Source organism: Streptomyces sp. NPDC001770 (genome assembly GCF_053596135.1).
Window position 1 is genome coordinate 1 of record NZ_JBSFFN010000029.1, and the last position, 56012, is coordinate 56012.

Genomic DNA, 56012 nt, shown 5'->3' on the forward strand with positions numbered 1-56012 from the left:
AAGCGTCAGCGCGACGCGGCGGCGGCCGGCGAGGAAGCCGACCCGCTCCTCGCCCGCGCCCTCCTCCTCACCGTCAACGGTGTCGCGGCGGGCCTGCGCAACACCGGCTGATCCAGCGGTACTCGGCTCAGTGGGCGCCCCCGTCCGGATCTCTGATCCGGGCGGGGGCGCCTTTCGCGTGGGTAGACCGGCTTGACCTTGTCGCAGCGACAAGGTTTCTACTGGTGTCATGCGCATCGGAGAGCTCGCCGCGGTCGTCGGCGTCACCACCCGGGCGGTGCGGCACTACCACCGCATCGGACTGCTGCCCGAGCCACCACGACAGCCCAACGGGTACCGGGAGTACGCGCTGCGCGACGCCGTCGAGCTGGCCCGCATCCGCAGGCTGACCGAACTCGGACTGAGCCTGGACGAGGTGAAGGACGCGCTCGCCGACGACGCGGGCAAGGACCTCGTCGACATCCTCGCCGAGCTGGACACCGACCTGGCCCGCCAGGAGGAGGCCATCCGGCAGCGCCGCGCCCGACTGGGCCGGATGCTCGAACAGGCGGAACGGAACGGGCGGTTGCCCGCCGAAGCCCCGGTCTCTCCCGAACTCGCCGCCCTTTTCGACGACATGGCCCGCGCGGCGGCGCTGCTGCCGGAACCCGAGCCCGCGATGGCCGCCCAGGAGCGGGAGCTGCTGGCCCTGCTGGAGACCACCGTGCCCACCGGTGACCGCAGCCGGCTCTACGCCATGGGGCGAAGCCTGAGCGCCGACGCCGAGGCCATGCGGCGGGTCTACGCGGTGTACGCCCGGTTGGAGGAGCTGGCCGAGGCGACCGAGGACGATCCGCGGGTGGAGCAGACCGCCCGCGCCATCGCGGAGTGCGTCCCGGACGAGGCGGCCCGGGCCGTGTTCGCCACCGAGGGCGCGCGACGGCCGGGGGAGGCGGACGCGTTCACGGACGCCCTCTTCGCCGCGTTCCCCCCGGCCCAGGCGGCAGCCGTCCGCCGGGCCGTCGAGCTGCTCGGGCGGCGTGCCGGATGAGCGGCGACGGGAGAGACCGCCGCGAGGCTCCGGACCGGCGCCGGTCGTTCCCGGCCGCGATCGCCGGGCGCGTCCCGGCGCCCGTACGGACTCTGTGGCGTCACGAGGCCGCCCTCGCGGCCGGCCTCCTGCGCTGGGCGGCCCGTCGCGGACCGCACGGCGTACGTGAGGGCGACCACGCCGTCCCGTACGCGTCCGCCCAGGCGGTGACCCTGTACGGACTGCTCTTCGTCTGCGTCGTCGAGACCGTCGCCTTCGCGCTGGTGATCCCGTGGCCCCTGGTGCACGCCGTCATGCTCGTCCTCGACCTCTGGGGCTGCTGGTTCCTCCTCGCCCTGCACGCCTCGAGCGTGGTGCGCCCGCACGTGATCGGAGCCGACGGGTCGCTGCGCCTGCGCTACGGCGCCCTGCTCGACATCCGCGTCCCGGCCGACCGCATCGCCTCCGTCCGGCTGGACCGGAGGTTCCCGGACGGCAGGCCGGGCGCGGTGGACGAGCACGGCACGGCCGACCTCGCCGTCGGGAGCCGGACGACGGTCACCGTTGAGCTCACCGGTCCGCTGCGGTACGCGCGCGTCCTGGGCAGGTCCGCCGAGGCCCGCGTCTTCCGCTTCTACGCGGACGATCCGGTGTCGGCGGTCGCGGCGCTGAGGGCGGGCGGCGGGTCCCCGCCCGGTTCCGTGACCGCCTCGGGGGCCTGAGGCGACGGCCTCCCCGTCGCCGGCTCACAGCGCGAGGAACGTCGCCACCAGCAGCCCTGCCCCCGCGACGCCCGCCGCCCATGCCGTACGGGTCAGGCGCAGGCCGCCGCCCAGGACCAGGGAGGCCAGGATCAGCGCGCCGCCCAACGGGAGCCAGGCGTGCAGGAATCCGGGGACCCCGGTCCGTACGGCCTCGGCGCTGCCCGGCTTCAGGACCACCGGGAACTCGTCGCCGCGCTGTGCGGCGACCGAGCGCGTGACGATCACGCCCGAGCGCGGCGGGGACTGGGCGTCCGGGGTGTAGGCGCCGGTGCAGGTCTCCTCGCCGCAGCCGGTCACCGTCAGCGTGCCGTGCTCACGGCCCTTGGCCAGGATGATGTGGTGCGCGGTCTCCCACGACGCCCACGCACCCGCGACGAGCAGCAGCAGGGTGACCAGGGCCATCGCGCCATTACGGCCGATCAGGGCCGCGTTCTGGGAGGGGGTCCGCTTCATGGGGGCAGATCTTTGGGCAGGACGATGCTCTCGGTCAACTTGCGGCCGAAAACGGGCGGGGAAGCGGCCGGGAACCGGTGGGAATGTAGGGAGTTGGGCGTTCCTGGCCACCGTCCTGAGGGAGAGGAACAGCGGTCTCGGCCCACCGCGCCCGGCTCGCGGCTCCGGGTGCTCCCGCCCCGGGCCGCGCGTATTCGGCTGCTGAGCGACGCGGTCCCCGCATAGGATCACCGGCGGGACGGGGCTCGTAGCGCAGCGGTTGTCGCGCCTTCACGGCATGTAGGAGGACGCCGGTTCGAATCCGGTCGGTCCCGTCCCGTCCCGCACTCAGGAGTGAACGGGAGAGGGAAGACATGACCGGCGGGCCGACGACCACGACGCTCTGGCGTCCCACCGGGCCCGAGGAGCTCGCCCTGGTGGAGGCGTCGGACTGGCGGGCCTGGCCGCCCCGGCTGCCGGAGCAGCCGATCTTCTACCCGGTCCTCGACGAGGAGTACGCGATCAAGATCGCCCGGGACTGGAACGTCCGGTTCGACGGGGCGGGCTACGTGACGCGGTTCGAGGTCGAGAGCGAGTTCCTCGGCCGCTACCCGGTCCAGCAGGCCGGTGGCCGGACGATCCTGGAGCTGTGGGTCCCGGCGGAGGAGCTCGACCTCTTCAACGCGCACCTCGTCGGCCCCATCGAGCTGGTCCACACGTTCCGCCCGGGGCCGGTGGCCTGAGCGCGCAGAGGCGGCCGTATCCGGCCGCCTCCTCGCTCGTACCTATGACTCCCCGGCTTACTCCCCGGCCGTCTCCCGGAGCGCCGTGAGGATCGCCAGCGGGGTCGCCGCCGCCCACGCCTGCGGGGAGCAGGAGTGCGGGTACGGGACGGGGCGCGGGTGGTCGGTGCGGCCGTAGCCGGCCATCACCTCGGGCAGCCGGTCGCCGTGGTGGCCGGCCGCGTCCAGCAGGCCGCGCGCGACCGTACGGACCTCGTCGGCCAGGCCCGCGCGCGCGAGGCCGAGGACGATGACCGCGTTGTCGTGCGGCCAGGCGGTGCCCCGGTGATAGGAGAGCGGGTGGTAGCCCGGCTGTCCCGCCGCGAGGGTGCGGATCGCCCAGCCCGAGAAGAAGTCGGGCTCCAGCAGCCGCCGGCCGACCCGGCGGGCGTGCTCCTCGTCGAGGATGCCCGACCAGAGGAGGTGGCCCGCGTCGGAGGCGAGGGAGTCGACCTGGCGGCCCTTGCCGTCCAGCGCGAGCGCCGGGAAGCCGGGGCCGGTCATCCAGAAGTCCCGCACGAAGCGTTCCCGCAAGTCCCGTGCCGCCGCGTCCAGTTCGTCGGCCCAGTCGTCGTCGCCCCATACGGTGCGGGCGAGCCGGGCCGTACGGACGAGGGCGTCGTACGCGTACCCCTGCGCCTCCGCGACCGCGATCGGGCCCTCGGCCTGGGTGCCGTCGAGGAAGCAGATCGCGCCCTCGGAGTCCTTCCAGTTCTGGTTGACGAGGCCGCCCGGGTCCGGGGTGTAGACGAGGTAGCCGCTGTCGGACAGGCCGCCGTCCCGGAACATCCACGCCACCGCCGCCCGCGCCTGCGGTTCGAGGCGCGCGGCGAGCACGGTGTCGCCGGTGGTGAGGGCATGGGCGTCCAGCAGGCTCAGGAAGAGCGGGGTCGCGTCCACCGAACCGTAGTAACGGCCGTACGGGACCTGGCGGAACGCGGCCAGTTCGCCGTGCCGGATCTCGTGCACGATCCGTCCCGGCTGCTCGCCCCGGAACGCGTCGTACCCGGTGCCCTGGGTCGCGGCGAGCGCGGCGAGGGTGGCCGCCGCCAGCTCCGGGCGGTAGGGGAGCGCGAAGTGCGAGGTGAGCAGGGCGTCCCGGCCGAAGAGCGTCAGGAACCACGGCACCCCCGCGCCCGGTACCCGCAGTTCCTCGCCGTCCGGCCCGAGCGCCGGGACCCGCAGCGCCGCCAGGTCGCCGAGCCCCCGCGCGCAGGCCGCCGCGAGCCCGTCCGGAGCGCCGGCGGGCAGCGGGAGGTGAGATCCCGGACCTGCGAGACCGGTGAAATCCGCCTCGTCCGCGGCCTGTTCGGACGCGGCGGCATCCGGGGACACCAACGGCCCGGCCGCCGGGGCTCCGTGCGGCTGCGCCACCACGGTCAGCAGCACTTCGGCGGCTCCCTGGGCCGGCACCTCCAGGTGCCACCGGAGCAGCCGGGCAGTCGACTCTCCCTCCAGCAGGGCGACTTCGGCCGGGGCGGGGTCGGCGGTGACCGTCGTCCGCGACTGCCACTCCTCGCCGCGCCCGTACGTGAAGACGACCCCGTCCGGTGTGGGGGACGCGGTGCGCCGCGCTCCGGTCTTGGCGTACCGGCGGTTGTCCGAACGCAGTTCGAACTGGTCGGCGAAGTCGGCGTCCACCGTGAGGCCGAGGACGGCGGAGACCGGTGCGTCCCGGTTGCTGACCAGCCGGATGCGCTCGGTCAAGTAGCCCTCACCAAGGGCCTGTTCGCGGAAAACCGTGTAGGCGGGCGGCTCGTCGCGGGTGCCGGGCGGGGTCAGTACGCACTCCGCGCCCGTTTCCCCGGCGACCGGTACGAGCACCCCGGGGGCCGTGCCGTCCACGGTCAGCGTCCAGCGGCTCAGATGACGGGCGTCCCGGCGGAACAGGCCGTCCGGGGAGGTGCCCCGGCGGCCGGTGATCCCGCCGTCCGCGCCGAGCACGGCGAACGTACCGGCGCGGACCAGGGTGAGTTCGGCGCCCGTGCTCACGCGTCCGCCCCCACCGTCGTGTGCGGCTGCTGCCCGGAGACCCCGGCGACCGGCTCCGACGCCAGCAGGTCCAGGGTGAGTGCGGCGGTCCAGCCGAAGTCGCGGGTGCCGCGGGCCTGCGCGGTGAAGGGGTCCACGTACTCCGCGAAGCCGCTCTCCCCGGCCGCCGCCAGCATCGCCGCGCGCAGCAGGTCGGCCGTGCGGGTCCGCCCGTACTGCCGCAGTCCGCGCTCCACCAGCCAGTTGGTGTTGAACCAGGCGGGTCCGCGCCAGTAGCGGGACGGGTCGAAGACGGCGCCGGTGAAGTCGTAAGAGGGCACCATCGGGACGTCGCCGAGCCGGAAGGCGGTGCTTTCGGCCGTCCGGATCAGCGCGTCGACGATCCCCGGCGGGAGGCCGGGCACGATCAGCGGGATCAGTCCGGCGACGCTCTTCTCGGGGATCAGCTCGTCGCCCACCAGGTCGCGGTTCAGGAACATGCCGGCCTCCGGCGACCAGAGCCGCTCGACCAGGGCCTCGGTGAGGCGGGCCGCGCGCCGTTCGTGCGGGGCCGGGTCGGCGCCCGTCTCGGCGGCGATGCGCGCGAGCGCGTGCTCCGAGACGATCAGCAGCGCGTTGACGCAGCTGTCCTCGACGGCGAACGCGTGCTCGGCGCCCGCGTCGGCGTAGCCGCCGTCGCGGTAGTCGGTGGCCAGGCGCACGTACCGCCCGTAGTCCAGGTCGGTGGGCCGCTCGGAGGGCTGGCCGTGATCGAGGTCCGCGCGCCGGTAGGAGTCCTGGGCGGCCGGTTCCACGCGCTCCAGCGGTGCGTCCCAGCACGGGCTGTTGTCCATGCCCGGCTCCCACGGGTGGACCATCGCGGCGAGACCGCCGCCGCCCAGGTCCCGGGGGCCCGTGAGGTAGTCGTGCCAGGCGGCGAGGCGCCCGTACACCCGGGGCAGGAAGCCGCGCCGGCGGGAGTCCTCCGGGTCGGCGAGGTGCACCAGCCAGGCGGCCAGCGCGTGCACCGGGGGCTGCACGATCCCGGAGGTCTCCGTGCCCGCGGGGGCACCGGCCGCGGCTCCCGCGCTCGACGAGCGCCAGAAGTCCGGGCTCGGGAAGTACGCGTCGTGCGGGACCGCCGGGTTGAACACGATGTGCGGGACCCGGCCGTCCGCCCACTGCGCGTGCAGCAGGGTCTCCAGCTCGCGCTGGGCCCGCCGCACCGAGAGGTGGCGCAGGCCGATCGCGATGAACGCGGAGTCCCAGCTCCACTGGTGCGGGTAGAGGCCGCGGGACGGCACGGTGGAGGCGCCCATCCAGTTGGTGAGGAGGACGCGGGCCGCGCCGCGCCCGAGGGCCTCGGCGGGGTCGTCGGCGGCGGTCGCCGGGGGACCGACGAGGAGGGAGGTCACGCGCCCGACCTCCGCAGGAACGCCGGGATGGAGCGGACGGCCTCGACCGGGTCGCCGGTCAGGCGGCACTCGGCGGCGAGGTAGCCGTCGAAGCCGATGGTGTGCAGCGCGCCGATCCAGGCCGGCCAGTCCAGGTGGCCGGCGCCCGGCTGGAACCGGTTGGAGTCGCTGACCTGCGCGTGGCCGATGTAGGGGGCCGCGGCGAGGACGGCGGCCGACGGGTCGGCCTCCTCGATGTTCATGTGGTAGCTGTCGATGCCGATCTTCACCGAGTCCAGGCCCACCGTGCGCAGCAGGTCCACGGCCTGGTCCAGGCGGTTGACCATGTGGTCCTCGTACCGGTTGAGCGGCTCCAGGAAGAGGGTGACGCCCTCGGCACGGGCGTGCTCGCCGAGCTCGGTCAGGCCCGCGAGGAGCACCTCGCGGTCCTCCTCCTCGGAGCGCGGCGGCTCGAACGGGGGCAGCCGGCGCGAGAACATCCCGTACGAAGCCGGGGTCTGCACGCCCAGCGCGCCGATCTCGGCCGCGACGCTGAGCTGCGACTTCATCTGCTCCAGGGCGTCCTTGCGCAGACCTTCGTCGAAGGCGGCGAAGAAGTGCAGCATCTCGACGCAGACCGTCGGCATGACGACGCCGTCGGCCAGCGCCCGCTTCAGCTCGGGCAGCCGGTCGCGGAAGTGGAAGTCGCCCCGCGAGCGCAGCTCGACGGCGTCGAACCCGGCGTCCTGGGCGAACGCCCATTTCTCCTGGAGCGTGTCACCGGGGAGCAGCTGCTCCTGGCAGGCGGTCTTCAGCGGGGTCTTCAGCATGGAGGGGCCTTTCGGCGCTGCCGGGCAGCGCGCGGAGGAGTGGCGAGGCGGTGGTGCGGGGCCCGGTACGGGACGGGCTCGGGGCGTGTGCGGGGACACGGCCCGACCGTCACGCGTACCGGGCGTGGGCCGGGGGTCCGGCTCAGGACTCCGGGAGGACCTGGAGGGCGTGGGCCGGGGGTCCGGCTCAGAACTCCAGGACGACCTGGAGGGCGTCGGCCGGGCGCTCGTCCAGCAGGACGTAGGCGTCGGCGGCCTCGGCCACCGGGACGACATGGCTGACCAGCGACTTCACGTCGACCAGGCCCTCGGCGACCAGCGAGAGGAAGGTCTGCTGGAGCCGCTCGACGGTCCACCGGCCGGCCAGCTGCGGGGGCACCCCGCCGATCTGCGAGCAGATCAGCTGGACGCGGTTGTGGTGGAACTCGTCGCCGAGCCGCAGTCCGGCGCCGTCGCCCTGGTAGAAGCCGGAGGCCACCACGCGGCCGCCCACGGTCACCGAGCGCAGGGCCTCGTGGAGCGCCGGGTAGACGCCGCTGATCTCGATGGCGACGTCGGCGCCCTGGCCGCCGGTGGCCTCGCGGACGCGCTCGGCGACGCTGTCGGTGCGGGCGTTCAGGGTGCGGCGGGCACCGTAGGCGCGGGCGGTGTCGAGGCGGCCGTCGAGGGCGTCGACGGCGGTGACGCGGGCGCCGTTGAGCTGCGCGAGGCGGGTGGTGAGCAGACCGATGACGCCCTGCCCGAAGACGGCGACCTCTTCGCCGAGGTGGATGTCGGCGGCGAGCACCGCGTTGTACGCGATGGCGCCGACCCGGGCGAAGGCGCCCGCCAGCGGCTCCAGACCGGCCGGGAGGGTGTGGCCGACCATCCGCTCGGCGGGCACGATGCCCTCGCTGCGGTGGCCCCAGATGCCCCAGACCAGGTCGCCCACGACCGGCATGCCCGGTACGCCGGTCAGCTCGGGCGAGACCTCGGTGACCTCGCCGACCTCGGAGTACCCCCAGCCGGCGACCGGGTACTCGATGCCCGCCGCGCCGTCGCGGAAGAGCCGCGCCTCGGCGTCCCAGGTCCGCGTCAGGTACGGGTTGGTGCCCCGGTAGGCGGTGAGCTCGGTGCCCGCGGAGATGCCGGAGTAGCGCGTACGGACCCGGAGGTGGCCCGCCGGCAGGGCGGCGCTCTCGTGCTCGGCGACTTCTACCTGGCGGGGGCCGGTGAACTGGACGACGCGTTCCACGGGGGTCTCCGATGGTGCTGGGAAGGGAACTGCTGCTGACTTAGGTCGAAGATATCTCAGAGTTATGTCTTGTCAATAAGCAAAAGTGATGCTGAGATGCGTCATGAAAGTGCGTAAGTGGCGTGAGGACACAGCATGGTGATGAAGACCCGACGGTCGAAGGCGACCCTGTTCGGACTCGCCGCGACCCTGGGCGCCGGCCTGCTCGCGGGCTGCTCCGGCAGCACCGGTGCCGAGAAGCCGGACAACCGGATCACGGTGTGGTCGCAGGAGAACCTGGCGCCGCGCATGGCGGCGACCAAGAAGGTGGTCGGCCGGTTCGAGAAGGAGACCGGGATCAAGGTCGACCTGGTCGGCGTGGACGAGGCCCAGCTCCCGCAGCTGATCATGTCCGCCGCGGCCGCCGGCGACCTCCCCGACGTCATCGGCGCCGTCCCCATGGGCCAGGTCTGGCAGATGTACGGCAGCGGCCTCCTCAACACCGAGGTCGCCGGGAAGGTCGTCCACGACCTGGACGCCGGGACCTTCAACGCCAACGCGCTCTCCCTCACCAAGGACGCCGGAACCACCCTCGCCGTCCCCTCCGACGCCTGGCTCCAGCTCCTCGTCTACCGCAAGGACCTCTTCGCCAAGGCCGGACTCGGCGCACCGGACACCTACGCGAGCGCGCTCAAGGCCGCCAGGACGCTCGACAAGGGCGGCGTCGACGGCATCTCGCTGGCCACCGACCCCTCGGACGCCTTCACCCAGCAGAGCTTCGAGGACCTCGCCCTCGCCAACGGCTGCCGGCTGGTCGACGACGACGGCGACCCCGCCCTCGACTCGCCCGCCTGCCGCACCGCCTTCGCCGCCTACGACGAACTGGGCGGAAAGCACGGCGCCCCCGGCACCCAGACCGTGGACTCCACCCGCGCCACCTACTTCTCCGGCAAGTCGTCCATGATGGTCTGGTCCTCGTTCCTCCTGGACGAGCTGGCCGGCCTGCGCTCCGACGCGCTGCCCAGCTGCGCCGCGTGCAAGGACGACCCCGGGTTCCTCGCCCGCAACACCGGCATCGTCACCTCGCTCCAGGGCCCCGACGGCAAGGAACCCGCCCAGTTCGGCGAGATCACCTCCTGGGCCGTCACCAAGACCGCCGAGACCGGCGCCTCCGCCAAGTTCATCGAGTACATGATGGACAAGGGGTACGAGGACTGGTTCGGCATGGCCCCCGAGGGCAAGATCCCGGTCCGCACCGGCACCGCCACCGACCCCGGCGCCTTCCAGAAGGCCTGGCGCGCCAGCGTCATGGGGGTCGACAAGCGCGAGTCCATGCAGAAGGCCTACCCCTCCGAACTCCTCGACCGGCTCGTCGCCGGCGTCGGCGACATGCAGCGGTGGGGCCTCGCCCAGGGCCAGGGCGCCCTCGTCGGCGCCACCAACGGCGAACTGCCCGTCGCCAAGGCCATCGGAGCGATGACCAGCGGCCAGACCTCACCCGACGAGGCGGCCGAGGAAGCCAACGACGAAGTGGCAGCCCTCCAGAAGTCCCTCCAGTAGCCGCACGGCCGCTCTCCCCCCGAGGTAACCGACCCATGAGTACGAAAACCAGCGGCGCGACGGTGCGCCGCGGCAGCCCACGGACCACCAGCAGCCGGGAGAACCGCGCGGGCCTCGCCTTCGTGACCCCGACCTTCCTGGTCGTCCTGGTCGTGGTGATCCTGCCGATCCTGTGGACCGTGCTGCTCGCCTTCCAGAACGCCAAGCTCGTCGACATCCAGGAGAACGGCCTCTTCGGCCACTGGACCCTGGACAACTTCCAGCAGGTCTTCGGGTCGCCCGGCTTCTGGAGCAGCCTCGGCACCACGCTGCTCTACACGGTCGGCGCCACCGCCGGCTCCATCGTGCTCGGACTGGTCGCCGCCCTCGCCCTGCGCAAGCCGTTCCGGGGACGCGGCATCCTGCGCGCCTCGATGCTGCTGCCGTACGTCGCACCGGTCGTCGCCGTCTCCTTCGTCTGGGAGGTGGCCCTCAGCCCCCAGTACGGCATCGTCAACGAGTGGGGCAGCAAGCTCCTCGGGTGGGACGACCCCATCGCCTTCCTCTCCACCCGCTCCTACGAAGTCAGCCTGCTCGGCGCCCACTTCGACATCCCGCTGGCGCTGCTCACGGTCATCGCCTTCGAGTCCTGGCGCTACTTCCCGTTCGCCTTCCTCTTCATGCTCGCCCGCCTCCAGGCGGTCCCGGACAGCCTGGAGGAGGCCGCCACCGTCGACGGCGCCACCATCTCGCAGCGCTTCCGCCACATCCTGCTGCCGCAGATGATGCCCGTCATCGCCCTGCTGTCCGTCCTGCGCTTCATCATGACGTTCAACAAGTTCGACGACATCTACCTGCTCACCGGCGGCGGTTCGGGCACGGACGTCGTCGCGGTCCGCGTGTACGACTTCCTCACCTCCCGCTTCGACGTCGGCGCGGCCTCCGCCCAGGCGCTGATCCTCGCCCTCGTCCTCATGGTCCTGCTGGGCCTCTACTTCATGTTCTTCGGCAAGAAGGTCCAGGAGGAGTCGGCATGACCCACGCCCCGTCCGTGACACGGCCGCAGCCCACCCGGCCCACCCCCGCCGCCGGCCCCGCCCCGCGCCGGAGGCGCATGAGCCGCGCCCAGTTCGAGGACCGGTTCTTCGGCATCGCCCGCTGGGTCGTGATCGCCTTCCTCGCCGTGATCACGATCGCGCCCTTCTACTACATGCTGCTGCTGTCGGTGAAGCCCATCGACTCGCTCCTCGTGGACCCCGGAAACCTCTGGGTCTCCTCGAAGGACTTCACCCTCGACACCTACCGCAGCGTCCTGAGGTCCACCGAGGACGGTGGACAGGGCTTCCTCGGGATGCTCGGCAACTCGGCCCTGGTGGCCCTCGCCACCGTCGCCCTGACGCTGGCCGCGGCGGTGCCCGGCGCGTACGCCGTCAGCCGCCTCAAGTTCTTCGGCAGCCGGCACGTCAGCGCCCTGTTCCTGGCCGTCTACCTCTTCCCGGCCACCCTGCTCGCCGTGCCGCTCTTCGTGATGTTCGCGAAGATGGGGCTCTCCGGCAGCCTCGTCGGACTCGCCATCGTCTACATCGCGCAGACGGTCCCGGTCTCGATCTACATGATGAAGAACTACTTCGTCACCATCCCGTACTCCGTCGAGGAAGCCGCCGCCATCGACGGCGCCTCCCGCCTCCAGACCGTGCGCAAGGTGATCCTGCCGCTCGCGCTGCCCACCCTGATGGCGACCGGGCTCTACGTCTTCATGATCGCCTGGAACGAGTTCCTCTTCGCGCTCCTCTTCCTCGCCGCCGACCCGGACAAGTGGACGGTCTCCCTCGGCCTCCAGCAGCTCGCCAACGGCATCGAAGTCTCCAAGACGGTCCTGATGGCCGGGTCGGTCATCCTCACCATCCCCGTGGTAATCCTGTTCTTCGCCTCCGAGCGGCTCCTCACCGAGGGACTGACCAGCGGCGCGGACAAGGGCTGACAACCTGACAGCGAGCGGACCCGGCTGACGCCGGGTCACTGGTGGCCGCGCCCGGGGGAGGCGCGGCCGTACGGCCGGCCCGCGGGGGCACGAGAGACGGGACGAGGACGGCGACGACATGGCAGGAAACCAGGCGAGCGCGGGACATCTGCTGCGGCTCATCCGCAGCGGCGAGGCCACCACGCGCGGGGAGCTCCAACAGGCCACCGGCCTTTCCCGCTCCACTGTCGGACACCGCCTCGACCAGCTCTTCAAGGCCGGCTGGCTGCGCGGCGCCACCGGCACCTCCACCGGCGGACGCCCCTCCGCACGGCTGGAGTTCGACCCCACGCACGCCGTGGTGCTCGTCGCCGACCTGGAGACCCGGCACGGCCGCGCCGCCGTCGTCGACCTGTCGGGGAAGGTCCTCGCCGAACGGACCGGGAGCCTCGTCATCGCGGACGGCCCCGACACCGTACTCGACCGGCTCGCCCGCTGGTTCGGCCCGCTCCTGGAGGAGGCGGAGACCGCCCCGGACCGGGTCTGCGGAGTCGGCCTCTCCGTGCCGGGGCCCGTCGACTGGGAGAGCGCCCAGGTCGTCCAGCCGCCGATCATGCCCGGCTGGGACCGCTTCCCGGTCCGCGAGCGGATGCGCGCCGCCCTTGCCGAACACCTCGGCCCGACCGCCTTCGGCCCCACCGCCCTGAGCCCGGACGCGGGGGCGGACCAGCTCCCCGTCTACCTCGACAACGACGCCAACCTCATGGCACTGGCCGAACAGCGCGAGAACTACGCCGACTGCGGCGCGTTCGTCCTGGTGAAGGCGTCCACCGGCATCGGCGCGGGCATGGTCGTGGGCGGCGAGATGTACCGGGGCATCGACGGCGGCGCCGGCGACATCGGCCACATCCGCCTGCACGACCGGCCCGACGCGCTCTGCATGTGCGGCTCCTACGGCTGTCTCGCCGCCGTGGCCAGCGGCCGGGCCATCGCCGAACAGCTCACCGCGGCCGGCATCCCCACCGCCTCCGGCTCCGACGTGCGCCGCCACCTCGCCGCCGGACAGCCCGACGCCCTCCGGCTCGCCCGCGCCGCCGGACAGCGCGTCGGCGAAGTGCTCGTCACCGTGGTCACCCTCCTCAACCCGGGCGTCCTGATGCTCGGCGGCGACCTGGCGAGCACCCCGTTCCTCACCGGGGTGCGCGAACTCCTCTACCAGCGGGCGATGCCCCGCACCACCGCCCACCTCCAGGTGGTCACCACCTCGCTCGGCGACCGCGCCGCCCTCGCCGGCGCCGCCGTCATGGTCGTCGACCGCCTCTACGACCCCGACCGGGCCGACGCCCGCCTGAGCCGGGTCTGACCGTCCGACGAGCGCGGTCGGACACGGTCCGGCCGCGCTCGTCCGAGCCCGCACGCCCCTCGCCCCGCACCCCGATGGAGAACCCCATGTCCCAGCCCCCCGCCGCCGGCACCCCGAACGGCACCTGGCCGCACCCGCCGGTCCGCGTCGGCCTGGTCGGCGCGGGGCCGTGGGCCCGCACCATGCACGCCCGGATGCTGGCGGCCGGACCCGAGACCACCCTCACCGGCGTCTGGGCCCGCCGCCCGGAGGCCGCCGCCGAGGTCGCCGATGCCTACGGCACCCGCGCCGCAGGCTCCTTCGAGGAGCTGCTCGACGGCTGCGACGCGGTCGCGTTCGCCGTACCCCCCGCCGTACAGGCGTCGCTCGCCCCCCGTGCCGCCAAGGCCGGCAAGGCCCTGCTGCTGGAGAAGCCGCTCGGTGCCGACCTCGCCGCCGCCCGCACGGTCGCCGACGCGGTCGCCGAGCACGGTGTGATCTCGCAGCTCGTCCTCACCAAGCGCTACCACCCCGCGACCCGCGCCTTCCTCGCCGAAGCGGCCGGCCGCGAGGTCTCCGGCGCCCGCTCCTGCTACCTCCACGGGGCCTTCCTCGGTGGCGAGTTCGCCACCTCCTGGCGTCTGGAGCACGGCGCGCTGCTCGACCTCGGCCCGCACCTGCTGGACCTGCTCGACAGCGCCGTCGCCCCGATCGTCTCCGTACGCGGGACCGGCGACCCCCGCCGCTGGATCGAGCTGACCTGCGAACACGAGAACGGCGCGGTCAGCCAGGCGTCCCTGTCCGGCAGCGTCCAGCTGCCCCGCGCCCGCACCCGTATCGAACTCTTCGGCCCCGGTGAGGAGTTGGTCTACGACACCGCCGGCATCGACCACGAGGAGTGCTGGCCGGTGCTCCGCCGCGAGTTCGCCGAGGCCGTACGCACCGGGACCGGCACCGGCATCGACGCCGCCCGGGGGCTGCGCATCCAGCAACTCCTCGACCAGGCCCGGCCGGACGGAGCCTGACGCCCACGCGAAGGCGGCTCCCCCGCGCGTCGGGCGGCCGGAGCCGCGGAGAGGCAGTTGCCGGAGGCGGGCAGCGATCGGCCGGGATTTCCTGCCGAGTGGTGCCGTACACCCCTGATGATCGGCTTCCTATGATCGTGCACGAACCCCAGAGGGAGTCACGATCATGCTTTCTCGTCCGACCACCGGTGAATGGTGGATCATCGCGGCTTGTGTCACCGTCGTCTACCTGGCCGCGTTGGGCCGGTGCATGCCGACGCGCACGGCGCGCCGGCGCATGTTCCTCGCTCCGATGGTCTGCTGGGTGGTCGTGCTGCCCGACGCCGCGGTCAAGGGCTACTCGGTTCCGGTCACCCTGTACGTCTACAGCTCGCTGCTGCTGATGTTCGTCGCCGCGCTGGCCCCGGTGGCGAAGCGGATCGGGGCCGACATCGTGGAACAGGAACAGAACCCCTGGCGCAAGGTGCCGCTCGACACCTTCGCCCTGTACTGGATGACGGGGACGTTCACGGTGTGCGTGACGGCGGCGATCTGCTTCTGGCCCTGACCCGGACAGCAGCCGCTCCCGCGGACCGGCCACGGCCGCCCCGCCACCGACGACCTCCGGACGCTCAGGAGTTGTACGCCCCCTGAGCCCGCTCCAGCCCGTCCGCGAGCAGCGACTCCACCGCGTCCGCCGCCCGGTCCACCAGGTAGGCGAGCTCCTTGCGCTCGGTGGAGGAGAAGTCCTTCAGCACGAAGTCCGCGACCTGCATCCGGCCCGGCGGGCGGCCGATGCCGAAACGCACCCGGTGGTACTCCGGGCCCATCGACTTGGTCATCGACTTCAGCCCGTTGTGCCCGTTGTCGCCGCCGCCCAGCTTCAGCCGCAGCGCGCCGAAGTCGACGTCCAGCTCGTCGTGGATCGCGACGACGTGGTCGGTCGGCACCTTGTAGAAGTCGCGGAGCGCCGTCACCGGGCCGCCCGACAGGTTCATGTACGACTGCGGCTTCGCCAGGATCACGCGCCGGTTCGCCGGTCCGGGCGGGCCGACGCGCCCCTCCAGCACCTGCGCCTGCGCCTTCTGCGCCCGCTTGAACTTCCCGCCGATACGCTCCGCCAGCAGGTCGGCGACCATGAAGCCGACGTTGTGCCGGTTCGCGGCGTACTCGGGGCCGGGGTTGCCGAGGCCCACGATGAGCCAGGGGTCGGTGACGTCGGACATCTGCGCGCTGTCTCCTCGGATACGGGCCGGGCGGAACGGGCCGGAGTGCGGTGCTGGTACGGGCCGTACGGGCCAGGGTGCCCCGCACAGGCCGACGGGGCGGCGGACTCCCGGGAAGGGAGGCCGCCGCCCCGTCGGTCAAGCAGGTCGGTGCGAGACGGAGGCTCAGGCCTCGGTGGTCTCGGCGGTCTCGGCGGCCGGCTCCTCGGCCTGCGCGGAGACGACCTGGAGCACGATGGCGTCCTCGTCACCGGAGAGCACGGAGCCCTTCGGCAGCGTGATGTCCTTGGCGAGGATCGAGTCACCAGCGGTCAGACCGGCGACGGAGACCGTCACGGACTCGGGGATGTGGGTGGCCTCGGCCTCGACGCTCAGGGTGTTCTGGACGAACTCCAGCAGGTAGGCGCCCGGGGCGAGGTCGCCCTCGGTCTCGACGGCGATCTCGACGTTGACCTTCTCGCCGCGCTTGACGGTCAGCAGGTCGACGTGCTCGATGTTGCCCTTGAGGGCGTTGCGCTGCACGGCCTTCGGGATGACCAGCGCGCTCTTGCCGTCGATCTCGATACCGATCAGGACGTTCGGCGTGCGGAGCGCGAGCTGGAGCTCGTGGGCCGGCAGGTTGATGTGCACGGACTCGGCGCCGTGGCCGTAGACGACCCCGGGAACCAGGTTGGCGCGACGGGCGCGACGGGCGGCGCCCTTGCCGAACTCGGAACGGGCTTCGACGGCGAGGTTGATCTGGTCGGCCATGGCTGCACTCCTCGTGAGGTGACGAAAATGGACTGGTCACCCGGCCACGACTTGATGGCCTGCTACGAAGAGCGCGTCGATAACGGACCGCCGTACATGAGTACGGCCTCCCTCGCCGAGCAACTCCGTGAGTCTACCCGGCGGGGAGGCCGTCCCCCAAGTGGATCAGTACCGCCCGCACCAGCACCCCGCTGACCTGCGGGTTACTCGTGCAACGTGGCGGAACGGTGCGCAGCGGTCGACGCCGTCCGCACAGGGGGCGACGATCAGTGCTCGTCGCTCTCGAAGAGGCTGGTGACCGAACCGTCCTCGAAGACCTCGCGCACCGCGCGCGCGATCGTCGGGGCGATGGAGAGCACCGTGATCTTGTCGAGCTCCAGCTCGCCCGGGGTCGGCAGGGTGTCCGTGAAGACGAACTCGCTGACCTTGGAGTTCTTCAGCCGGTCCGCGGCCGGGCCGGAGAGCACACCGTGGGTGGCCGTCACTATGACGTCCTCGGCACCGTGGGCGAACAGGGCGTCGGCGGCGGCGCAGATCGTGCCACCGGTGTCGATCATGTCGTCGACCAGGACGCAGACCCGGCCCTCGACGTTGCCCACGACCTCGTGGACGCTGACCTGGTTCGGAACGTCCTTGTCGCGGCGCTTGTGCACGATCGCCAGCGGGGCGTCCAGACGGTCGCACCAGCGGTCGGCGACCCGTACGCGGCCGGCGTCCGGGGAGACGATCGTCAGCTTCGAGCGGTCGACCTTGGCACCGACGTAGTCGGCGAGGATCGGCAGCGCGAAGAGGTGGTCGACCGGGCCGTCGAAGAAGCCCTGGATCTGGTCGGTGTGCAGGTCGACGGTGAGGATGCGGTCGGCACCCGCCGTCTTCATCAGGTCCGCGACCAGACGGGCCGAGATCGGCTCGCGACCGCGGTGCTTCTTGTCCTGGCGGGCGTAACCGTAGAACGGCACGATCACCGTCACCGAACGTGCCGAGGCGCGCTTCAGCGCGTCCAGCATGATCAGCTGCTCCATGATCCACTTGTTGATCGGAGCCGTGTGGCTCTGGATCAGGAAGCAGTCGGCACCGCGCGCGGACTCCTGGAAGCGGACGTAGATCTCACCGTTGGCGAAATCGAAGGCCTTCGTCGGCACGAGACCGACACCCAACTGGTGTGCGACCTCCTCGGCCAGCTCGGGGTGGGCGCGGCCGGAGAAGAGCATCAGTTTCTTCTCGCCGGTCGTCTTGATCCCGGTCACAGCACAGTCTCCTCAGACGTGTTTCTGACCGTTGCACGCATGTGTCCCGATGTGCAACGTGCCAGCCGAAATGGGTGAGCATCTATCACGGTACGCCGACTCCGGCGCACGTGTTTCCGGTCAGCTTTCGCCGTCGGAATCCTGTGTGGCGGCCAAGGCGGCCTGAGCGGCGGCGCTTCCGGGCCGCTTGCGCGCGACCCAACCCTCGATATTCCGCTGCTGGCCCCGGGCCACGGCCAGCGAGCCTGCCGGTACATCCTTGGTGATGACCGAGCCCGCGGCGGTGTAAACCCCGTCCCCGACCGTGACCGGTGCCACAAACATATTGTCCGAGCCGGTGCGGCAGTGCGAGCCGATCGTGGTGTGGTGCTTGTTCACCCCGTCGTAGTTCACGAACACGCTGGCCGCGCCGATGTTGCTGTGGTCGCCGATGGTCGCGTCGCCCACGTACGACAGGTGCGGGACCTTGGTTCCCTCGCCGATCGTGGCGTTCTTCATCTCGACGTACGTACCGGCCTTCGCCTTCGCGCCGAGCTTCGTGCCCGGACGCAGGTAGGCGTACGGGCCCACGGTGGCGCCGGGGCCGACCTCGGCGCCGTCGGAGACCGTGTTGTCGACCCGGGCGCCCACGTGGACCACCGTGTCCTTCAGCCGGGAGTTCGGGCCGACCTCGGCGTCCTCCCCGACGTGGGTGGCGCCGAGCAGCTGCGTACCGGGGTGCACCACGGCGTCCTGCCCGAAGGTGACCGTCACGTCGACCAGCGTCGAGGCCGGGTCCACGATCGTCGCGCCGGCCAGCATGGCCTGCTCCAGCAGCCGCTGGTTCAGCAGGCGGCGGGCCTCGGCGAGCTGCACCCGGTTGTTGATGCCGAGGATCTCCCGGTGGTCCTTCGCGACCGAGGCGCCGACCCGGTGGCCCGCCTCGCGCACGAGGGAGAGCACGTCGGTGAGGTACTCCTCGCCCTGGCTGTTGTCCGAGCGCAGCTTGCCGAGCGCGTCCGCGAGGAGCCGGCCGTCGAAGGCGAAGACCCCGGAGTTGATCTCCCGGATCGCGTGCTGGGCCGGGCTGGCGTCCTTGTGCTCGACGATCGCGGTGACCGCGCCGCTGACCGCGTCGCGCACGATCCGGCCGTAGCCGGTGGAGTCCGGAACCTCGGCGGTGAGCACGGTGACGGCGTTGCCGTCCGTGGCGTGGGTGGCGGCGAGCGCGCCGAGCGTCTCACCGGAGAGCAGCGGGGTGTCGCCGCAGACGACGATCACGGTGCCCTCGACGCCGCCGAGCTCCTGGAGCCCGATGCGGGTGGCGTGCCCGGTGCCGTTCTGTTCGGCCTGGAAGGCGGTGCGTACATCCGCGTCGTGTGCTTCGAGGTGCGCGACGACCTGCTCGCCGGCGTGCCCGACGACCACGACGAGCTGCTCGGGGTGGAGTTCGCGGGCGGCGGCGACGACGTGCCCGACGAGCGAGCGCCCGGCGACCTCGTGGAGGACCTTGGGCGTCTTCGACTTCATGCGGGTGCCTCCACCCGCTGCGAGGACGACGACTGCTGCGGGGCTGCTGGCGCTCACGGATGTGCCCTTCGGCTTTCGGGTGCGGTCACCCGCAGGATACCGGGGGGGCATGTGCCGGAAACGGGCGCGGGCCCCGACCGGTGAGGTCGGGGCCCGCGTCTGACAGCTCCCGGGGAAGGAATCGAACCCTCATTCAATGGACCAAAACCATTTGTCCTGCCATTAGACGACCCGGGATGGATTGCCCTATATGTCCGATTCGATGGAACCGGGTGATCGGCAGCCCCTACTATGCCGTACCTCCGCCCCTCGGTGCGACGGTGCGGATGGGCACTTTTCGGGATGTGCGTGGCAAGCCGTCTCCGGTGTTCGATGTCGGAATTCCACCGCCGGTGCCGCCGTCCGCCCGCCGGAGACGTCTGTCACGTGGCCGTGATCGCCCGGAACGCCCTCTGTCGCTGGTGGGCCGCGTGAAGCGCCGCTTCCGGGGATCCCTCCGCGGTTTCCGCGTCGCTCGAACACGTGTCGTGCTGTTGCGGTCACCCGAAAATGGGATGCGCCCGCCCGTAGGGTGGATGGCATGACCGCAACGGGGGCAGACCGGGAGGCGGCGGGAATGACCACCCGCGGCTACTGGTGGTGGGAACGGCGGCGCGGTGTCGCCCTGGACGTGGGGCTGGCGCTGGTCTCGGCGCTGGAGTGCGGGCTGGAGGGGATCCAGTTCGCCCAGGAGGCCCGGCTGCCGGTGCCGGTCGGCGTGCTCTTCGGGCTGCTGGCCGGGTCGGTCCTGGTGCTGCGGCGCCGGTGGCCGATCGCCGTGGTGCTGGTGTCGATCGCGACCACACCCGCCGAGGTCGGTTTCCTGATGGGCATCGTCGGCCTCTACTCGCTCGCCGCCTCCGACGTGCCGCGCAGGATCACCGTCGTGCTGACCGGGATGTCGCTGGTCGGCAGTTTCATCGTCACGTACCTGCGGCTGAGCCGGAACCTCGTCGACCAGGCGTCCTCCGCCGCCGTGCCGGGGCACTGGTACGCACCCGTCGTCTCCCTCTTCATGGCGCTGGGGCTGACCGCGCCGCCGCTCCTCTTCGGCCTCTACATCGGCGCGCGCCGACGGCTGATGGAGAGCCTGCGCGAACGGGCCGATTCGCTGGAGCGGGAGCTGTCGCTGCTCGCGGACCGGGCCGAGGAGCGCGCGGAGTGGGCGCGTACGGAGGAGCGGACCCGGATCGCCCGGGAGATGCACGACGTGGTGGCGCACCGGGTGTCCCTGATGGTGGTGCACGCGGCGGCGCTCCAGGCCATCGCGCCGAAGGACCCGGCGAAGGCGGTACGGAACGCCGCGCTCGTCGGCGACATGGGGCGCCAGGCGCTGACCGAGCTGCGCGAGATGCTGGGTGTGCTGCGCAGCGGGGACACCCTGGTCGCGCCGCGTACCGGTTCCGGCGCGGGCCCGGGCGACGGACGGCAGCCGCTGGCCTCCGTGGGGCGGGCCGTCGCTGCGGCCGCCGCCGCCGCGTCGATGCCGGAGGACGGGCCGCGCCTCGGCGAGCTGGAGGCGCTGGTCGCCCAGTCGCGGCAGGCGGGCATGACCGTGGAGCTGTCGGTGGACGGCGACCCGCGCCCGTACGCCCCGCAGGTCGAGCGGACCGCGTACCGGGTGGTGCAGGAGGCGCTGACCAATGTGCACAAGCACGCGGCCGGCGCGAAGACGTGGGTACGGCTCGCGCACCGCGAGGCGGAGGTCGCGATGCAGGTGGAGAACGGTCCGTCCGACGCCGCTGCCGCCGACGCCCATCTGCCGAGCGGGGGCAACGGGCTCGTCGGGATGCGGGAGCGGGTGACCGGCCTCGGCGGCGTCTTCGTCTCGGGCCCGACCGACGCGGGCGGATTCCGGGTGTCGGCGGTACTCCCGGACGCGCCGGTGACCGGCGCGGCGGAGGACGCGGACGGGCCGGAGGTGTCGGTCCCCGGGGTGGTGGTGGCGCCCGAGGTGGAGGCGGTGTCGATGGAGGTGGCGCTGCCGGGACAGGGGCTCGGTGTCCGTGGCGCGGGGGAGAGCGTGGAGAGCACGGAGGGCGCCGCCCCGTAGGGCTCGCCTTCGAACTGCCGGCTGGCGGCGGCCCCTTCCCGGCAGTCGGGCCGAGGACCTCACGGTGCTGCCCGTGGACACCGAACGCCCGCGCGTCCGGGCGCTGTACGAGTCCTGGACCTCCGGAAGGCCGGCACGCGGCAGCCGTTCGCGGACCCGCCGGTGTCCGCCGTGCTGCCGGCCGAGCCACCGCTGGGCCGAAACCCTTGATGTCGTAGCGTAGTTGATCCACCGCGCAACGTAATATCCGGAGTTCGTGTCCACGTTCTCCGGAAGGAACTCGCGTGCGCAAGACCGCTGCCGCCGCGCTCGTCGCGCTCGGCCTGTGGGCGACGGCCGCCGCCCCGGCGCCTGTTGCCGTATCCGCGACCGCGCCGGTGCGGACGGTGTTCATCGGCGACTCCTCCACCGGCAACTTCGGCATCGCCCCCACGGCCGGCCCCGCCGGGTGCCTGCGGTCCGCCGAGAACTACCCGGTCAAGGCGGTCGAGCGGCTCGCCTCGGCAGGCATTCGGCTCGACGTGCGGGCGGACGTGTCCTGCGGTGGTGCCCGGATCCGTGACGTGTGGGAGGCGCAGAGCTTCTCGCCGTCCGGTGGGGAGCGGGTCGCTCCGCAGGCGGCGGCGCTCGGGCCGGACACCGGGCTGGTGGTCGGCAGCCTCGGCGGCAACACCGCAGGGGTCGCGAGCATCCTCAAGCAGTGCTCCCAACGGCTGCGCGGGCCCGAGGGGTTGCTGATGCCCGCCGACCCGGTCGACGCCACCTCGCCGGCCTCGGAGTGCGCCGCGTACTTCGCGGGGGAGGGGGCGCCGTGGCTCGCGGGGCGCATGGCGGCCGTCCAGCAGGACCTGGCCCGGATGTTCGACCAGGTGAAGGCCCAGTCCCCGGCCGCCCGTGTGGTGCTGGTCGGTTACCCCCGGCTCGTACCCGCCGACACCGCGCTGTGCCTCGCGGAGGTTCCTGGCGGAGCGGAGAAGCCGTTCGCGGACATCGGCCAGGACGCCCTGACGTTCCTGGACGCCGGAGTGCAGCGGCCCCTCGGCGCCCTCATGAAGAAGGCGGCCGAAGAGGCGGGGGCGACCTACGTCGACCTCTACGCCCGGACCGGCACCACCACCGGGTGCGACGGCGCCCGGCGCGGCATCGGCGCCCTGCTGGAGAGCTCCGAGGTGAGCTACGGGGGCCGTGAACTGCCCTGGTACGTCCACCCGAACCGTACCGGCCGCGACCTTCAGGCGGCGGCGGTCGCCGAGGCGGTCGAGGGCCTGATCGGGGGGTAGTACCGCGCCTCCCCCCCCGGCCCGTCCCCTCAGCCCGACGTCAGCCGCGTCGGCTGGATGCCGGTGAGGAGGGTGTTCAGGGCCCGGTCGATGTCCGCGCCGAGGTACCAGTCGCCGGTGTGGTCGATGCTGTAGACGCGCCCCTCGGTGTCCATGGCGAGGACCGCCTGCCCCTGGCTCTCCTGGCCCAGGGGGCTGATCTCGGTCTCCAGGGCCCGGCCCAGGTCGCCCAGGGTACGGGCGAGGTGGAGGGCGCCGAGCGGGTCGATCGTCACGGAGGCGGGGGCGATCTGCCGGCCGGGACCGGGCGCGGGGATGTGCAGGTTGCCGAACTCCGCCCAGGCCTCGACCACGGCCGGGAACACCGCGTGCTCGTGTCCCGCCGGTGAGGTGTGCGCACGCAGCGCGTCGGCCCACTCCTCGGCCTGCCGGATGATCCAGCGGCCGGGCTCCCAGCCCGCCGCGCGCAGGGCCTTCTCGACGACGGGGGTGAAGCGGGTGCTGTGGTCCCGGACCGGGTCGTGCCGGCTCAGGTCGTGCTGCCCCGGAATCCGCCGGCCCGGATCGTGCTGGCTCACGTTCTGCATGGGGACGCCGTCAGCCCTTCTCGGCCGAGGTGGCCGCGCCGTTGACGGTGAGGCCGACGGGCCGTACGCCGAAGTGCGCGAGCATCACCGAGCAGGAGCGGCAGGGTGCCGCGTAGCTTCCGTGCCGGGGGTCGCCGTCCTCGCGGATGTGGCGGGCGGTGAGGCGGCCGTGCTTGAGCGCGCGCCGGGCTTCGCCGCTGGTGAGGGGTTTGCGCTGGGCGCGCTTGGAGCGGGTTTCCTCGGCTGCGGCGAGCTGCCGGGAGAGGAGTATCGCCTCGGGGCAGCGGCCGGTGAAACGTTCGCGCTGGCTGGTGGGGAGGGTGTCCAGGAAGTCCTGGACGAGGTGGTGCAGGACAGGTGGCTGGTCCCCCTTGCCCGCGGTGCAGGTGAGTGTCTCCCCGCGTACGGACAGCGCGGCGGCCACGGCCGGCAGGATGCCGTCGCGGCGGTGGAGCAGCCGGGGGGTGCGGTTGGAGTCGGTGGTGCTCCAGCTGAGGCGCGGGTCCCCGGAAGTGACTGTATGTACATCGTGCATGGCGTCGAATTCCTCCCGTGCAATCCCCCGAGTTGCGGGGGACAGCCTGTCAAATGTGTCGGACGGTGGGGAAGCTGGGGCGGTATTGGGGGCAGCGTGTCGCTCAAAGCCGCCCAACCGTCGCTCTTCCGTCACCCTGATGTGACGGTCGGTGACGTCCGGGAAAGGGGCGGTCCGGCCTGTTGCGCCACCGCATAGGCTGTGCGGAACACCGGACGCAGCAGGGGGCAACCGCCATGACGACAGGTCGGCTCGGGCAGCAAGCCGCGCCACCGAACGCGGCCTACGCCGGGCAGGTCGTGCACTTCCCGGACCCGGTCCGGGCGTCGCGCCACCCGAGGGGGGTGCGGATCGATGCGAACGGTCATCCCGACTTCTCCCCGTACGCGCGCGCGGCGGCGGAGATCGCCGATCCGCCGGAGGGTTTCGGCATCGACGAACTCCGGCTCACGGACTACGTGTCGGCGAACGCGGCGCTGGCGGCGGCCGGTCACGAGCTGTGGGACACGATTCCCTCCGTCGCGACCCCGCACGGCTGGACCTGGCACCACGTGTCGGGCAGCCGCCGGATGGAGCTCGTACCGGTCGACGTGAAGCCGCTGCTGCGCCACCACGCCGGACTGACGACGACCCCGGTGGACCACGAGCGGCGCGGCACGCGGCCGTTGCAGGGCACCCGGCCCGCGCACTTCCGGCTGCCGAAGGGTGCCGTCGCGGTGTCCGAGCAGCAGATCCAGGGCGCCGAGGAGGACTTGGGGTACCGGCTGCCGGGCGCGTACCGCTCGTTCCTGAAGGCGGCGGGCGGCTCCGCCCCGGTCGGCACCGCGCTCGACCCCGAACTCGGGCTTCTGGTGGACCAGCCGTTCTTCACGGTGCGCGAGGAGGCGGCGGTCAACGACCTCGTCTACGTCAACAAGTGCCTGCGGGACCACTTCACCAAGGACTTCCTGGGGGTCGCGTTCGTCCAGGGCGGTCTGCTGGCGGTGAAGGTGAAGGGGAGCGGCATCGGTTCGGTCTGGTTCTGCGCGTACGACGACGCGCGCGACCGGAACGACCTGACGGTGCAGGAGCGGTCGGAGCGGCTGCTGCTGCCGTGCGGTGCGGACTTCGACGCGTTCCTCCAGCGCCTGGCGGGCAGCCCGCAGGAGCTGGAGACGGTGGCGAACCTGATGGTGGACGGCGGCTTCGCGCGTGCCGTCCCGGTGGAGGGCTGAGCGCGATGGTGACGTTCGCACAGGCGCAGGAGCGGGCCGACGAGTGGGTCAACGGTGACGTGCCCGCCTACCAGCACCGGGAGGTTCGGGTCCGCGAGTTCGATCTGGGCTTCGTGGTGTGGGCGGAGGACCGCCCGGAGGGCCCCGTCTCGGACGGCGGCCGGCAGCGGCTGGTCATCGCCCGCGACAGCGGCGAGGCCACCCTGTGGCCGGGCCTGCCGGTGGGCGAGGTGATACGGCGTTACGAGGAGGAGTACGGCTCCCCGCAGGACGCGGCGCCCGCTCCCCAGCCGCCCGCGCGCATCGACCTGAACCAGACCTCCTTCCTGCTGACGCCGCCGGAGTGGCTCCAGGAAGCGGCCGACAAGCTGGGCATTCCGGACGGCAGGCGTGAGCAGCAGTCCGACGCGGCTGCCGCCAGGGTTGTTGGCGGGGCTACTGCCGGCGGGGCGGGTGGGTCTGCTGGGGCTGCTGCCGTGAGCGACGCCGTACCGCCTCCGTCCCCGCCCTCCGCCCGGCCCGCCTCGCCGGAGCCCGAGGACTACGAGCCGACCGCCTCGGACGGGGTGCCCGCGACGGGTTCCCCGGTCGCCGCGCCCGTGCCGGACGGCGCCACGCCGTGGGCCGGTACGGACACCAACCGCGACTCGGACGACGCGGCGGTCCCGCTGCCCGCCACCGTGTTCGCCCCGCCGCTCTCGGGCACCGACGACGAGGGCGCGCCCGCACCGAACGTTCCCGCCGACGCCCCGACCGCGCTGATGAAGGGCGGGACACCGCCGCTCGAGCGGGGGCCGGGCATCCCGCCCGACGCCGAGGACATCGCGGACGCGGCGACCAGCAAGGCCGTGGCCCCGCCGCGCGCCCCGCGCCCCAGTACGGTGCCCCCGCCGCCGAGCGCCCCGGGCATCCCGGGCGTACGTCCCGTCGCGCCCCCGCCGGTCTCGGGCCCGGGTGCGCCCGGTGTGCCCGCCGCCGGTTACGTACCGACGCAACTGGCTCCCGCGGTCGGCGGTCCGGGGATGCCGCAGCCGCCCGCACCGCCCGGTCCGCCCGCGCCTCCTGGTCCGCCCGCGCCTCCCGGTCCGGCCGCGCCTCCCGGTCCGGCCGCGCCTCCCGCGCCGCCTGCCCCGCCCGGTCCGCGCGGTGACGTGCACCATGCCGAGACGATGTTCGCCGCGCCGCCGGTCGGCCCCCCGGTCGGCGGCATGCCCGGCGTCCCGGTGGGGCCTCCCGGCCCGCCGCCCCCCGTCGCGGGGGCGCGGGGGCCCGCCGCCGTACCTCCGCCGCCGCCCGCGTACGGCTATCCGCAGCAGCCCGCCCAGCCGCCGACCGTGGGTCCCGGCTACCAGGCGGTGCTGCGGTACCGCGCGCCCGACGGCAGTGAGCAGCAGCTCATCCGGCGTTCGGCGCCGGGTACTCCGCACCCGGAGTGGCAGATGCTCTACGAGCTGCGGGGCATGAACGTGCCGCCCCAGCAGGTCATCGAGCTCCACACCGAGCTGGAGTCCTGCGAGCTGCCCGGCGGCTACTGCGCGCGGATGATCCGCGAGATGTGGCCGCAGGTACGGATCACCAGCGTCGCCCCGTACGGCACCGACCACGCGAGCCGTCAGCAGGGCATGCGGCACCTCCTCACCCACCAGGGCGAGCTGCATCAGGTGGCGGACGGTCCCGCGCGGCCCGCCCCGGTGCGGGCGCCGCTCCCGCCGGTGCAGCCCGCGCCGCCGGTCGGGCCGGAGGGGATGGCGGAGGAGCTGCTCCAGGCGTTCGGACCGCAGGGCGTGCTCCGCTTCGACGAGCGGGCCGTGTCCCGTCAGGGTGTGCCGGAGACGGTGGGCCGGACCCTGGTCTGGGCGGGGCTGCCCGCCGATTTCGGGCCGTTCTTCTGGGCCCAGCCGGGCCGGCCGGTCGTGCCGACCCTCGCCGAGCTGGCCGCGCAGCGCCAGGTGCAGCCCGCGCCGGACGCGGGGGCGTACCTCGTGATGGGTACGGACTTCGGCCGGGCGATCTGCGTCCAGTACGGCACGGCGAACATCGTCGCCGTGCCCGTGGAGGCCGGTCCGGGCGGGCAGTCGGTGCTGCCGCAGTTCGTGAACACGGGGCTGCCGGAGTTCGTCCGGTGCATGGCCCTGCTCGGGCGGATGTGGCGGCTGCGGTACGGGCTGAACCCGGAGCAGGCCGGCCGCTGGACCGTCGACTTCCAGGCAGCCCTGGCGGCCCTGGACCCGGCGGCGCTGGCGTCGCCGGAGAGCTGGTGGTCGGTGCTGCTGGAACAGATGTGGGACGGCTTGATCTGATCGCTCGGTGCGACGGCCAGGCCCGATCGTGGCCCGGTCCGGTGCCTTGCGGACCCGGGGGCGCCCGCCCCTTCGAACGGAGGACCTCTCCGTTCGAAGGGGCGGGCGTTTTCGCGTGTCCGGCCAGGTTCGGCCGGGTATTCCTTGGGGTGTTTGCGGTAGGCGTCCGCGGACGCCGCCGGGCTGTGACGCCGGTCGCTTCCGTCCGGAAAGCGGCTGATCGATTCCGACTTCCGGCCCAATTGCCGCATCCTTGACCTCAGGATCGATGGCGGCGTGCGGAAGAGAGGGCTTCAGGGATGAGTGCTGCACCGGTGTCCGGACATGGCTTCGTGGGGGGACGAGGACGTGGCTACCGCCCGGAGCAGGTGGATCGTTTCGTCGCCGCGCGCACGGCGGAGCGCGACGCGGCACTGGACGAGCTCTCCCGGCTGAGCGCCCTCGCGGAGGAGCTGGCGGCCGAGTCGGCCCGGCTGGCCGAGCGGGTTGCGGGCCTCGCCCCGCAGACGTACCAGGAGCTGAGCGAGCGCGCCCGGTCGATCCTCGCCCTCGCGGAGGAGGAGGCGGCCGAGTCCGGCGCCGCCGCCCACGAGGCCGCGCAGGCGGTACGGGACGCGGCCGAGGCCGCCGGGCGCGAGGCGCGGGAAGCGGCCCGCGCGTACGCGGAGAAGGCACGGGCCCAGGCAGGGGAGGACGCCGAACACGTTCTCGCCGAGGCCCGCCGGGTGGCGGCGGAGCTCCTCGCGCAGGCGGGCGAGGACGCCGCGCGGATCCGGGCGGAGGGTGAGGAGCTGATGGCCCAGACCCGTGCCCGTACGTCCAGCGTCCTCACCCACCAGGAGCAGGAGCACGCCGAGCGCCACAAGGCCGCGGAGGCCGAAATCCTCGCGCGGGAAAAGCAGCTGACGGAGCGTCATGACGCGTTGATGGAGCGCGCTGACGCCGTCCTCGCGGCGGCGAGGCGTGGGCGCACGGAGGCCGAGGAGGCAGCGCGGCACGGCCAGGAGGACGCGGAGGCCCGCGCCGCCGAACTCCTCTCGGAGGCCCGGGTGCGCGAGGAGCGGGTGGTCCGCGAGACCGAACGCGTCATCCGTGAACACGACGTGGGGCGCGAGGAGTTGCAGGCCCACATGACACACGTGCGCAATTCGCTCGCGGCTCTCACCGGGCGGGTGACGGCTCCACCGCCGGAGGGGTGAGCGGGGGCGGGTCCGGCGGGGGCCTCAATGGGGGGCAGGAGGTCCGAGGGCCCGGGTCATAGGATGGTCGGCGTGACCGACGAGACTCAGCGCCCCATCGGGCCGAACAGCACCCCTGACCTGCCGACCCAGTACACGCCGGCCGAGGTAGAGGGGCCGCTGTACGAGCGCTGGGTGGAACGCGGGTACTTCGAGGTCGACGCGAAGAGCGAGAAGCCGCCGTACACGATCGTCATCCCGCCGCCGAACGTCACGGGCGTCCTCCACCTGGGCCACGCCTTCGAGCACACGCTGATCGACGCCCTCACCCGCCGCAAGCGGATGCAGGGGTACGAGTCGCTGTGGCAGCCCGGCATGGACCACGCCGGTATCGCCACCCAGAACGTCGTCGAGCGGGAACTAGCCAAGGAAGGCAAGTCCCGCCACGACCTGGGGCGCGAAGCCTTCGTCGAGCGCGTCTGGGAGTGGAAGGCCGAGTCCGGCGGCCAGATCGCCGGCCAGATGCGACGCCTCGGTGCGGGCCTGGCGTGGAGCCGGGACCGCTTCACCATGGACGAGGGCCTGTCCCGGGCCGTCCAGACCGTCTTCAAGAAGATGTTCGACGACGGCCTGATCTACCGCGCCGAGCGCATCATCAACTGGTGCCCGCGCTGTCTGACGGCCATCTCGGACATCGAGGTCGACTACCAGGACGACGACGGCGAGCTCGTCTCCATGAAGTACGGCGACGGGGACGACACCATCGTCGTCGCCACGACCCGTGCCGAGACGATGCTCGGTGACACCGCCGTCGCCGTCCACCCCGACGACGAGCGGTACGCGCACCTCATCGGCAAGCGGATCAAGCTGCCGCTGACCGACCGCACGATCCCGGTGGTCGCCGACACGCACGTCGACCCGGAGTTCGGCACCGGCGCCGTCAAGGTCACGCCCGCCCACGACCCGAACGACTTCGCCATCGGCCGGCGCCACGACCTCGAGTCGATCGAGGTCCTGGACGAGCGCGGAATCATCACGGCCCACGGCCCGTTCGAGGGACTCGACCGCTTCGAGGCCCGCTCGGCCATCGTCGCCGCGCTGCGGGCCGAGGGCCGGATCGTCGCGGAGAAGCGCCCGTACGTCCACTCCGTCGGCCACTGCTCGCGCTGCAAGACGACGCTGGAGCCCCGGCTGTCCCTCCAGTGGTGGGTGAAGGTCGGGACGCTCGCCGAGGCCGCCGGTGACGCGGTCCGCGACGGCCGGGTGGACATCCACCCCGCCGACCTGTCGCAGCGGTACTTCGACTGGGTCGACAACCTCAACGACTGGTGCATCTCACGGCAGTTGTGGTGGGGCCACCGGATTCCCGTCTGGCACGGCCCGGACGGCGAGACCGTCTGCGTCGGCCCCGACGAGCAGCCGCCGACGGGTGAGGGCTGGACGCAGGACACCGACGTCCTCGACACGTGGTTCTCGTCCGGCCTGTGGCCGTTCTCGACGATGGGCTGGCCGGAGCGGACGCCCGACCTGGAGAGGTTCTACCCGAACTCCGTCCTGGTCACCGGCTACGACCTGATGTTCTTCTGGGTCGCCCGGATGATGATGTTCGGCCTGTACGCGATGGACGGCGAAGTCCCCTTCCGTACCATCGCGTTCCACGGCATGGTCCGTGACGAGTTCGGCAAGAAGATGTCGAAGTCCTTCGGCAACACGGTCAATCCGCTGGACTGGATGGACAAGTACGGCTCCGACGCGCTGCGCTTCACGCTCGCGCGGGGCGCCAACCCCGGTACGGACGTGCCGATCGGCGAGGACTGGGTCCAGGCGTCCCGCAACTTCGCCAACAAGATCTGGAACGCGACCCGGTTCGCGTTGATGAACGGCGCGACGGTCGAGGGCGAACTCCCCCCGGCGGAGCAGCTGTCGGCCACCGACCGCTGGATCCTGTCCCGCCTGAACACGGTCGTGGCCGAGGCGGACGCGTACTACGACGACTACCAGTTCGCGAAGCTCGCCGACTCCCTCTACCACTTCGCGTGGGACGAGGTCTTCGACTGGTACGTCGAGCTCTCCAAGACGACGTTCTTCGCGGGCGGCGACGCGGCCAAGGTCTCGGCCCGCGTCCTGGGCGAGGTCCTCGACGTGACGCTCCGACTGCTGCACCCCATCGTCCCGTTCGTTACCGACACCCTGTGGACGACGCTCACCGGCCGCGAGTCCGTCGTGATCGCCGACTGGCCGGTGGACAGCGGATTCCGCGACGCCGGTGCCGAGGCGGAGATCGAGACCCTCCAGCAGGTCATCACCGAGGTCCGCCGCTTCCGCTCCGACCAGGGTCTCCAGCCCGGCCAGAAGGTTCCGGCCCGCCTGGACCTGTCGGGTACGCGGCTCGCCGCCCACGAGGCGGCCGTCCGCCAGCTCCTGCGCCTCCAGCCGGAGGGCGACGGCTTCAGCGCCACCGCCACGCTCCCGGTCGCCGGTGCCACGGTCGCGCTCGACCTGTCCGGCACGATCGACGTCGCGGCCGAGCACAAGCGGCTGACGAAGGACCTCGCGGCGGCCGAGAAGGAGAAGGCCCAGGCGGAGGGCAAGCTCGGCAACGAGGCGTTCCTCGCGAAGGCCCCGGACAACGTGGTCGAGAAGATCCGTACGCGCCTGGCGAAGGCCGAGGAGGACATCGTCCGGCTGCAGAACCAGATCGGCAACCTGCCGCCGGTGCGGTAGCCGGAGGCGTCACCGAGGTCGTCGGACGAGGGAGGCCCGGACGTGCGCCGTCCGGGGCTCCCTCACGGGCGCCGACAGGCAGGCGACTCCCGGCAGGCATGCGGCTCCGGTTCGCGAACTCGTCCCCTGTCGTTGCCTTCCGGTGCACTTCCGCAGGCCGGGAACGTAGTTGATGATGTGCGGGTGACCTTTAACCGCATCAGCTTTCTGATCTCGGTCTTCGGCGTTCTCGCCGGCGTGTTGATGCTGTACGTCGCTGTTGACGAGCACCACTCCGGGGCATCGTCCCGCTGGATCTGGAGTAGCGCCGCGGTCTGCCTCTGCGCTCTGCTCGGGCTCGTGCGGGACGTACGGCAGCTCCGTACCCGGCCGGCAGCCTGACGGGCGGCGCACTCGGGTCCACGACCGGCGCGAGCGGCACTCACGACCTCGGATTTCCGGCCTCTCCCCGGCCCCCTCCCGGCCCCCCCTCCCGGCCTCTCCCCGGCCTCCTCCTCCCGGCCCCCTCCCGGCCTCTCCGCAGAACCAACCACCGGCCCCCGACGTCCGTTGTCAGTGCAGCTGTTCCGCCGCTCAGCCACGTGGGGCGCGGGCCGTTGCCCGTGGAGAAGGGGAACCCAATGCCGCACGACGACGAGAGCCCGGCGCGGAGAGTCGACGCGCCCACCTACGCGATGCTGGCGGCCGAGGCCCGGCGTCAGGCCGCACTGCCCAGGCCGAAGGCGCGGAGCCGTGGCGAGAGCGACATCCGCAGCGTGCCGTGGTGGCGGGTGGAGACCCTGCGGAGCATGTCAGGTCTGTCGATCCTGGTGAGCGGGGCGGTCCGCATAGTACTCAGCCTGTACATCGTCGTGTCCATCGGATTCGCCTCGGTCGATCTCGACAACTGGTACGGCATCGTGGGCTGGTTCGCCTTGGCGCTCTACGCGGCGTACTGCCTCTTCGGAAGGCCCGGCACCAAGGCCCGAGAGCTGGCCCGCGCGGCTTGCGCACCCGACCCCGTACACATGCGGTACGCCCTGGTGTACGACCCGCCGTGGGGCGGGGCCGCCCTGCTGGCGCTCTTCCCGGCCGGCGAGGGCGACGAGGCGCGGCCCGTAGGGGTCGTGCAACTCGCACCCCTGCTCCGGGGTCGGTTCGCGAAGTCGGGTGGACTCCCCGCAGACCCGCCCGTGGCGCCCGTGGGAACCCTTGAACTCCGTGGCCGTACGGACGATTCGCCGTGCGGAGTCCCCTGGATCGAGGACCGGGTGTACTGGCCGAAGCGTTCCTGGGGCCCCGAATTCCTGGAGGGCCCGGAGGGGCCGGCTCTGCTGGCCCGGCTGCTGGACGCCGACGCGGAGCACGGGGAAGCCGTGGAGTCCTGAGCGCGGGGGCGGCGTCAAGTGCGGTACGAAGACCGGCAGTTCGATGGTCGACCCCAGGCCTGTCGGACACGGCCTAGCATGATCGGATTCAGACAGGGGGGCTTGTGAGAACGAGAACGATACCGACTGTGGCGAAGGCCGCCTCGGTGTGCCTGTTCGTGGGCGTCACCGTGGCCGGCTGCACGGACGACGGCACGGCCGGTGGCGGGGACGGCAGTGCCGACGGCAGCACGGCGAAGGGGGCGTCCGCCGGGCGGATGCTCGACGATGCGAACGCCACGATGCGCGGTCTGGCATCGGTGACCATCAAGACGGTCACCAAGGAGAGCGGAGGTGGTGTCACGTCCAGCCAACTGTCGACGGATCTCAAGGCCACGTGCGCGTTCACGACGACCTCTCCCACGGGAGCCGGGCTGGAGCAGATCCGGACCGACGGGACGGACTACGTACGCCCGAACCGGGCCTATCTCGAGGAGTCGGGCCACGACGTGGCTGGCACGGGGCAGCCGGACCTGTGGGCGAGGACGCCGGTCGGTGCGGCGCGGCCCGGAGACGGACTCGCCGCGTGTACATGGGAATTCGCCTCGTTCGATGAGCTCACCGAGGGTGAGGCGACCGAGATCGACGGCACTCCGGCGAGGGCGTTGAAGTCGGCCGACGGGACGGACGAGGACGGTTCCTTCACCTTCTACGTGGCCACCGAGGGCAAGCCGTACCTCCTCAAGGTCGTCTACGAAGGCGAGGGGGCCGCCACCACCACCTCGTTCAGCGCCTTCGACGAGCCGCTCGACGTTCACGTCCCGGATGCCACCGAGGTGGTGGACACGGCCGCGCTCGGCTGAGACGGGGGCCTCGGCGGCGGCAGGTTCTTGGGCGCCGGACCCTGGGAGGGCCCGGCACAGCGGCCGGAAGGCGACAGGCCCGCTGCCACGCGGGACGTCATCCGGTCACGCCCGCCGTTAGCCGCCGAAGCGCGGGTGGACGGCGGGTTCGGCCGGCCTGTTCAGCCTCCGCAGCCACTGACCGAGATGGAGGAGACCGCGTTGTCGTAGAGGAAGAGAAGTTCCTGCTTCTCGCCCGCGGGGATGCTGAAGTGGTAGCCGTAGTAGTCGGCGTCGGTGTAGATGCAGACCTGGCCGCCGCTGAGGTTCCACACCGAGCTGATCCGGTCGTTCCACGCCCAGTCGATGTAGGGAATGTCCGCCGGAGAGATCTGCAGCATCTCGCCGGTGTTGTCGTGGCCGTCGTAGAAGCAGATTTTGCCCCCCATGCAGGCGGGGTCCTTGACCGGGTCGGCCGACGCCGTTCCCGGGACCGCCAGTACGGCGGTGGAGGCGATGGCCGCCGCGACCACCGCGGTCTTCAGTGTCAGCTTCATGAGCATCCTTGTCCGTCGTTGCTGCCCGGGGTAGGCGCGGTCATGGTTACCGCGTCCCGCTGTCGGGTGTCGAGGGCATCGGGTCGTAGGACGATCCCCGAGCGCCTGCGGTTCGCCGGGACGAGACGTTGTGAACGGATGCTCCTGAGGATTGAGTTGGAGCAGGCGGCCGGGGTGGCGGCCGACATCAGCGGGAGCGGGAGCGCCCGGACTCGGCGCCACCGGGGCGTGGCGTCCCGGACCGCAGCCCCCGCGCCCCCCGCGGCGCCAGTGCCGTCCGGAGCGTCGGGGCGAGGAGGTGGCGGGCCTCGGGCGCGGTGAGGGCGGCGGGGGTGGGGAGCGGGTTGAGGTAGCGGGTGTAGATGAACCCGCCGAGGACCGTCACCGCGGCCGTGGCGCGGGCGGTGGCGTCGCGGCCGCCGAGAAATTCAGCAAGCCGGGCCAGCAGCTCGATCTCCAGGTACTCGCCGATGGCGTCGGCGGCCAGGCTGCCCTGTGCGGCGAGGGTGCGGAAACCGGGGTCCTCCCAGAGGCCCGTCACCGCGTCGATCAGGCGCTCGGGAAGCGTGGCCGGGTCGCCGCCGAGGACCTCGTCGACGGTCAGCGCGGTGGCGCACTGGATGCGCATCACGTCCGCGAACAGGCCCTTCTTCGAGCCGAAGTGGTACGCGATGAGGGCCATGTCGACTCCGGCGGACGCTGCCACCGCGCGGAGGGTGGTGCGGCGGTAGCCGTGTCGGATGAAGAGGTCCCGGGCGGCCGTGACGATCGACTCGCGGGTGGGCGGATTGCCCCGGGGCCTTCCCCGGCGGCGGGCCGCCGGGTGGGCCGGTGCGAGGGTGGCGACGGGAGCGGCGTTATTCATCAACGTTGAGCCTGTGGGGGGCGATCGACAGAGTCAAGGGTGTTCCGCCCACCACGCGAAGGGATACCCGCCACCATGCGCATCACCGTCTTCGGCGCCAATGGACCGACCGGCCGCCACCTCACCGACCAGGCCCTCGCCGCCGGTCACCAGGTCGTCGCCGTGACCCGCCGCCCCGGCTCCCTCACCCCACGGGCCGGCCTCACCGTGGCGGTCGCCGACGCCACCGATCCCGCGACCGTCGCCCCGGCGATCGAGGGATCGGACACCGTACTCTCCGCGCTGGGAACGCAGTTCAGCAAGGACCCCATCACGACCTACTCGGCGAGCGCGACCGCCATCACCGGTGCCATGGCCCACCACGGCGTCAAGCGGCTGCTGGTCGTCAGCTCCAGCATCGCCGACCCCCAATGGCGGCCGAGCGGCGCGTACTTCTTCAACCACGTGCTCGACCCGCTGGTGAACCGGCGACTCGGCCGCACGCTCCACGAGGACATGCGCCGGATGGAGGCGGTGATCCGTCGTACGGACCTGGAGTGGACCTTCGTACGCCCCTCGGGCCTCTTCGGGCATTCCGCCGTCACGGCCTACCGCACCGCCGAGACCAGCGCGGACGGCGTCTTCACCGCTCGCACGGACCTCGCGGCGAGCATGCTGCGGGAGGCGGAGGAGCGGCGGTACGTCCGCACGGCCATGGGTGTCATCACCACGGCGGTGAAGCCGAACATCGCGAAGCTCATCTGGAACGAGGCGATAAAGAAGAAGGAGTAGGAGCGGCGCGCGGCAGAACTGCCCGCGCAGCACAACCGCTTCCGCGACCACCACCTTCGGGGGCTTCGACGCCGGGTCCTCCGTGCACGGCATCACCGCCCTCAACGGGGAAGACGAGTTCAGCGTCGGACGGAGTCGGCTCGTTCCGTGTCTGCGAGCCCCGTGGGGGGTGGGCAGCGGATCGGGGCCGGGCCCCGTTCAGGCGAGTGCGGGGGCTCCTGCCCAGGGCTGCTCGCGGGCCGAGAACCTGCGGCGCTTGGTGGGTGCGGTGGCCCTCGCTTCCTTGCTTTCGCGGAGAGCGTTGCGCATGGACGCGATCGAACCGGTGGCGGCGTCGGCGATGTGGCCCGATGCGGATGCGGCGACATCGCCTTCGGCGCACGCCCTGCACGAGCCCGGCTCGGGCGCTCGGAACGCGCGCTCGCACCCGCCGTCGCAGGTCTGCCAGGGCGGAGGTTGAGGCGCCGCGCCCGCTGGTGACGCCGTAACCAACTTACCGGGAGACCCTGTTGTGGCGGTCAGGGTCGTGAGGGGCGCCCCTGGGAGGGGCATGGGCTCATTGCGGAGCCGATAGCCGATGACGCGGGCCGGACGCGTGCGGAAGGCTGCCGGGAGCCCGTCCGTCAGGGCATGGGTGATCGTCGCGGCATCGACCCCGTGGGCCAGCCAGGCGGCAACGGTGGGGGCCATTTCCTCGACCTCGCGACGGGTGAGGATCAGCCGGGGGTCGACGATACGCAGCGAGGCGAGGATCACGACGGCCATCGGGTCGACGTCGGAGATACCGAGGGGTGGGGGTTCCTCCGCCGCGGTGTTCGCCTCGTCCAACTGGGCTGGAATGGTGGCGACATCGGCGCCCGCGGCTGGCTCATCCGCGCCACCGCCACCGCCACCGTCATGGTCGGCGTCGGCGTCGGCGTCGGTTTCGGTTTCGGCGGCGGCGTTGGCGTCAGCCTGCGGTTCGTCCGCCGCGACCGAAGGCGTGACCGGGGACGCCTCCGGGGGAGGTGCCGTCGGCATCTCGGCGGGCGGGCGCGGGGCGGGCAGCACCGGAGCGGGCAGGGCTGTTGCCTGCCGGCTCGTCTCGTCCGGGCTCGTCTCGTCCGGGCCCGTCTCGTCCGGGCCCGGCTCGCCCGACTCCGCTGGCTCCGAGCCCCTCCGGACTGGCGCCTCCCGCTCCGGAAGGTGCAGGCCCGGGACCGTACGGAAGTAGGTCCGGGTACGGATGATGCCCCCGGCCCAACGCTCCTTCCGGCGCACGAGGAAGCCCGAATGCTCAAGCTCCCGCAGGGCCCGGGAGAGGGTGATCCGGCCCTCGTCGAAGTGGTCGCAGAGGGCGTCGACGGTCACGGGGGCGCCGTCCGGCAGCGACAGGATGTAGGCGCCGACGCCGACTGCGGCAGCGCTGCCACGGCGTTGGGCCAGGGAGTTGTGCAGGATCGTGAAGTCGGAGGTCAGCCGGGTACGGACATGGGTGACCCCGGAGGTCGGGTGCGCAGGCCCGGATTGGGCGCGCGGGGGCGCGATAAAGTCGGTTACAGCCATGGGGAAGTTGTTGCCTTCCTGGGTGGTCAGACCCCCGGCTGGGATTGCCGTCCCGGGCGGGGGTCGCTCTGTGTATGAAGTCGTTGCGCTGAACGTAACCGTCCGAACCGCCCCGGAGCAACCAAGTCACCCGCACGGGTGATGACAGGGAGGGGAGGGAGGGGGGTCAGTTCTTTCAGCCAGTTCTTTCAGGAGCCCGCCGCCCCACCGGGGTACGGCGTACCGGCGTCCGGTGAGGTGACCGCCGGCAGCCCGATGGCCGGTTGCGGTTGGGGAGTTGGGCGGACGGACGTCGACGCGGCGCTCGGCGCGGTGTCGGCACGGTGTCGGTACGGGCGGAGTACGGGCAGCGTGCGGCGGCGGCACGCTGCGGGCTCAGCACCCCAGCGATTCCGCGAACGCGGTGGCCCCGCTCAACTGGTCCGCGGTCAGCCGTCTTACGTCCCACACCAGGCCGCTCACCCTGCCGGGCGTGGAACAGGCCGATGCGGGATTCGATGGGGGATCGGCGGGCGTGAGGCCGGTCAGCGCTGCCAGGTCGGCGGCGGGAACATCGAGTACGGCACCGAAATCCGCGAGGAGTTCACCCGTCAGAGGGACGGTCCCGCGCCCGACCCCTCCGTAAGTGGCGGGCGACCAGTAGCGTCCCGTCGCCACGAGGAACGTCTTGGCAGCGGCGGTCCACCCGAGGTTGCGGTTCCGCAGCAGCCGCATGAGCAGCGCCCCGGGGCCACCCGGGTAGCGCTCGACCGCAGGTGGCCAGGGGGTGAGCGGCGGAAGTACGCGGCCCTCCTGCGGCAGCGACGCCACGAACGTCCGCAAGAGGACGTGCTGTTCTGGCGTCAAGGTGTTCCCGATCCGGACGAGCCGGTGCACGTCCGCTCCTGCCCTCGGGTCGACCGGCGCGAGGTCGTCGGGGACTTCGGCGCCCGCGATCACGAAGAGATCCGCCGTATGCAACCCCAAGGCGGGGGCGAGCTTCCGCAGTACGGAGGGGCTCGGCTCATCGCCCCCCAACACACCGGACAGACCGCCGTTGCCGTTGCCGTTGCTGTCGCCGTCGCGCTCGCCCTCGGCGAGTCCCGCCGACCGGCTCAACGCGGCGACGTCCAGCCGTCTGCGTTTCATCAGCCGCCCCAACAGAACCGCGAATTCAGCGCCTTCCGCCATCCAGGCAGCCTACGGCCCGCTTCTGCGGTCCGCCTCTGCGGCCCCGCACGGGCACGCCGACACGTACGCGAGTGCGGGCCTGACGCCTACGACCTGGTCATCCCGCCGCCTCGGCGACAACACCCTGCTGCGGCCGGGTCCGGACGCCCCAGCGGGCGAGCGGGGGCCCGGCAGTACCCAGCGCCGCGAAGAACAACCCCAGCAGCAGCCAGCCCGTCGTGCCGAGGCCGAGCACCACCGTGGTGAGGATCGCGGGGGCGACCGCCTGACCGGCGCTGAAGCCGAGGCCGAAGAGACCCTGGTACTGGCCCTGGGCATGGTCGGGGGCGAGACCGAAACCCAGCGCGTAGGCCGCCGACGACTCCCAGACCTCTCCCAGGCTGTGCACGAAGATCGCCGCCAGGACCAGCCCGGCCGCCACCCAGACCGGGGTGAACGCGGCCAGCGCCATCAGCGGGCAGCTGACAAGGAAGAGCAGCCCCGCCGTGCGGAACGCCCTGCCGCCTTCGTGCGGGGTTTCGATACGAGAGCCGATCCTGGTCTGCATCAGCACGCAGAAGGCGGCGTTGACGGCGAACAGTGCGGCCACCGTCCAGCGGGGAGCCTCGGTGTGTTCCGAGATCCAGATCGGCAGGAGCAGGGAGACCACCGGGTACTGCAGCCCCATCGCCCCGTAGAGGGCGGTGAACGTCAGGTACGGGCGGTCCGCGAAAGCGAGCCAGCGACGTTGCCGCGGCGGTGCCGCCAGCACCGGGTACCGGGGCAGGAAGAGCAGAAGCACCCCGCACAGAGCGAAGCTCGCCGCGTTGCCGAGGATCAGCGCGACGTAGGCGCTACGGTAGCCGGCGGCCAGTGCCAGGCCCGCACCCACGGTCCCGAGAATGACGCCCAGGTTGACGAAGGTGCGCAGCTTCGCCCGGAACAGGGCCGGGCGTTCACCCCCGACCCGGGCCACCAGTGCGCCCCAGGCCGCCCCACCCGCCGCTGCGGCGATCTGGTCGACCGTCGCGATGACCGTGAGCGCGGTCCAGCTCTCCACGAGGACGAGCGCCGCCATCGATATCGCCTGGACCGCGAGGGCCAGCGTCATGATCGTGCGCGCCCCGCGCCGGTCGGCGAGGTGCCCGCCGGGTATCCCCGCGCACAGGCCGATCACTCCGGCGATGGTGAGCGCGGCGCCGACCTGTGCTGCGGGCAGCCCCACGACCCGGGTGAAGTAGAGCGCCGATGCCGCGTTGAAGAGACCGTTGCCGACCCGGTTGGTGAAGCCGGCGGCGATCAGCACGCGCTCCGCCCTGCTGGTCCCCGCCATGCGGCGTATGCGGCCCATGTGGTCTGCCGGATCAGCTTTGATCATGGGCGGCAGGCTAGCAGCGGGTACGGAGTCGGCCTCTGGCGCAAGGGGACCGGAGGGCCATTACGTATCGAAGTGTTTCGCACCCCATCCAAGGAGACACGGAATGACCGACTTACGCGCCACCCGCATCAGCCCCACCGGAGGCCCGGCCGTCACCTTCGTGAGCCGGAGGGCGGCCATCCCGGACTGGTCCCTGCGCTACTTCGGCTCCTGGTGGACCGCCACCACCGTGGACCCGGCGGACGTGCGCGGGCCGGTCGTGGCCGCAGACGTCGACCCCGGCCGAGCGGAGCGACTGACCGCGCACGTGACCGACGAGGGTCCTGCCGAAGGAAGCCCGGCCGAGGCGGAGTTCGCGGGCGCCAGGCTTCTCCGCCGTACGGACGGGAACGGCACCGTGACGGCCGCCCAGCCCGACAGCGGCCTCGCCTACCGGTGGAGCCCCCGCGCCGGCCGACTGGTGATCGTGGGGCGGGACGAGATCGCCGTGTCGACCGCTGCCGCCCGGCTGGCCCGCGAAGTCGTACGCGGCCTGCTCCTCGCCGACGGCTGGCAGATCCTGCACGCCTCCGCCGTCACCCGCCCCGACGGAGCGAGCATCCTCGCACTCGGGGACAAGGGCGCCGGGAAGACCACCACCGGGTTCCTCCTCGCCCGCGCGGGGTGGCGCCTGCCAGCCAACGACCGGATCTTCGTCCGCGTCCTGGAAGACACGATCCGTATCCTGCCCTGCCCTCCGCCGCAGCCATCGGGTTCGGCCTCCTCGACGCCCTCGGCCTCTACGAGACGGTCCGCCGACGCGTGCTGGACGGCGAACTCATGCATCCCACACAGCACCAGCGGGTCACGGACGCCCTCGTCGCTGGAGAACGCACGCCGCTGTGGCGGTCCCCGGGCGGCAAGGAACTCAAGCCGCAGTTCTTCCCGGACCAGCTGACCACCTGGCTCGGTATGGACCTGGCCACCGAAGGCCGCGCCGCCGGAATCCTCTTCCCGAGCATCCGGGCCCACGCCGACCCCGTACTGAACGAGGCCGCGCGGGGCATTCAGGAGGGCGACTTCTTCAGCGCGGCCACCGAGGACCGCTACCCCGACGTCCTCGGACTGCTGCCGCTCACTGGCCCCACCCCACCCCTGAACTCATCCACCACCTTTCGGTGTTGCCGCACCGGACGCTGGTCCTCGGACATGACACAGCAGCCGCGACCGCACGGCTGGAGAGGGTTGCCGGGCGTCTGGCGTGCCCCTGGCCCACGAGGCAACCCCGTTTCGGGCGATGCTCCAACGGGAGCTGAAACTCCTCGTCCGGTGGTGCATCGGCCCGGCGCGGTCCTTGGCAACCGCCACCAGCCGCGAGGACGGACCGGACTCGGGCGGTAACATCCGCCGGATGGAGGAAGGTCCCGATGTCGCGGTGGCGCTGCGCGGCGGGCTGCGTACGCGCGCGCACGCCTGGGAGTTCGTGCGCTGGTTCGCGGATACGTGGATGGGCTGCCCCCTGAGGCCGGCGGACGGCCTCGCTGAAGGTGAGTTGGCCTCTGTGGAGGCCGAGTTGGGCTTCGAGCTGCCGGCCGCCCTGCGCGAGGGGTACGCACTGATCGGGCGCCGTCCAGACATGACCCGGCAGCAGGACCCCCTGCTTCCGGCAACGGGGCTCTACGTGGACGACGCCATGGGCGGTGTCCTGGTCTTCCGCCAGGAGAACCAGGGCTGCGCCCACTGGGCCATCCCCCTGGCCGAGATCGAGCGGGACGACCCGCCCGTCGTGGTGGAGTCGCGCGTCGGATGGATCCCCTTTCTCGACCGCATGTCCCTCGCGTGGGTCGAACTCGTCCTGAGCGAGTCGCTCTTCGGAGCAGACGACATCCGTCTCTACGACGCGTGCGAACTGCCGGACACGTTGCTGCCGGGCCTCCACGAGCGCTACGCCCGAGTGGACCTGCCCGACCATCCCATGTGGGCCTGCGAGGACGAATCGCCCGTGCGCTGGTACGCGGCACCCGGTCGGCTCGTACGCCGGGACGGGCTGGGGGACCAGTCCTGGATCCACGCGCGCGGCCGTACGGCCGCCGACCTCGAATGCGTACGGGAGGACCTCCCCGCCCCCTGGGTCGGCTGAGGCCGGCTCGTCGTCCGTACACCCGGCGCCCGGCCGTCGCCCGCCGGTCCCGCGGCTCCCCCTGCGAACGCCACCCGAGCGCCGGTCAGGCGGCGACCCCCAGCTCCGTACGGGCGCGGTGCGCGAACTCCCGCGCGGCGGGTTCCCGGCACGCTCCGCGAGGCCGGGGCGGTCAACACCCGCCGCCGACGCGTCGTGGACCTGGCCCGCGAGGAAACCGGTACCGGCCTGCGGGGCAAGCGGATCACCGTCCGGTGCGCCGTCTTCAAGGCCGGGACCCACCTCACCGAGTGGCCCGCCTCCGCCCACCTCGACCCCGGGCCGCCGGCCGTACGCGCCAGGACGCCGAAGCCGTCGACGCCCGCGGCACCCTCGACGCCCGCGGCACCCTCGACGCCCGCGGCACCCTGGACGCCGACCGGTGGCGAGCCGCCGGCTGGAGCGTGCGGCCCCTGGGGCATGGCTGACCACCCCTGACTGTTCCTGCCGGGGCGCCCGGCACCCGACCCGATCGGGCACAGGATGTCGGGTCCGGTGTGATGGGCTCCGCCTAGCGTCGTGAGCGTCAAGAGGAAGGGCACCGGACATGCTGGAGCGGCTGAACCAGGCCATGGAGCACATCGAGTTCCGTCTCGACCGGGCGATCGAGGTGGAGGAGCTGGCCCGTATCGCCGCCACCTCGGAGTACCACCTGCGCCGGATGTTCTCCGCCCTGGCGGGGATGCCGCTCTCGGAGTACATCCGGCGCCGTCGGCTCACCCTCGCGGGCGCGGAGGTGCTCGCGGGTCGGGAGACGCTGCTGGTGATCGCGGTGCGGTACGGCTACGGCTCGGGCGAGGCGTTCGCGCGGGCTTTCCGGGCCATGCACGGCGTCGGCCCGGGCGAGGCCCGGCGTACCGGCGCCGCGCTCAACTCCCAGTCCCGGATGTCCTTCCGCCTCACCGTCGAAGGAAGCAGCAGCATGCGCTACCGCGTCGTGGCCAGACCGGCCTTCACCGTCGTCGGGTTCAAGGCCCGGGTACCCCTGGTCCACCTCGGACCGAACCAGGCGATCATCGACTTCGTGCGCGGGATCGGCCCGCAGGCACTGGAGCACCTCGGGAAGCTCTCGGACCAGGAGCCGCACGGCATCGTCGCGGTCTGCGACGACCTCGACCCCAGCCGCGCCGAAGGGACCGAACTCGACTACTACCAGGGCGTGGTCACCTCTGCGGACGCCCCCGAGGGTACGACCGCCCTGGCCGTCCCACCCGGCACCTGGGCGGTCTTCACCGCCTCGGGCCCGGTCCCGCAGGCCATCCAGGAGCTCTGGCGGGACGTGTACACCGAGTGGTTCCCGTCGAACCCGTACCGCAGCCGCCCCGGCCCCGAGATCCTCCGCACCCGGATGTCGCCGGACCACACCGAGGCCGAGGCCGAACTCTGGCTCCCGGTGGAGGCCGAGCGGGACTGAGCGGAGGACTGGGACCCCTCGGGGCCGTCGCGCGCGAGGAGTCCGGCCGCCAGACGATCGTCCCGGAGTGGTCGGCCATACGGACGCGACCACTCCTGTTCCGCTGATTCCGCAGTCGGCTTTCCGGTTCGTCCGACAACCCGTTCGCTCGAATGGTCTAGTGGGGATCACGTTGGGACGGGACGACCTCAGGAGCACGAAGCATGGCAACGGATGCCCACGACGAATCGGTTCCGCCGGCGATGCGTGGGCAGCGAGTCCTCGATCTCCTGGACAAGTCGATCGACGCCCAGAGTCCGCTGGTGCGCAAGAACATAGCCCGGGCCCGCCAGCGGAACCCGGACGCGACACCGGCGCAGGTGATCCGCAGTCTGGAGCGGATGTACGTCAGCGCCCTGACCGGCACAGGTGCCGCTGTCGGCGGAGCCGCAGCCGCGCCCGGCGTCGGCACGGGGGTCTCCCTCGCGCTGTCGGCGGGCGAGGCACTCTCCTCTCTCGAGATGAGCGCCCTCTTCGCACTGTCGATCGCCGAAGTCCACGGAGTGCCCATCGACGAGGTCGAGCGCCGTCGGACGATCGTGCTGGGGATCATGCTCGGAGGGAGCGGCTCCGCCACCATCACCAAGGTGGCCGAGCGTACGGGGCAGCACTGGGGACGCCAGATCGTCGCCAAGGTCCCCGTCGAGACGTTGCGTCAGATCAACAAGGTCCTCGGTAGGAACTTCATCACGAAGTACGGGACCAAGCAGGGAATCATCGTCCTCGGTCGAGTGGCACCGTTCGGCATCGGCGCCGTGATCGGCGGTGGCGCCAACGCCGGTCTCGCCGCGCTGGCCGTGCGGGCCGGGCGTCGCGCTTTCGGTCCACCCCCGGCCTCGTGGTCCTCGCCGACGAGCACCGCACCGCCCACCCCCGATGAATCGCTGGGCTGAACCTGCCCCACGCCCGGCGGTCCGAGCCGCCGGGAGCCGGTCCCCGGCCAGAGTGTCCCGGCACCTCGCGTATCGCGGGCGTATCGAAAACCGCATACGCCACGGCAACAGGCCGTTGTCTTCCCTGGGAGCATGACCCACCCCGCATCCCTTTCCGCCCCGCCCGCCGAACCGCCGGCAGCCCCGCCCGCCTCACCGCCCCGGCGTCCCCGTCGCAGCACGGGCGGGATCGTGCTCCTCTGTGTGGCGGCCACCGCCCTCGCCTGCGGAGCGTTCGCGCTGCGGCGGATGCTGCTGATGCCCGCGTCGAGGTGCATGGCCGGGAAGTGGCACGGCTGCTTCGACACCTTCAACGGCGTGGTGCTGATGACCCTCGTCCTGCTGCCGGCCGCCGTGCTGGTGGCGTGGGCCCTGGCGTGGCGCAGGCGGGCCGCGGGTGTCACGGGGGCGCGGCGGAGCTCGCTGGCCGAGGTGGGCATGGTCCACGGGACGGTGCCGTTCCTGTGGCTGACGATGATGCCGGGCGCCGGGGCGGGAGAGGTCCCGGGCCGGGTGAGCCTGGTGCCGCTGCGGGACCTCGCCACCATGGGGGTGCTCGGGATCACCGGGAACCTGCTGGTCTTCGCGTCGCTGGGTTTCTTCGCCCCGGTGCGGTTCGCGGCGGTGGCGTCCGTACCGCGCGTACTGGCGCTCGGCGCGGGATGCTCGGTGCTGGTGGAGACCGCGCAGTACGTCCTGCGGCTGGACCGGGTGTCCTCCGTGGACGACGTACTGGTCAACACCGTCGGCGCCGTACTGGCCGGGCTCGCGTCGCGCCGCTGGTGGCGTACCGGTCGTACGGGTCGTACCGGCGACTCCTGACCGAGGCCGGTACTCAGCGGCCCGGCAGCCCCGTGCGGTCGTCTCGGAGCGGCGCGGAGGCCAGACCCGCGAGCCCCGCGCCGGTCAACAGGACGGCCCCGGCGACGAGTACGGGCCCGGCGCCCGCGAGGTCCACCCCGGTGCCGAACACGTTGTTCATGAGGAGCAGGGCCAGGCTCTGTACGAGTACGAGAACCGCCTGCACCCGGGAGAGATGGCTCTCCGGCGCCGACGCCAGGACCAGCGGCCCGATGTGGGCGGAGAACAGGCCGTTGGCGACCCCGATGACCAGCCCGGCGACCACCGCGACCGGTGCGCCGGGCGCGAGGGCCAGCACCAGCACCCCCGTACCGGCCAGCACGAGCGCGCCCGCCGACAGCAGACCGGGCCGCCCCAGCGGTCCGCGCTTCACCACCGCCAGGGTGATCGCCACCATGCCCACGCCCTGCGCACCGATCACCAGCCCCGCACCCGACGCGCCCCACTCCCGCTCGCGCGCGAGCAGGGGAAGCAGCAGCGACAGCACGGGAAGCAGGAATCCGGCCGCGAACCCGGTGAGACAGAGCGCCGGGCGCAGTACCGGATGGGAGAAGGCGACCCGTATCCCGTCCATGGCCTCCTTGAGGATGCTGACGGAGGGCCCCGGGGCTCGCACCGGCCCCCGGCGGCGCGGGCGGACGGCCAGCAGGACCACCAGGGTGAGGGCGAACGTACCGGCGTCGACCAGGGCCGCACCGGCCAGCCCGGCGAGCCCGACGAGCGCGCCGCCCAGCGGCCCGCCGCCCATGGCGACCACCTGGCCGCCGACCTGGCGCAGCGACAGCGCCCTCGGCAACTGCCCCTCGTCCACCAGCCGACGCGGCATGGACCCCGAGGCCGGCAGGTAGAAGGCGTCGACGACACCGATCGCGACGCCCGTTGTGATCAGCAGCCACGGCGGAGTGCCCAGACGGAAGGCGAGGGCCGCCAGCACGAGGGTGAAGACCAGCATGGCCGCATCGCCCGTGATCAGCACCCGGCGCGCGCTGACCCGGTCGCCGACCGCGCCCCCGACCAGGAGGAAGAGGACACGGGGGAGGGTGATCGCGCTCAGGGCGAGGCCCGCGACCCCGCCACCGTGCGCGCCGGCGGCCCAGCCGAGCGCGAAGTAGAGGACCGAGTTGCCCACGAGCGAGGTCAGGATGCCGACGAGCCACCACAGATAGGCGCGGGGGAGCGGCGGGCGGTGCCGCGCACCCTCCTCGCGGTCCCGCAGGCGCGGAGCCTCGTCCTCCCGGGCATGCTGATCGCCGTCCCTCGCGGACGTGGCGCCACCGGCGGGCGACGCGTCGCCGACGGGCGCGGAGGACTCAACCTCGGCCGACATCCGGGCCCCCGATCATCAGTTGGACGGCGATGCTGATCACGCGAGCGACCCTCCCACACGGCACTGACACCCGGTCGGGACAAGCGGTCGCGGCAACCGGTCGGGACAACCGGCCGGGACAACCGGTCGCGCCGGCCGGTCGCGCCGGCCGGTCCGACCCGCGTCGCCGACGGTCGTCGGTGGCCGCCGGCGGCTCCGAGGGACGGCTCGTAGGCTTCGGGGCATGCGTGTGCTGATCGTGGAGGACGAGCCCTACCTCGCCGAGGCCGTCCGTGACGGCCTCCGGCTGGAGGCGATCGCGGCCGACATCGCCGGTGACGGCGACTCGGCCCTGGAGCTGCTGAGCGTCAACTCCTACGACCTCGCCGTCCTGGACCGCGACATCCCCGGCCCGTCCGGCGACGAGGTCGCCCGGCGCATCGTCGCCTCCGGCAGCGGCATCCCGATCCTCATGCTCACCGCGGCCGACCGGATCGACGACAAGGCCTCCGGGTTCGGACTCGGCGCCGACGACTACCTCACCAAACCGTTCGAGCTGCGGGAACTCGTCCTGCGGCTGCGGGCACTCGACCGGCGGCGCGCGTACGCCCGGCCGCCGGTCAGCGAGATCGCGGGGCTCCGGCTCGACCCCTTCCGCCGGGAGGTCTTCCGCGACGGGCGCCATGTGGCCCTGACCCGGAAGCAGTTCGCCGTGCTCGAAGTCCTGGTCGCCGCCGGTGGCGGTGTCATCAGCGCGGAGGAGCTGCTGCGGCGGGCCTGGGACGAGAACGCCAACCCCTTCACCAACGCCGTCCGCATCACCGTCTCCGCGCTGCGCAAGCGCCTCGGCGAACCCTGGCTCATCGCCACCGTGCCCGGCGTCGGCTACCGCATCGCCCCCCACGCACGGACCCCCGGCCCAGAAAGCCCCGGTCCAGAGAGCCCCGGTCCAGAGAGCCCCGGCCCCGAGACCCGCGGCCCCGGCGGACCCCGTGGGTAGACGCCCGGGGCTCAGCGCCCGGCTGAAACTCACCCTCAGCTACGCCGGATTCATCCTCCTCTCGGGCGCCCTCCTGCTGGCCGTGGTGTGGGGGTACGTGCTGCGCTACCTCCCCGACAACAACCAGGGCCTGCTCGGGATCAACCCCAACCGCTCGGTCGTCCTGCACGTCTTCGCCCCCGCCGCCGCCTCGGCCCTCGCCTTCCTCCTCGTCTTCGGCCTGGTGGGGGGATGGTTCCTGGCCGGGCGGATGCTCGCACCCCTCACCCGGATCACGGCCGCCGCCCGGACCGCCGCGCGGGGGTCGCTCTCCCACCGGATCGCCATGGAAGGGAGGCAGGACGAGTTCCGCGAACTCGCGGACGCCTTCGACACCATGCTCGAACGGCTGGAGTCCCACGTCGCCGAGGAGCAGCGGTTCGCCGCGAACGCCTCGCACGAACTGCGTACCCCGCTGGCCATCTCGAAGGCGCTGCTCGACGTCGCGCGTACCGACCCGACGGGGGACCGGCGCGAACTCGTCGAGCGCCTCCACACCGTCAACACCCGGGCGATCGACCTCACCGAGGCCCTTCTGCTGCTCAGCCGGGGCGGCCGCAAGGACTTCGCCCGCGAGCCCGTCGACCTCTCCCTCCTCGCCGAGGAGGCCGCCGAGACGCTGCTGCCCCTCGCCGAACAGCGCGGGACCACGCTCGACGTCACCGGCGGGCCCGCCCGGGTCTCCGGCTCCGCGACGCTGCTGCTGCGGGTGGTGACCAACCTCGTCCAGAACGCCGTCGTCCACAACCTCCCCTCCGGCGGGACCGTCACCGTCCACACCGGGACGCGGGACGGCACGAGCGTGCTGCGGGTGGAGAACACGGGCGACCCGCTCCCCCCGGAGCTGGTCGGGACCCTCACCGAACCGTTCCGGCGCGGGACGGAGCGCGTACGCACCGACGAGCACGCGGGCGTCGGCCTCGGGCTCGCCCTCGTGGCGAGCGTGGTCCGCGCCCACGACGGGAACCTCGGCCTCGCCCCGCGCCCGTCCGGCGGGCTCGTCGTCACGGTCCGGCTGCCCGGGACGCCGTGAGCGGCCGCGGGCGTTCCTTCGACAGGCTTGGCAACGCGCCGGGTTGACAGCGGCCTCACCACGACAGGGCCCCGATAACGTGACGCCCATGGAACAGCGCATCAGTCTCGTCACCTTGGGCGTCACCGATCTCGCGCGTGCGCGGACCTTCTACGAGGCCTTGGGCTGGGAGGGGCAGACGGTCCAGGACACGGTCTTCCACCAGGCGGGCGGCCTCGCCGTCGTGCTGTGGTCCCGTGAGAAGCTCGCGGCCGACTGCGGCCTCGAGGACCGGGGCCCGGGTGGCTTCGGCGGGATCGCCCTCGCCCAGAACCTCCGGTCGCCCGAGGAGGTCGACGCGCTCCTCGCCACCGCGGAACGCGCCGGTGCCACCGTCACGCGCCCCGCCGCTACGACGTTCTACGGCGGCTACGCCGGCGTCTTCACCGACCCCGACGGCCATGCCTGGGAGGTCGCGCACAACCCGGGGTTCACGCTCACCGAGGACGGCTCACTCGTCCTCCCCGACTTCGACAACGTCTGACCCCCGCCCCGCCCCAGCCCTCCACGCACGGCGGCCCCCGGCTCGGCAGCCCCCGCGCGCGGCGGTTCACCGCCGCGTCGCCGGGGGCGCCCCGGCCAGGATCCACGGCTCGACCTGCTCGTAGCGGCGGCGCTCCTCTGCTGCGGGGCGGCGGCTGAGGACCGTACCCAGCCAGCCCGCGAGGAAGCCGATGGGGATGGAGACCAGACCGGTCGTCGTGTACGGGAACCAGTTCGCGTCCACGTCAGGGAAGACCGCCCCCGGGGTCCCGGAGATCAGGTTGGTGCCCGTCATCAGCACCACCACCCCGGTGGTTCCCACGATCAGGGTGCAGAGCAGCCCGGTACGGGTGAACCGCCGCCAGAACAGGCTGTAGACGAGCGCCGGAGCCAGCGCCGAGGCGCCGACGCAGAACGAGAAGATCGCCAGCGCCTGCACGTTCCAGTGGCGGGCGACGACCGCGAGCACCGTCGCGAGGATGCCGACACCGATCGCCGCGCCCTGGGCGGTCATGATCTCGGTACGGGGCGCGGGAGCCGGCCGGTCCCTGCCGGGCAGACCGTGCGCGAAGAGGTCGTGGGCGAGGGAGTTGGCGCAGGCCAGGGTCATCCCGGCGACCGAGGCGAGCAGGGTCAGGAAGATGGCCGTGGTCATCGTCGTGGCGATCAGCGCCCCGGTCCGGCCACCGCCCGCGACCACGCTGCTCACCTGGAGGATCGCGCTGCTGCCCTGGTTGCCGCCCGCCGAGATCGCGCCGTGGCCGACGAGGGCGGCGGCACCGAACCCGATCACGGTCAGGAACACGCAGACGAGGACCACCGCCGACACCGCCCAGGAGAGCGAACGGCGCACCGCACGCGCGCTGTTGACGCTCGCCATCCGCATGATGATGTGCGGCAGGCAGGCGGCGCCGAGCACCACGGTCAGCTCCGAGCTGATCATGTCGAGGCCGTCGCCCCCGAACTGGAGCCCCGCCCGCAGATACGCGTCCCCGGCCCCGCTGCGCCGCTGGGCGGCGGCGAGCAGGGCGCCGGTGTCCCAGTGGAAGCGGTCCAGGACCAGTACGGAGATGAGCAGCCCCGCCCCGAGGAGCGTCACGGTCTTCATGATCTGGATCAGTGCGGTGGAGCGCATCCCGCCGATCGCCGCGTAGCTGATCATCACGGTGCCGACGGCGGCGATCGCCCCGGTGCGGAACCCCGAGCTGTCGAACCCGAGGATGAACGCCAGAAGGTTGCCGCTGCCCGCCAGTTGGACCGCCATGAACGGTACGAGGGCGACGAGCGTGACCGTACAGGCGGTGATGCGTACGGCACGGCCGGGGGAGCGGCGGGCGAGTACGTCGCCCAGGGTGAACCGGCCCGCGTTGCGCAGGGGTTCGGCCAGCAGGAACATCAGCAGCACGAGCGAGAGGATCGTGCTCAGCACTAGGACCAGCCCGTCGTGCCCGGTGAGCGCGATGATGCCGGTGGTGCTGAGCACGGTCGCGGCGGAGAGGTAATCACCCGCGATGGCAAGGCCGTTGCGGAGCGGCGCGAGATTGCCGTACCCGGTGTAGAACTCCTCCAGGTTGTCCCGGCCGGGGCCGGCCAGGACGCAGAGCAGCAGCACGATCGTGGCGACGGCGATGAAGACCACGAGGGACATCGCCTGCGCGGAGTCGTCGAAGCCCGTCATCGGCCCGCTCCCCAACTGCTGTGCCTTACGGGGGAGTCGGTGCGCCGGGCGCGCTGGCGCAGCTCGGCGGCGAGTGGATCCACGGTGCGCCGCGCGGTGCGCTCGTACAGCACCAGGGAGAGCAGCGCGATGGGCAGTTGGGCCAGCGCGAGCAGCAGCCCGAGGTTGAGCCCGCCGAACCCGGCGTCCCGGCCCATCAGCCCGGGGGCGTAGGCGGAGAGCAGCAGGAACACCGTGAAGTAGCCGAGCGCGGCGACCGTGGAGACCCGGCGCAGCACCCGGTACGAGGTACGCAGCCGCCGCAGGTCGCGGTGGCGCCCCGGCGCCTGCGAGCGGGTGACGGCGGCCACGGGAATGCGCGGCACCAGGGGCGCCGGCGGCGGGGAGCTCTGCCAGGGGAGCAGGTAGTCCCGTTGGAACGGCGGTGGCGGCGGCGGGAGCTCAAGGGGCTCGCGAGGCTCGTGGTGCGCGTGAGACATGGGCGGTGCTGCTCCTTGCATGAGCCGGTACGAGGAGAACTGCAAGGCACGCGAACGGGACCGGGCCGCGCGGCCCGGTGGTCGCATCGTGGCGACACCGGTCGCAAGGAGACAGCAATTGGCGAAGAATGGCCGAACTGTGGCTGCAAATAGGCCAGTTGGCGACCTTGTGCGGACAGTCGGGTAGTGGGTGGAGGGCGGCCGGGTCAGCGCTCTCCCGGAACCCCCGCAGGCTCCTCGGCGACCGGGAAGCGCTTCGGGGCCACGACGAGGAGGACGAGCAGCGCCAGGGCCGCGGCCGCCGCCGCACCCAGGTACACATGGTCGACCGCCGCGTCCACCGCGCGGCGCAGCGTGTCGGCGGCGCGGGCGGTCAGTGTGCCCGGGTCCTCCAGCGCGTGCGAGACGGAGTCCAGGTCCCCGGGCAGTCCCGCCGCGGAGGCGCCGTCGAGCCGGGACGCCAGGGTCGCGTTGGCGACGGCGCCGAAGAGGGCGGCGCCCAGCGACTGGCCGAGCTGGCGGCAGAAGAGGACCGAGGCCGTCGTCGTACCGCGCTCGGACCAGCCCACCGTCGACTGGACGCCCACGATCAGCGGGAGCTGGAAGAGCCCGAGCGAGGCCCCGAGTACCAGCATGATCAGCACCGGCTGCCACACCGCCCCCGGATAGGGGAGCGCCGGGAACGCGAGCAGCGCCAGCAGCGCGCCGCCCATGCCGATCATCGCGGTGAAACGGAATCCGATGCGCCCGTACACCCGGTTCGACAGTGCCGCCGTCGCCGGCCAGCTCAGCGTCATCACCGAGAGCACGAATCCGGCGGGTATCGCCCCGAGTCCGAGCACGGACTGCGCGTACGTCGGAAGGAACACGGTCGGCGCCACCATCAGCAGCCCCATCGCGCCCAGCGCCAGATTGACCGCCGCGATCGGGCGCCGCCGCCACACCCACCCCGGCACGATCGGGTCGGCGGCCCGCCGCTCCACCGCGACCGTCAGCGCGGCGAGCGCCACGCTCGCCCCGAACAGGGTCAGCGAGGGGGCCGAGAGCCAGCCCCAGGCGACCCCGCCCTGGACGAGGGCCGTCAGCAGCAGCGCGGTGGAGGCGAAGATGCCGAACGCGCCCGCCCAGTCGGTCCGGGGCGGTACGGCGGGACGCGGGCGGGGCGGCTCGTGGAAGTGGCGCACCACCAGCCAGAGCGCCAGGGCGCCGACCGGCAGGTTCACCAGGAAGATCCAGCGCCAGTCCGCGTAGGTGGCGAGCAGCCCGCCGATCGCGGGCCCCGCCACGGACGAGGTCGCCCAGACCGTGGAGATCTTCGCCTGGATCTTCGGGCGCTCCTTGAGCGGGAAGAGATCGGCCGCGATGGTCTGCACCGTGCCCTGGAGCGCGCCGCCGCCCAGCCCCTGGACGACCCGGAAGGCGATCAGCGCCGTCATGTTCCACGCCGAGGCGCAGAGCAGCGACCCCACCGCGAACAGCACGATTCCGGCCACCAGGACCGGCTTGCGGCCGAAGGTGTCGGAGAGCTTCCCGTACACCGGCAGGGTGACGGTCACCGCCAGCAGGTAGCCGGAGAACAGCCAGGAGAACACCGCGAACCCGCCGAGGTCGCCGACGATCTGCGGCACCGCCGTGGAGACGATCGTGCCGTCGACGGCGGCCAGCGCCATCGCCACCATCAGTGCCGCGACAACGGCCTTGGGAACGGGGGGAGTCGGCGGTGCGGCGGGCTCCGGGGCGGTGCCGGGGCCGCGGCCCGCGTCCGTACCGCCGTCCGCGCTGCTGGTGGCGCCCACAGACATCCTTCCCCCTGCACGTATCTGCCGGGGACCACTGTCTCATTCCGTTCGGTACGGGGGCAGGGCGCGCAGGGCGGCGCACGGGCCGGGACGGCCGACGGCCGGGCGGCGACCCGCACGGTGAGGACACGCCCTGGTGCTGCCCCCACCCCGGGGTGGGGCCACCCCCACCGCCTCCAGGACGAGGCCCGTGGAGCCCGACCCCTAGGGGGACCTCCCCCCAGCGCCCAAGGGGACGGTCCTCCCCGTGGACGACGTGATGGGGGCACGTCATTCCCTAGCGTATTCATCAGGTCGCGAAGTGCGGCCGGTGGCGGTGGCCGGGGGGTTCACCGCGTTCGCGGGGCGCGTACGCCCATCCTCGGAGGAGAAGAATCGTGACGACGGCTGTGACCAATCCCAGGCACGGGGGAGCCGGAGAACGGACGGCCGTGGCAGCACGGGCGCGCCAGGTGGTGAAGGCGTACGGCACGGGCGAGACCCGGGTCGTCGCCCTCGACCACGTCGATGTCGACATCGCCCGCGGCGAGTTCACCGCGATCATGGGCCCGTCGGGCTCCGGCAAGTCGACGCTGATGCACTGCCTGGCCGGTCTCGACACGGTGACCTCCGGCGAGATCTTCCTCCACGAGACGATGATCACCGGCCTCAAGGACAAGAAGCTCACCCAACTCCGCCGCGACCGGATCGGGTTCATCTTCCAGGCGTTCAACCTGCTGCCGACGCTGAACGCGCTGGAGAACATCACGCTGCCGATGGACATCGCCGGCCGCAAGCCCGACGCCGACTGGCTCCGGCAGGTCGTGGAGACCGTGGGGCTCGGCGACCGGCTGAAGCACCGGCCGACCCAGCTCTCCGGCGGCCAGCAGCAGCGCGTCGCGGTCGCCCGCGCCCTCGCCGCACGCCCCGAGATCATCTTCGGCGACGAGCCGACCGGAAACCTCGACTCGCGGGCCGGCGCCGAAGTGCTCTCCTTCCTCCGCACCTCCGTGGACCAGCTCGGCCAGACCATCGTCATGGTCACCCACGACCCGGTCGCCGCCTCCTACGCGGACCGGGTGCTCTACCTCGCGGACGGCAAGATCGTCGACGAGATGCGCAACCCCACCGCCGACCAGGTCCTCGACCGCATGAAGAACTTCGACACCCGCGGGCGGACGTCATGACCGTGTGGAAGACCTCGCTGCGCAACTTCCTCGCGCACAAGGGGCGGATGGCCCTCTCGGCCGTCGCCGTCCTGCTGTCGGTGGCCTTCGTCTGCGGCACCCTCGTCTTCACCGACACCATGAACACCACGTTCGACAAGCTCTTCACCGTCTCCGCGCCCGACGTCTCGGTGGGCCTCAAGTCGGCCGAGGAGTCCGACGCCGTCCCGGACTACGGCAAGCCGGAGACGATGCCGGCCTCCCTTCTCCAGCAGGTCCGGAAGGCCGAGGGCGTCAAGGACGCCGAAGGCCAGGTCTCCACCCTCCAGGTGACGATCGTCGACAGCCACGACAAGAACCTCAGCCCGGAGACCGGCGCCCCGACCATCGCGGGCAACTGGACCCGCAACGAGCTGCGTTCGATGAAGATCAGCTCGGGCCACGCGCCGCGCGGACCCACCGAGATGATGATCGACTCCGGTACGGCCGACAAGCACGGCCTCAAGCTCGGCGACGAGCTGCGCACCATCACCTCGGCCGGCGAGATCCGGGCGAAGATCACTGGCATCGCCGAGTTCACCGTCACCAACCCCGGTGCGGCCATCGCCTACTTCGACACCGTGACCGCGCAGCAGAAGCTCCTGGGCCGGCCCGACTCGTACAGCACGATCAATGTCGCCGCCGCATCCGGCACCAGCGACGAGGAGCTGAAGGCCAACGTCGCCAAGGCGCTCGGCGACACCTCCCCGTACACCCTCAAGACGCAGGCCGAGTCCGCCGAGGACGGCAAGGACTCCATGGGGTCCTTCCTCGACGTGATGAAGTACGCGATGCTCGGCTTCGCCGGAATCGCCTTCCTCGTCGGCATCTTCCTCATCGTCAACACGTTCTCCATGCTGGTCGCCCAGCGCACCCGCGAACTCGGCCTGATGCGCGCCATCGGCTCCAGCCGCCGCCAGGTCAACCGGTCGGTACTCGTCGAAGCCCTCCTCCTCGGCATCGTCGGCTCGGTTCTCGGCGTCGTCGCGGGCGTCGGACTCGCCGTCGGACTCATGCGGCTGATGGGCGCCGTCGGCATGAATCTCTCCACCGACGACCTCACCGTCGCCTGGACCACCCCGGTCGTCGGCCTCGCGCTCGGCATCGTCGTCACCGTGCTCGCCGCCTACGTACCGGCCCGGCGCGCCGGGAAGGTGTCGCCGATGGCCGCGCTGCGGGACGCCGGAACCCCCGCCGACGGCCAGGCCGGACGCGTCCGCGCCATCATCGGCGTCCTCCTCACCGGCGCCGGCGCCGCCGCCCTCTGGGGCACGGCACAGGCCGACGGGTCGAGCGAAGGATCGCTCCTGCTCGGCGTCGGCGTGGTCCTCAGCCTCCTCGGGTTCATCGTGATCGGCCCGCTCCTCGCCGGAGTCGTCGTACGGGTGCTCAGTGCGGCCCTGCTCCGGTTCTTCGGCCCGGTCGGCCGGATGGCCGAACGCAACGCCCTGCGCAACCCGCGCCGCACCGGGGCGACCGGCGCGGCCCTGATGATCGGCCTCGCCCTGGTGGCCTGCCTCTCGGTCGTCGGCGCTTCGATGGTCGCCTCCGTCTCCGACGAACTGGACAAGTCGGTCGGCGCCGACTTCATCGTGCAGACCGCCGACGGCCAGCCGATCGTGCCCCAGGCCGCCAAGGCCATCGAAGGCGTCCCCGGGCTGGAGCACGTCACCCACTACGCCTACCTCAATGCCACCCTGACCTCCCCCGACGGCGGCGAGGACAAGGACGGCCTGGTCGCTGCCGACCCCAGCTACCAGCAGGACGTGCACCGCGAGGTCCTCTCCGGCGACCTCGCCGACGCCTACGCCGAGGACTCCGTCTCGGTCGGCGAGGACTACGCCACGAAGCACGGCGTCAAGGTCGGCGACACCCTCGACGTGGCCTTCAAGGCGGGCGGCACGGCGAAGCTCACCGTCGCCGCCATCACCTCGGACGACACCAGCATCGACGGTGGAGCGAAGTACATCAGCCGCGCCACCGCCGCCAAGCACATCGCCGCCGACCAACTTCCCGACAGCCTCCTGATGTTCGCGCAGGCGAAGAACGGTCAGGAGAAGACGGCCTACGCGGCGCTGAAGAAGGCCCTCGCCCCGTACCCGGTCTACCAGCCCCGCAACCAGGCCGACTACAAGAAGGATCTCCAGGACCAGGTCGGCCAGTTGCTCAACATCGTCTACGGCCTGCTCGCCCTCGCCATCGTCGTCGCGGTGCTCGGCGTGGTGAACACCCT

General features: G+C 72.3%; 50 protein-coding genes and 2 tRNA genes (1 of these 52 running past the window's edge). 31 read left to right on the forward strand and 21 right to left on the reverse strand.

From position 1 onward, the window contains the following. The 3 genes from ACWCSV_RS23925 to ACWCSV_RS23935 all read left to right on the forward strand — a co-directional run. A partial coding sequence (locus tag ACWCSV_RS23925; protein ID WP_451145549.1) for a phosphoenolpyruvate carboxylase occupies positions 1-111 on the forward strand: 111 nt, incomplete at its 5' end. 118 nt (positions 112-229) lie between these two features. Continuing rightward, positions 230-1030 (forward strand): MerR family transcriptional regulator, encoded by an 801-nt coding sequence (locus ACWCSV_RS23930; RefSeq protein WP_451145377.1) that lies wholly within the window; start codon positions 230-232, stop codon positions 1028-1030. Next, positions 1027-1731 (forward strand): hypothetical protein, encoded by a 705-nt coding sequence (locus ACWCSV_RS23935; protein WP_451145379.1) that lies wholly within the window; start codon positions 1027-1029, stop codon positions 1729-1731. The genes ACWCSV_RS23930 and ACWCSV_RS23935 overlap by 4 nt, the downstream gene beginning before the upstream one ends. Before the next feature lie 24 nt (positions 1732-1755). Here ACWCSV_RS23935 and ACWCSV_RS23940 read toward each other — a convergent pair whose 3' ends face one another. Next, positions 1756-2226, reverse strand: a complete 471-nt coding sequence (locus ACWCSV_RS23940) for a hypothetical protein (RefSeq protein WP_451145381.1) — start codon at positions 2224-2226, stop codon at positions 1756-1758. A gap of 240 nt (positions 2227-2466) precedes the next feature. Between ACWCSV_RS23940 and ACWCSV_RS23945 the strand changes: the two genes are divergently transcribed. Beyond that, positions 2467-2540, forward strand: a tRNA-Ala gene (locus ACWCSV_RS23945). A 39-nt stretch (positions 2541-2579) separates the two neighbouring features. Continuing rightward, positions 2580-2948, forward strand: a complete 369-nt coding sequence (locus ACWCSV_RS23950) for a hypothetical protein (RefSeq protein ID WP_451145383.1) — start codon at positions 2580-2582, stop codon at positions 2946-2948. A gap of 57 nt (positions 2949-3005) precedes the next feature. Here the strand turns inward: ACWCSV_RS23950 and ACWCSV_RS23955 are convergent, their stop codons facing one another. From ACWCSV_RS23955 to ACWCSV_RS23970, 4 genes are all read right to left on the reverse strand, one after another. After that, positions 3006-4979 carry an amylo-alpha-1,6-glucosidase gene (locus tag ACWCSV_RS23955; protein WP_451145385.1) on the reverse strand — a complete coding sequence of 658 codons (1974 nt, stop codon included), beginning with the start codon at positions 4977-4979 and terminating at the stop codon, positions 3006-3008. After that, complete coding sequence (locus ACWCSV_RS23960) at positions 4976-6373, reverse strand: MGH1-like glycoside hydrolase domain-containing protein (protein ID WP_451145387.1); 1398 nt, start codon at positions 6371-6373, stop codon at positions 4976-4978. Before ACWCSV_RS23960 ends, ACWCSV_RS23955 begins: the two co-directional genes overlap by 4 nt. Beyond that, positions 6370-7182, reverse strand: a complete 813-nt coding sequence (locus ACWCSV_RS23965; RefSeq protein ID WP_451145389.1) for a sugar phosphate isomerase/epimerase family protein — start codon at positions 7180-7182, stop codon at positions 6370-6372. The genes ACWCSV_RS23960 and ACWCSV_RS23965 overlap by 4 nt, the downstream gene beginning before the upstream one ends. Before the next feature lie 187 nt (positions 7183-7369). Continuing rightward, the gene (locus ACWCSV_RS23970; protein WP_451145391.1) at positions 7370-8416 is read right to left on the reverse strand and encodes a zinc-dependent alcohol dehydrogenase; all 1047 of its coding nucleotides are present in this window, start codon (positions 8414-8416) and stop codon (positions 7370-7372) included. A 135-nt stretch (positions 8417-8551) separates the two neighbouring features. Here ACWCSV_RS23970 and ACWCSV_RS23975 point away from each other — a divergent pair, with 135 nt between their 5' ends. The 6 genes from ACWCSV_RS23975 to ACWCSV_RS24000 all read left to right on the forward strand — a co-directional run bounded on the left by ACWCSV_RS23975 (position 8552) and on the right by ACWCSV_RS24000 (position 14808). Beyond that, positions 8552-9955 (forward strand): ABC transporter substrate-binding protein, encoded by a 1404-nt coding sequence (locus tag ACWCSV_RS23975; RefSeq protein ID WP_451145393.1) that lies wholly within the window; start codon positions 8552-8554, stop codon positions 9953-9955. Between the two features lie 35 nt (positions 9956-9990). Beyond that, the gene (locus ACWCSV_RS23980) at positions 9991-10971 is read left to right on the forward strand and encodes a carbohydrate ABC transporter permease (RefSeq protein WP_327177461.1); all 981 of its coding nucleotides are present in this window, start codon (positions 9991-9993) and stop codon (positions 10969-10971) included. A 77-nt stretch (positions 10972-11048) separates the two neighbouring features. Further along, a complete protein-coding gene (locus ACWCSV_RS23985; RefSeq protein ID WP_451145551.1) occupies positions 11049-11915 on the forward strand; it encodes a carbohydrate ABC transporter permease in 867 nt (288 codons plus the stop codon). A gap of 118 nt (positions 11916-12033) precedes the next feature. Next, positions 12034-13257 (forward strand): ROK family protein, encoded by a 1224-nt coding sequence (locus tag ACWCSV_RS23990; RefSeq protein WP_451145395.1) that lies wholly within the window; start codon positions 12034-12036, stop codon positions 13255-13257. 86 nt (positions 13258-13343) lie between these two features. After that, positions 13344-14261, forward strand: coding sequence for a Gfo/Idh/MocA family protein (locus ACWCSV_RS23995; protein ID WP_451145397.1), 918 nt, complete (start codon positions 13344-13346; stop codon positions 14259-14261). A 166-nt stretch (positions 14262-14427) separates the two neighbouring features. After that, a complete protein-coding gene (locus ACWCSV_RS24000) occupies positions 14428-14808 on the forward strand; it encodes a hypothetical protein (protein WP_451145399.1) in 381 nt (126 codons plus the stop codon). Positions 14809-14872: 64 nt separating this feature from the next. Here the strand turns inward: ACWCSV_RS24000 and pth are convergent, their stop codons facing one another. The 5 genes from pth to ACWCSV_RS24025 form a co-directional block, all read right to left on the reverse strand. Further along, positions 14873-15466, reverse strand: coding sequence for an aminoacyl-tRNA hydrolase (gene pth, locus ACWCSV_RS24005; RefSeq protein WP_451145401.1), 594 nt, complete (start codon positions 15464-15466; stop codon positions 14873-14875). 165 nt (positions 15467-15631) lie between these two features. Then, positions 15632-16216: a 50S ribosomal protein L25/general stress protein Ctc gene (locus tag ACWCSV_RS24010; protein WP_451145403.1), complete on the reverse strand. Its 585-nt coding sequence runs from the start codon at positions 16214-16216 to the stop codon at positions 15632-15634. Positions 16217-16482: 266 nt separating this feature from the next. After that, positions 16483-17463, reverse strand: coding sequence for a ribose-phosphate diphosphokinase (locus tag ACWCSV_RS24015; protein ID WP_387363498.1), 981 nt, complete (start codon positions 17461-17463; stop codon positions 16483-16485). 120 nt (positions 17464-17583) lie between these two features. After that, positions 17584-19029 carry a bifunctional UDP-N-acetylglucosamine diphosphorylase/glucosamine-1-phosphate N-acetyltransferase GlmU gene (gene glmU / locus ACWCSV_RS24020; protein WP_451145405.1) on the reverse strand — a complete coding sequence of 482 codons (1446 nt, stop codon included), beginning with the start codon at positions 19027-19029 and terminating at the stop codon, positions 17584-17586. A 109-nt stretch (positions 19030-19138) separates the two neighbouring features. Further along, positions 19139-19209, reverse strand: a tRNA-Gln gene (locus ACWCSV_RS24025). 343 nt (positions 19210-19552) lie between these two features. On the opposite strand from ACWCSV_RS24025, the gene ACWCSV_RS24030 reads away from it, so the two are divergent. Both ACWCSV_RS24030 and ACWCSV_RS24035 read left to right on the forward strand, forming a co-directional pair. Next, positions 19553-21064 carry a sensor histidine kinase gene (locus ACWCSV_RS24030; protein ID WP_451145407.1) on the forward strand — a complete coding sequence of 504 codons (1512 nt, stop codon included), beginning with the start codon at positions 19553-19555 and terminating at the stop codon, positions 21062-21064. Between the two features lie 284 nt (positions 21065-21348). Beyond that, positions 21349-22344, forward strand: a complete 996-nt coding sequence (locus tag ACWCSV_RS24035; RefSeq protein WP_451145409.1) for an SGNH/GDSL hydrolase family protein — start codon at positions 21349-21351, stop codon at positions 22342-22344. A 29-nt stretch (positions 22345-22373) separates the two neighbouring features. On the opposite strand, the gene ACWCSV_RS24040 is transcribed toward ACWCSV_RS24035, so the two are convergent. Both ACWCSV_RS24040 and ACWCSV_RS24045 read right to left on the reverse strand, forming a co-directional pair. Next, the gene (locus ACWCSV_RS24040) at positions 22374-22931 is read right to left on the reverse strand and encodes an SUKH-3 domain-containing protein (RefSeq protein ID WP_451145411.1); all 558 of its coding nucleotides are present in this window, start codon (positions 22929-22931) and stop codon (positions 22374-22376) included. 10 nt (positions 22932-22941) lie between these two features. Further along, positions 22942-23466, reverse strand: a complete 525-nt coding sequence (locus tag ACWCSV_RS24045) for a YwqJ-related putative deaminase (protein WP_451145413.1) — start codon at positions 23464-23466, stop codon at positions 22942-22944. A 236-nt stretch (positions 23467-23702) separates the two neighbouring features. On the opposite strand from ACWCSV_RS24045, the gene ACWCSV_RS24050 reads away from it, so the two are divergent. The 7 genes from ACWCSV_RS24050 to ACWCSV_RS24080 all read left to right on the forward strand — a co-directional run bounded on the left by ACWCSV_RS24050 (position 23703) and on the right by ACWCSV_RS24080 (position 33091). Then, complete coding sequence (locus tag ACWCSV_RS24050; RefSeq protein WP_451145415.1) at positions 23703-24680, forward strand: SMI1/KNR4 family protein; 978 nt, start codon at positions 23703-23705, stop codon at positions 24678-24680. 5 nt (positions 24681-24685) lie between these two features. Then, positions 24686-26980: an SUKH-4 family immunity protein gene (locus ACWCSV_RS24055; RefSeq protein ID WP_451145417.1), complete on the forward strand. Its 2295-nt coding sequence runs from the start codon at positions 24686-24688 to the stop codon at positions 26978-26980. A 299-nt stretch (positions 26981-27279) separates the two neighbouring features. Beyond that, positions 27280-28179, forward strand: coding sequence for a cellulose-binding protein (locus ACWCSV_RS24060; protein ID WP_451145419.1), 900 nt, complete (start codon positions 27280-27282; stop codon positions 28177-28179). Between the two features lie 72 nt (positions 28180-28251). Beyond that, positions 28252-30882 carry a valine--tRNA ligase gene (locus tag ACWCSV_RS24065; protein WP_451145421.1) on the forward strand — a complete coding sequence of 877 codons (2631 nt, stop codon included), beginning with the start codon at positions 28252-28254 and terminating at the stop codon, positions 30880-30882. 183 nt (positions 30883-31065) lie between these two features. After that, complete coding sequence (locus ACWCSV_RS24070) at positions 31066-31263, forward strand: hypothetical protein (protein WP_451145423.1); 198 nt, start codon at positions 31066-31068, stop codon at positions 31261-31263. Positions 31264-31502: 239 nt separating this feature from the next. Beyond that, positions 31503-32249, forward strand: coding sequence for a hypothetical protein (locus tag ACWCSV_RS24075; RefSeq protein ID WP_451145425.1), 747 nt, complete (start codon positions 31503-31505; stop codon positions 32247-32249). 128 nt (positions 32250-32377) lie between these two features. Further along, a complete protein-coding gene (locus ACWCSV_RS24080) occupies positions 32378-33091 on the forward strand; it encodes a hypothetical protein (RefSeq protein WP_451145427.1) in 714 nt (237 codons plus the stop codon). A 161-nt stretch (positions 33092-33252) separates the two neighbouring features. Here the strand turns inward: ACWCSV_RS24080 and ACWCSV_RS24085 are convergent, their stop codons facing one another. Together ACWCSV_RS24085 and ACWCSV_RS24090 are read right to left on the reverse strand one after the other, a co-directional pair. Next, complete coding sequence (locus tag ACWCSV_RS24085) at positions 33253-33627, reverse strand: peptidase inhibitor family I36 protein (RefSeq protein ID WP_451145429.1); 375 nt, start codon at positions 33625-33627, stop codon at positions 33253-33255. 187 nt (positions 33628-33814) lie between these two features. Next, on the reverse strand, positions 33815-34492 hold the full coding sequence (locus tag ACWCSV_RS24090) for a TetR family transcriptional regulator (protein WP_451145431.1): 678 nt from the start codon (positions 34490-34492) through the stop codon (positions 33815-33817). 75 nt (positions 34493-34567) lie between these two features. On the opposite strand from ACWCSV_RS24090, the gene ACWCSV_RS24095 reads away from it, so the two are divergent. Beyond that, positions 34568-35263: an NAD(P)-dependent oxidoreductase gene (locus tag ACWCSV_RS24095; RefSeq protein WP_451145433.1), complete on the forward strand. Its 696-nt coding sequence runs from the start codon at positions 34568-34570 to the stop codon at positions 35261-35263. A 198-nt stretch (positions 35264-35461) separates the two neighbouring features. On the opposite strand, the gene ACWCSV_RS24100 is transcribed toward ACWCSV_RS24095, so the two are convergent. The 3 genes from ACWCSV_RS24100 to ACWCSV_RS24110 form a co-directional block, all read right to left on the reverse strand. Continuing rightward, positions 35462-36808, reverse strand: coding sequence for a translation initiation factor IF-2 (locus ACWCSV_RS24100; protein ID WP_451145435.1), 1347 nt, complete (start codon positions 36806-36808; stop codon positions 35462-35464). 375 nt (positions 36809-37183) lie between these two features. Beyond that, positions 37184-37978 carry a hypothetical protein gene (locus ACWCSV_RS24105; protein WP_451145437.1) on the reverse strand — a complete coding sequence of 265 codons (795 nt, stop codon included), beginning with the start codon at positions 37976-37978 and terminating at the stop codon, positions 37184-37186. Between the two features lie 97 nt (positions 37979-38075). Then, the gene (locus ACWCSV_RS24110; protein WP_451145439.1) at positions 38076-39335 is read right to left on the reverse strand and encodes an MFS transporter; all 1260 of its coding nucleotides are present in this window, start codon (positions 39333-39335) and stop codon (positions 38076-38078) included. A 103-nt stretch (positions 39336-39438) separates the two neighbouring features. Here ACWCSV_RS24110 and ACWCSV_RS24115 point away from each other — a divergent pair, with 103 nt between their 5' ends. The 5 genes from ACWCSV_RS24115 to ACWCSV_RS24135 all read left to right on the forward strand — a co-directional run bounded on the left by ACWCSV_RS24115 (position 39439) and on the right by ACWCSV_RS24135 (position 44700). Further along, positions 39439-40272, forward strand: a complete 834-nt coding sequence (locus ACWCSV_RS24115; protein WP_451145441.1) for a hypothetical protein — start codon at positions 39439-39441, stop codon at positions 40270-40272. A 453-nt stretch (positions 40273-40725) separates the two neighbouring features. Then, a complete protein-coding gene (locus ACWCSV_RS24120; RefSeq protein ID WP_451145443.1) occupies positions 40726-41454 on the forward strand; it encodes an SMI1/KNR4 family protein in 729 nt (242 codons plus the stop codon). Between the two features lie 586 nt (positions 41455-42040). Next, entirely contained in the window at positions 42041-42907 is an 867-nt protein-coding gene (locus ACWCSV_RS24125) for an AraC family transcriptional regulator (RefSeq protein ID WP_451145445.1), read from the forward strand. A 203-nt stretch (positions 42908-43110) separates the two neighbouring features. After that, entirely contained in the window at positions 43111-43839 is a 729-nt protein-coding gene (locus ACWCSV_RS24130; protein ID WP_451145447.1) for a hypothetical protein, read from the forward strand. A 132-nt stretch (positions 43840-43971) separates the two neighbouring features. Beyond that, on the forward strand, positions 43972-44700 hold the full coding sequence (locus tag ACWCSV_RS24135; protein WP_451145449.1) for a VanZ family protein: 729 nt from the start codon (positions 43972-43974) through the stop codon (positions 44698-44700). Between the two features lie 13 nt (positions 44701-44713). Here the strand turns inward: ACWCSV_RS24135 and ACWCSV_RS24140 are convergent, their stop codons facing one another. Then, complete coding sequence (locus tag ACWCSV_RS24140) at positions 44714-46066, reverse strand: MFS transporter (protein WP_451145451.1); 1353 nt, start codon at positions 46064-46066, stop codon at positions 44714-44716. A 223-nt stretch (positions 46067-46289) separates the two neighbouring features. Between ACWCSV_RS24140 and ACWCSV_RS24145 the strand changes: the two genes are divergently transcribed. The 3 genes from ACWCSV_RS24145 (at position 46290) to ACWCSV_RS24155 (ending at position 48640) form a co-directional block, all read left to right on the forward strand. Next, positions 46290-47045: a response regulator transcription factor gene (locus tag ACWCSV_RS24145; RefSeq protein ID WP_451145453.1), complete on the forward strand. Its 756-nt coding sequence runs from the start codon at positions 46290-46292 to the stop codon at positions 47043-47045. Continuing rightward, positions 47038-48117 carry a sensor histidine kinase gene (locus ACWCSV_RS24150; RefSeq protein ID WP_451145455.1) on the forward strand — a complete coding sequence of 360 codons (1080 nt, stop codon included), beginning with the start codon at positions 47038-47040 and terminating at the stop codon, positions 48115-48117. The genes ACWCSV_RS24145 and ACWCSV_RS24150 overlap by 8 nt, the downstream gene beginning before the upstream one ends. 88 nt (positions 48118-48205) lie before the next feature. Then, positions 48206-48640 carry a VOC family protein gene (locus ACWCSV_RS24155; protein ID WP_451145457.1) on the forward strand — a complete coding sequence of 145 codons (435 nt, stop codon included), beginning with the start codon at positions 48206-48208 and terminating at the stop codon, positions 48638-48640. A 66-nt stretch (positions 48641-48706) separates the two neighbouring features. Here the strand turns inward: ACWCSV_RS24155 and ACWCSV_RS24160 are convergent, their stop codons facing one another. From ACWCSV_RS24160 to ACWCSV_RS24170, 3 genes are all read right to left on the reverse strand, one after another. After that, a complete protein-coding gene (locus ACWCSV_RS24160) occupies positions 48707-50317 on the reverse strand; it encodes a sodium/solute symporter (RefSeq protein ID WP_451145459.1) in 1611 nt (536 codons plus the stop codon). Further along, positions 50314-50796 (reverse strand): DUF485 domain-containing protein, encoded by a 483-nt coding sequence (locus ACWCSV_RS24165; protein WP_451145461.1) that lies wholly within the window; start codon positions 50794-50796, stop codon positions 50314-50316. Before ACWCSV_RS24165 ends, ACWCSV_RS24160 begins: the two co-directional genes overlap by 4 nt. Before the next feature lie 206 nt (positions 50797-51002). Next, positions 51003-52598, reverse strand: a complete 1596-nt coding sequence (locus ACWCSV_RS24170) for an MFS transporter (RefSeq protein ID WP_451145463.1) — start codon at positions 52596-52598, stop codon at positions 51003-51005. A gap of 374 nt (positions 52599-52972) precedes the next feature. Here ACWCSV_RS24170 and ACWCSV_RS24175 point away from each other — a divergent pair, with 374 nt between their 5' ends. Then, on the forward strand, positions 52973-53761 hold the full coding sequence (locus tag ACWCSV_RS24175; protein WP_450773775.1) for an ABC transporter ATP-binding protein: 789 nt from the start codon (positions 52973-52975) through the stop codon (positions 53759-53761). Further along, on the forward strand, positions 53758-56012 hold the 5' portion of the coding sequence (locus tag ACWCSV_RS24180; RefSeq protein ID WP_451145465.1) for an ABC transporter permease. It continues 328 nt past the right edge of the window; only the first 2255 of its 2583 coding nucleotides appear in the window; the start codon lies at positions 53758-53760; the stop codon falls past the right edge of the window. Before ACWCSV_RS24175 ends, ACWCSV_RS24180 begins: the two co-directional genes overlap by 4 nt.

Excerpts from the sequence above, each read along its gene's own strand:
- ACWCSV_RS24045 (WP_451145413.1), bottom strand. The coding sequence starts at position 23,466 with ATGCACGATGTACATACAGTCACTTCCGGGGACCCGCGCCTCAGCTGG.
- ACWCSV_RS23965 (WP_451145389.1), bottom strand. The coding sequence starts at position 7,182 with ATGCTGAAGACCCCGCTGAAGACCGCCTGCCAGGAGCAGCTGCTCCCC.
- ACWCSV_RS23950 (WP_451145383.1), top strand. The coding sequence starts at position 2,580 with ATGACCGGCGGGCCGACGACCACGACGCTCTGGCGTCCCACCGGGCCC.
- ACWCSV_RS24055 (WP_451145417.1), top strand. The coding sequence starts at position 24,686 with ATGGTGACGTTCGCACAGGCGCAGGAGCGGGCCGACGAGTGGGTCAAC.
- pth (WP_451145401.1), bottom strand. The coding sequence starts at position 15,466 with ATGTCCGACGTCACCGACCCCTGGCTCATCGTGGGCCTCGGCAACCCC.
- ACWCSV_RS23935 (WP_451145379.1), top strand. The coding sequence starts at position 1,027 with ATGAGCGGCGACGGGAGAGACCGCCGCGAGGCTCCGGACCGGCGCCGG.
- ACWCSV_RS24000 (WP_451145399.1), top strand. The coding sequence starts at position 14,428 with ATGCTTTCTCGTCCGACCACCGGTGAATGGTGGATCATCGCGGCTTGT.
- ACWCSV_RS24010 (WP_451145403.1), bottom strand. The coding sequence starts at position 16,216 with ATGGCCGACCAGATCAACCTCGCCGTCGAAGCCCGTTCCGAGTTCGGC.
- ACWCSV_RS23985 (WP_451145551.1), top strand. The coding sequence starts at position 11,049 with ATGAGCCGCGCCCAGTTCGAGGACCGGTTCTTCGGCATCGCCCGCTGG.
- ACWCSV_RS23995 (WP_451145397.1), top strand. The coding sequence starts at position 13,344 with ATGTCCCAGCCCCCCGCCGCCGGCACCCCGAACGGCACCTGGCCGCAC.
- ACWCSV_RS24105 (WP_451145437.1), bottom strand. The coding sequence starts at position 37,978 with ATGGCGGAAGGCGCTGAATTCGCGGTTCTGTTGGGGCGGCTGATGAAA.
- ACWCSV_RS24060 (WP_451145419.1), top strand. The coding sequence starts at position 27,280 with ATGAGTGCTGCACCGGTGTCCGGACATGGCTTCGTGGGGGGACGAGGA.
- ACWCSV_RS24135 (WP_451145449.1), top strand. The coding sequence starts at position 43,972 with ATGACCCACCCCGCATCCCTTTCCGCCCCGCCCGCCGAACCGCCGGCA.
- ACWCSV_RS24130 (WP_451145447.1), top strand. The coding sequence starts at position 43,111 with ATGGCAACGGATGCCCACGACGAATCGGTTCCGCCGGCGATGCGTGGG.
- ACWCSV_RS24140 (WP_451145451.1), bottom strand. The coding sequence starts at position 46,066 with ATGTCGGCCGAGGTTGAGTCCTCCGCGCCCGTCGGCGACGCGTCGCCC.
- ACWCSV_RS23990 (WP_451145395.1), top strand. The coding sequence starts at position 12,034 with ATGGCAGGAAACCAGGCGAGCGCGGGACATCTGCTGCGGCTCATCCGC.
- ACWCSV_RS24145 (WP_451145453.1), top strand. The coding sequence starts at position 46,290 with ATGCGTGTGCTGATCGTGGAGGACGAGCCCTACCTCGCCGAGGCCGTC.
- ACWCSV_RS24075 (WP_451145425.1), top strand. The coding sequence starts at position 31,503 with ATGCCGCACGACGACGAGAGCCCGGCGCGGAGAGTCGACGCGCCCACC.
- ACWCSV_RS24095 (WP_451145433.1), top strand. The coding sequence starts at position 34,568 with ATGCGCATCACCGTCTTCGGCGCCAATGGACCGACCGGCCGCCACCTC.
- ACWCSV_RS24160 (WP_451145459.1), bottom strand. The coding sequence starts at position 50,317 with ATGACGGGCTTCGACGACTCCGCGCAGGCGATGTCCCTCGTGGTCTTC.
- ACWCSV_RS23975 (WP_451145393.1), top strand. The coding sequence starts at position 8,552 with ATGGTGATGAAGACCCGACGGTCGAAGGCGACCCTGTTCGGACTCGCC.
- ACWCSV_RS24110 (WP_451145439.1), bottom strand. The coding sequence starts at position 39,335 with ATGATCAAAGCTGATCCGGCAGACCACATGGGCCGCATACGCCGCATG.
- ACWCSV_RS24170 (WP_451145463.1), bottom strand. The coding sequence starts at position 52,598 with ATGTCTGTGGGCGCCACCAGCAGCGCGGACGGCGGTACGGACGCGGGC.
- ACWCSV_RS24085 (WP_451145429.1), bottom strand. The coding sequence starts at position 33,627 with ATGAAGCTGACACTGAAGACCGCGGTGGTCGCGGCGGCCATCGCCTCC.
- ACWCSV_RS23930 (WP_451145377.1), top strand. The coding sequence starts at position 230 with ATGCGCATCGGAGAGCTCGCCGCGGTCGTCGGCGTCACCACCCGGGCG.
- ACWCSV_RS24165 (WP_451145461.1), bottom strand. The coding sequence starts at position 50,796 with ATGTCTCACGCGCACCACGAGCCTCGCGAGCCCCTTGAGCTCCCGCCG.
- ACWCSV_RS24050 (WP_451145415.1), top strand. The coding sequence starts at position 23,703 with ATGACGACAGGTCGGCTCGGGCAGCAAGCCGCGCCACCGAACGCGGCC.
- ACWCSV_RS24115 (WP_451145441.1), top strand. The coding sequence starts at position 39,439 with ATGACCGACTTACGCGCCACCCGCATCAGCCCCACCGGAGGCCCGGCC.
- ACWCSV_RS24120 (WP_451145443.1), top strand. The coding sequence starts at position 40,726 with ATGGAGGAAGGTCCCGATGTCGCGGTGGCGCTGCGCGGCGGGCTGCGT.
- ACWCSV_RS24125 (WP_451145445.1), top strand. The coding sequence starts at position 42,041 with ATGCTGGAGCGGCTGAACCAGGCCATGGAGCACATCGAGTTCCGTCTC.
- ACWCSV_RS24040 (WP_451145411.1), bottom strand. The coding sequence starts at position 22,931 with ATGCAGAACGTGAGCCAGCACGATCCGGGCCGGCGGATTCCGGGGCAG.
- ACWCSV_RS23940 (WP_451145381.1), bottom strand. The coding sequence starts at position 2,226 with ATGAAGCGGACCCCCTCCCAGAACGCGGCCCTGATCGGCCGTAATGGC.
- ACWCSV_RS23980 (WP_327177461.1), top strand. The coding sequence starts at position 9,991 with ATGAGTACGAAAACCAGCGGCGCGACGGTGCGCCGCGGCAGCCCACGG.
- ACWCSV_RS24030 (WP_451145407.1), top strand. The coding sequence starts at position 19,553 with ATGACCGCAACGGGGGCAGACCGGGAGGCGGCGGGAATGACCACCCGC.
- ACWCSV_RS24090 (WP_451145431.1), bottom strand. The coding sequence starts at position 34,492 with ATGAATAACGCCGCTCCCGTCGCCACCCTCGCACCGGCCCACCCGGCG.
- ACWCSV_RS24100 (WP_451145435.1), bottom strand. The coding sequence starts at position 36,808 with ATGGCTGTAACCGACTTTATCGCGCCCCCGCGCGCCCAATCCGGGCCT.
- ACWCSV_RS24155 (WP_451145457.1), top strand. The coding sequence starts at position 48,206 with ATGGAACAGCGCATCAGTCTCGTCACCTTGGGCGTCACCGATCTCGCG.